This window comes from Mesorhizobium sp. LNJC394B00, from assembly GCF_000502555.1.
Taxonomy (GTDB): domain Bacteria; phylum Pseudomonadota; class Alphaproteobacteria; order Rhizobiales; family Rhizobiaceae; genus Mesorhizobium.
On record NZ_AYWH01000006.1, the window covers coordinates 228793 to 274391 of the forward strand.

49 protein-coding genes and 1 pseudogene are annotated in these 45599 nt (G+C 63.4%); 31 read left to right on the plus strand and 19 right to left on the minus strand.

Annotated features, from left to right (window positions below):
- Position 1 precedes the first annotated feature (1 nt).
- The gene (locus X751_RS143645; RefSeq protein WP_023745423.1) at positions 2 to 541 is read right to left on the minus strand and encodes a protease inhibitor Inh/omp19 family protein; all 540 of its coding nucleotides are present in this window, start codon (positions 539 to 541) and stop codon (positions 2 to 4) included.
- 320 nt (positions 542 to 861) lie between these two features.
- Between X751_RS143645 and X751_RS143640 the strand changes: the two genes are divergently transcribed.
- From X751_RS143640 to X751_RS143610, 8 genes are all read left to right on the plus strand, one after another.
- On the plus strand, positions 862 to 1542 hold the full coding sequence (locus X751_RS143640) for a hypothetical protein (protein ID WP_348524584.1): 681 nt from the start codon (positions 862 to 864) through the stop codon (positions 1540 to 1542).
- Positions 1543 to 1636: 94 nt separating this feature from the next.
- The gene (locus X751_RS1000000165855; RefSeq protein WP_023745425.1) at positions 1637 to 1798 is read left to right on the plus strand and encodes a DUF1328 family protein; all 162 of its coding nucleotides are present in this window, start codon (positions 1637 to 1639) and stop codon (positions 1796 to 1798) included.
- 73 nt (positions 1799 to 1871) lie between these two features.
- Positions 1872 to 2756: a diaminopimelate epimerase gene (dapF, locus tag X751_RS143630; protein WP_023706744.1), complete on the plus strand. Its 885-nt coding sequence runs from the start codon at positions 1872 to 1874 to the stop codon at positions 2754 to 2756.
- A complete protein-coding gene (gene mtaB / locus X751_RS143625; protein WP_031247152.1) occupies positions 2756 to 4075 on the plus strand; it encodes a tRNA (N(6)-L-threonylcarbamoyladenosine(37)-C(2))-methylthiotransferase MtaB in 1320 nt (439 codons plus the stop codon). The genes dapF and mtaB overlap by 1 nt, the downstream gene beginning before the upstream one ends.
- 12 nt (positions 4076 to 4087) lie before the next feature.
- Positions 4088 to 6079, plus strand: a complete 1992-nt coding sequence (gene ftsY / locus X751_RS0133795) for a signal recognition particle-docking protein FtsY (protein ID WP_031247153.1) — start codon at positions 4088 to 4090, stop codon at positions 6077 to 6079.
- Positions 6080 to 6140: 61 nt separating this feature from the next.
- Positions 6141 to 6812 (plus strand): septation protein A, encoded by a 672-nt coding sequence (locus X751_RS143620; RefSeq protein WP_023745428.1) that lies wholly within the window; start codon positions 6141 to 6143, stop codon positions 6810 to 6812.
- 60 nt (positions 6813 to 6872) lie between these two features.
- A complete protein-coding gene (locus X751_RS143615; RefSeq protein WP_023683854.1) occupies positions 6873 to 7493 on the plus strand; it encodes a pyridoxamine 5'-phosphate oxidase family protein in 621 nt (206 codons plus the stop codon).
- Positions 7494 to 7552: 59 nt separating this feature from the next.
- Complete coding sequence (locus X751_RS143610; protein ID WP_023683853.1) at positions 7553 to 8101, plus strand: NADPH-dependent FMN reductase; 549 nt, start codon at positions 7553 to 7555, stop codon at positions 8099 to 8101.
- An 83-nt stretch (positions 8102 to 8184) separates the two neighbouring features.
- Here X751_RS143610 and X751_RS143605 read toward each other — a convergent pair whose 3' ends face one another.
- Positions 8185 to 8391: a 4-oxalocrotonate tautomerase family protein gene (locus X751_RS143605; protein ID WP_023683852.1), complete on the minus strand. Its 207-nt coding sequence runs from the start codon at positions 8389 to 8391 to the stop codon at positions 8185 to 8187.
- A gap of 164 nt (positions 8392 to 8555) precedes the next feature.
- Positions 8556 to 9476 (minus strand): SMP-30/gluconolactonase/LRE family protein, encoded by a 921-nt coding sequence (locus X751_RS143600; protein WP_023671738.1) that lies wholly within the window; start codon positions 9474 to 9476, stop codon positions 8556 to 8558.
- 286 nt (positions 9477 to 9762) lie between these two features.
- On the opposite strand from X751_RS143600, the gene X751_RS1000000167545 reads away from it, so the two are divergent.
- The gene (locus tag X751_RS1000000167545; protein ID WP_023671737.1) at positions 9763 to 9930 is read left to right on the plus strand and encodes a hypothetical protein; all 168 of its coding nucleotides are present in this window, start codon (positions 9763 to 9765) and stop codon (positions 9928 to 9930) included.
- Between the two features lie 185 nt (positions 9931 to 10115).
- On the opposite strand, the gene X751_RS143595 is transcribed toward X751_RS1000000167545, so the two are convergent.
- From X751_RS143595 to ccmA, 4 genes are all read right to left on the minus strand, one after another.
- Positions 10116 to 10697 carry a DsbE family thiol:disulfide interchange protein gene (locus tag X751_RS143595; protein ID WP_023671736.1) on the minus strand — a complete coding sequence of 194 codons (582 nt, stop codon included), beginning with the start codon at positions 10695 to 10697 and terminating at the stop codon, positions 10116 to 10118.
- Positions 10694 to 10885, minus strand: coding sequence for a heme exporter protein CcmD (ccmD, locus tag X751_RS143590; protein WP_023671735.1), 192 nt, complete (start codon positions 10883 to 10885; stop codon positions 10694 to 10696). Before ccmD ends, X751_RS143595 begins: the two co-directional genes overlap by 4 nt.
- Before the next feature lie 122 nt (positions 10886 to 11007).
- Positions 11008 to 11748 carry a heme exporter protein CcmB gene (locus X751_RS143585; RefSeq protein WP_023745429.1) on the minus strand — a complete coding sequence of 247 codons (741 nt, stop codon included), beginning with the start codon at positions 11746 to 11748 and terminating at the stop codon, positions 11008 to 11010.
- Positions 11749 to 11977: 229 nt separating this feature from the next.
- A complete protein-coding gene (gene ccmA, locus X751_RS143580; protein WP_023671732.1) occupies positions 11978 to 12583 on the minus strand; it encodes a heme ABC exporter ATP-binding protein CcmA in 606 nt (201 codons plus the stop codon).
- A gap of 285 nt (positions 12584 to 12868) precedes the next feature.
- Here ccmA and acnA point away from each other — a divergent pair, with 285 nt between their 5' ends.
- The 3 genes from acnA (at position 12869) to X751_RS143565 (ending at position 17748) form a co-directional block, all read left to right on the plus strand.
- Positions 12869 to 15559, plus strand: a complete 2691-nt coding sequence (gene acnA, locus X751_RS143575; RefSeq protein WP_023745430.1) for an aconitate hydratase AcnA — start codon at positions 12869 to 12871, stop codon at positions 15557 to 15559.
- Between the two features lie 412 nt (positions 15560 to 15971).
- Positions 15972 to 16751 carry a thioredoxin family protein gene (locus X751_RS143570; protein ID WP_023745431.1) on the plus strand — a complete coding sequence of 260 codons (780 nt, stop codon included), beginning with the start codon at positions 15972 to 15974 and terminating at the stop codon, positions 16749 to 16751.
- A gap of 610 nt (positions 16752 to 17361) precedes the next feature.
- The gene (locus tag X751_RS143565) at positions 17362 to 17748 is read left to right on the plus strand and encodes a DUF2794 domain-containing protein (protein ID WP_023683844.1); all 387 of its coding nucleotides are present in this window, start codon (positions 17362 to 17364) and stop codon (positions 17746 to 17748) included.
- A gap of 104 nt (positions 17749 to 17852) precedes the next feature.
- Here the strand turns inward: X751_RS143565 and X751_RS143560 are convergent, their stop codons facing one another.
- From X751_RS143560 to X751_RS143545, 4 genes are all read right to left on the minus strand, one after another.
- Complete coding sequence (locus X751_RS143560) at positions 17853 to 18434, minus strand: GNAT family N-acetyltransferase (RefSeq protein ID WP_023698867.1); 582 nt, start codon at positions 18432 to 18434, stop codon at positions 17853 to 17855.
- A gap of 117 nt (positions 18435 to 18551) precedes the next feature.
- Positions 18552 to 19292: a Bax inhibitor-1/YccA family protein gene (locus tag X751_RS143555; protein ID WP_023671726.1), complete on the minus strand. Its 741-nt coding sequence runs from the start codon at positions 19290 to 19292 to the stop codon at positions 18552 to 18554.
- A 239-nt stretch (positions 19293 to 19531) separates the two neighbouring features.
- Complete coding sequence (locus X751_RS143550) at positions 19532 to 22081, minus strand: ABC transporter permease (RefSeq protein WP_023745432.1); 2550 nt, start codon at positions 22079 to 22081, stop codon at positions 19532 to 19534.
- The gene (locus X751_RS143545; RefSeq protein WP_023745433.1) at positions 22081 to 22782 is read right to left on the minus strand and encodes an ABC transporter ATP-binding protein; all 702 of its coding nucleotides are present in this window, start codon (positions 22780 to 22782) and stop codon (positions 22081 to 22083) included. The genes X751_RS143550 and X751_RS143545 overlap by 1 nt, the downstream gene beginning before the upstream one ends.
- A gap of 104 nt (positions 22783 to 22886) precedes the next feature.
- On the opposite strand from X751_RS143545, the gene X751_RS143540 reads away from it, so the two are divergent.
- Together X751_RS143540 and thpR are read left to right on the plus strand one after the other, a co-directional pair.
- Complete coding sequence (locus X751_RS143540) at positions 22887 to 23531, plus strand: arylesterase (RefSeq protein ID WP_023745434.1); 645 nt, start codon at positions 22887 to 22889, stop codon at positions 23529 to 23531.
- Positions 23532 to 23801: 270 nt separating this feature from the next.
- On the plus strand, positions 23802 to 24398 hold the full coding sequence (gene thpR, locus X751_RS143535) for an RNA 2',3'-cyclic phosphodiesterase (protein WP_023683839.1): 597 nt from the start codon (positions 23802 to 23804) through the stop codon (positions 24396 to 24398).
- Here thpR and X751_RS1000000165870 read toward each other — a convergent pair.
- Positions 24302 to 24829: a low molecular weight protein-tyrosine-phosphatase gene (locus tag X751_RS1000000165870; RefSeq protein ID WP_081726171.1), complete on the minus strand. Its 528-nt coding sequence runs from the start codon at positions 24827 to 24829 to the stop codon at positions 24302 to 24304. The two genes, thpR and X751_RS1000000165870, sit on opposite strands and share 97 nt — an antisense overlap.
- Positions 24830 to 24933: 104 nt before the next feature.
- Here X751_RS1000000165870 and X751_RS143530 point away from each other — a divergent pair, with 104 nt between their 5' ends.
- From X751_RS143530 to X751_RS143510, 5 genes are all read left to right on the plus strand, one after another.
- The gene (locus X751_RS143530) at positions 24934 to 25230 is read left to right on the plus strand and encodes a 4a-hydroxytetrahydrobiopterin dehydratase (RefSeq protein ID WP_023745436.1); all 297 of its coding nucleotides are present in this window, start codon (positions 24934 to 24936) and stop codon (positions 25228 to 25230) included.
- A gap of 119 nt (positions 25231 to 25349) precedes the next feature.
- Positions 25350 to 25712, plus strand: a complete 363-nt coding sequence (locus X751_RS143525) for a YkvA family protein (RefSeq protein WP_023671719.1) — start codon at positions 25350 to 25352, stop codon at positions 25710 to 25712.
- 313 nt (positions 25713 to 26025) lie between these two features.
- A complete protein-coding gene (locus tag X751_RS143520) occupies positions 26026 to 26529 on the plus strand; it encodes an invasion associated locus B family protein (protein ID WP_023671718.1) in 504 nt (167 codons plus the stop codon).
- 110 nt (positions 26530 to 26639) lie between these two features.
- The gene (gene rlmN, locus X751_RS143515; protein ID WP_023710246.1) at positions 26640 to 27872 is read left to right on the plus strand and encodes a 23S rRNA (adenine(2503)-C(2))-methyltransferase RlmN; all 1233 of its coding nucleotides are present in this window, start codon (positions 26640 to 26642) and stop codon (positions 27870 to 27872) included.
- On the plus strand, positions 27869 to 28336 hold the full coding sequence (locus X751_RS143510) for a hypothetical protein (RefSeq protein WP_023694539.1): 468 nt from the start codon (positions 27869 to 27871) through the stop codon (positions 28334 to 28336). The genes rlmN and X751_RS143510 overlap by 4 nt, the downstream gene beginning before the upstream one ends.
- On the opposite strand, the gene X751_RS143505 is transcribed toward X751_RS143510, so the two are convergent.
- The gene (locus tag X751_RS143505; protein WP_023671715.1) at positions 28308 to 28949 is read right to left on the minus strand and encodes a LysE family translocator; all 642 of its coding nucleotides are present in this window, start codon (positions 28947 to 28949) and stop codon (positions 28308 to 28310) included. The two genes, X751_RS143510 and X751_RS143505, sit on opposite strands and share 29 nt — an antisense overlap.
- 188 nt (positions 28950 to 29137) lie before the next feature.
- On the opposite strand from X751_RS143505, the gene X751_RS143500 reads away from it, so the two are divergent.
- The 3 genes from X751_RS143500 to X751_RS143490 all read left to right on the plus strand — a co-directional run bounded on the left by X751_RS143500 (position 29138) and on the right by X751_RS143490 (position 31426).
- The gene (locus X751_RS143500) at positions 29138 to 30370 is read left to right on the plus strand and encodes an argininosuccinate synthase (RefSeq protein WP_023745437.1); all 1233 of its coding nucleotides are present in this window, start codon (positions 29138 to 29140) and stop codon (positions 30368 to 30370) included.
- Positions 30371 to 30509: 139 nt separating this feature from the next.
- Positions 30510 to 30932 (plus strand): hypothetical protein, encoded by a 423-nt coding sequence (locus X751_RS143495; RefSeq protein WP_023834707.1) that lies wholly within the window; start codon positions 30510 to 30512, stop codon positions 30930 to 30932.
- 215 nt (positions 30933 to 31147) lie between these two features.
- A complete protein-coding gene (locus X751_RS143490; RefSeq protein ID WP_023671712.1) occupies positions 31148 to 31426 on the plus strand; it encodes a hypothetical protein in 279 nt (92 codons plus the stop codon).
- 100 nt (positions 31427 to 31526) lie between these two features.
- On the opposite strand, the gene X751_RS143485 is transcribed toward X751_RS143490, so the two are convergent.
- On the minus strand, positions 31527 to 32324 hold the full coding sequence (locus X751_RS143485) for a lytic transglycosylase domain-containing protein (protein WP_023671711.1): 798 nt from the start codon (positions 32322 to 32324) through the stop codon (positions 31527 to 31529).
- A gap of 293 nt (positions 32325 to 32617) precedes the next feature.
- On the opposite strand from X751_RS143485, the gene X751_RS143480 reads away from it, so the two are divergent.
- From X751_RS143480 to X751_RS143455, 7 genes and pseudogenes are all read left to right on the plus strand, one after another.
- Positions 32618 to 33715, plus strand: a complete 1098-nt coding sequence (locus tag X751_RS143480) for a putative zinc-binding metallopeptidase (RefSeq protein ID WP_023730269.1) — start codon at positions 32618 to 32620, stop codon at positions 33713 to 33715.
- Between the two features lie 62 nt (positions 33716 to 33777).
- Positions 33778 to 34376, plus strand: a pseudogene (locus tag X751_RS01000000164015) (DUF1236 domain-containing protein).
- A 147-nt stretch (positions 34377 to 34523) separates the two neighbouring features.
- Positions 34524 to 35474, plus strand: a complete 951-nt coding sequence (locus X751_RS143475) for a type II CAAX endopeptidase family protein (RefSeq protein WP_023745438.1) — start codon at positions 34524 to 34526, stop codon at positions 35472 to 35474.
- A gap of 383 nt (positions 35475 to 35857) precedes the next feature.
- Positions 35858 to 37444, plus strand: a complete 1587-nt coding sequence (gene ffh, locus X751_RS143470; RefSeq protein ID WP_023745439.1) for a signal recognition particle protein — start codon at positions 35858 to 35860, stop codon at positions 37442 to 37444.
- A gap of 7 nt (positions 37445 to 37451) precedes the next feature.
- Complete coding sequence (locus X751_RS143465) at positions 37452 to 37778, plus strand: chorismate mutase (RefSeq protein ID WP_023671706.1); 327 nt, start codon at positions 37452 to 37454, stop codon at positions 37776 to 37778.
- A gap of 105 nt (positions 37779 to 37883) precedes the next feature.
- Positions 37884 to 38285, plus strand: a complete 402-nt coding sequence (gene rpsP / locus X751_RS143460; protein WP_023671705.1) for a 30S ribosomal protein S16 — start codon at positions 37884 to 37886, stop codon at positions 38283 to 38285.
- An 88-nt stretch (positions 38286 to 38373) separates the two neighbouring features.
- A complete protein-coding gene (locus X751_RS143455; protein ID WP_023745440.1) occupies positions 38374 to 39219 on the plus strand; it encodes an acyl-CoA thioester hydrolase/BAAT C-terminal domain-containing protein in 846 nt (281 codons plus the stop codon).
- A gap of 78 nt (positions 39220 to 39297) precedes the next feature.
- On the opposite strand, the gene X751_RS143450 is transcribed toward X751_RS143455, so the two are convergent.
- From X751_RS143450 to X751_RS143440, 3 genes are all read right to left on the minus strand, one after another.
- Positions 39298 to 39561, minus strand: a complete 264-nt coding sequence (locus X751_RS143450; protein ID WP_023683830.1) for a YMGG-like glycine zipper-containing protein — start codon at positions 39559 to 39561, stop codon at positions 39298 to 39300.
- A 152-nt stretch (positions 39562 to 39713) separates the two neighbouring features.
- On the minus strand, positions 39714 to 40241 hold the full coding sequence (locus X751_RS143445; protein ID WP_023732866.1) for an SRPBCC family protein: 528 nt from the start codon (positions 40239 to 40241) through the stop codon (positions 39714 to 39716).
- Positions 40242 to 40255: 14 nt separating this feature from the next.
- Positions 40256 to 40666 carry a DoxX family protein gene (locus X751_RS143440; RefSeq protein WP_023687655.1) on the minus strand — a complete coding sequence of 137 codons (411 nt, stop codon included), beginning with the start codon at positions 40664 to 40666 and terminating at the stop codon, positions 40256 to 40258.
- 357 nt (positions 40667 to 41023) lie between these two features.
- Here X751_RS143440 and X751_RS143435 point away from each other — a divergent pair, with 357 nt between their 5' ends.
- Positions 41024 to 41431 (plus strand): ACT domain-containing protein, encoded by a 408-nt coding sequence (locus X751_RS143435; protein WP_023671700.1) that lies wholly within the window; start codon positions 41024 to 41026, stop codon positions 41429 to 41431.
- Between the two features lie 3 nt (positions 41432 to 41434).
- Here the strand turns inward: X751_RS143435 and X751_RS01000000164020 are convergent, their stop codons facing one another.
- Both X751_RS01000000164020 and X751_RS143430 read right to left on the minus strand, forming a co-directional pair.
- Positions 41435 to 41737, minus strand: coding sequence for a GNAT family N-acetyltransferase (locus X751_RS01000000164020; RefSeq protein ID WP_245265804.1), 303 nt, complete (start codon positions 41735 to 41737; stop codon positions 41435 to 41437).
- A gap of 346 nt (positions 41738 to 42083) precedes the next feature.
- Positions 42084 to 43118: an aspartate-semialdehyde dehydrogenase gene (locus X751_RS143430; protein ID WP_023671698.1), complete on the minus strand. Its 1035-nt coding sequence runs from the start codon at positions 43116 to 43118 to the stop codon at positions 42084 to 42086.
- 423 nt (positions 43119 to 43541) lie between these two features.
- On the opposite strand from X751_RS143430, the gene X751_RS143425 reads away from it, so the two are divergent.
- Positions 43542 to 45383: a DEAD/DEAH box helicase gene (locus tag X751_RS143425; RefSeq protein ID WP_023745441.1), complete on the plus strand. Its 1842-nt coding sequence runs from the start codon at positions 43542 to 43544 to the stop codon at positions 45381 to 45383.
- The last annotated feature ends 216 nt before the right edge of the window (positions 45384 to 45599 follow it).

Consider the following 45599-nt stretch of genomic DNA (forward strand, 5'->3'; position numbering starts at 1 on the left):
CCTATCTTGTAAGCGATATCGGCAAGCCGTTGGTAGTCTGGCCGTCGAATTTCGAACCGCCCGAGGAATAGAGCCGCGCCAGCGTGCCGCCATTCTCGTCATAGAGCGTCAGCTGCTTGCCGGCGACGTTCCACGATTTGATGCCGTCGATGGGCGGCGGGCAATGCAGCGGCCCGGCGCGGAAGCCGGCGCCGAATTTGGTCTGCGGCGTCGCCACCTTGCAGCTCTGTCCGGACACGCTGGCGTTCCAAACGCCGGCAACGCTCGCAGCGGTAAGGTCGGAGGCTCCGGCCGGCGCCGATCCGTCCGGCGGCAGCGAGGCGACCTGCGCGCCTGCCGGCGCGGTCGGGAATTGCGATGGGTCGGTGGTGCCCGGCGCTGCCGGGGGCGGCAGTTGGCTTCCGCTCACCGTGCCGGCGGGCGCGGGCTGCAGCGGGGCGGGCTGCTGGTCATCCATCGATGAAAAACGCGAGGTCGAACAGCCGCTCGCAACGAGCGCTGCCAGCGATATGGCCATCAGCCCGCTTCTCGAAAAAATCATTCAAACCTCCGTCGGATCCGGCTGGGGGGAAAGCCGTCCGCACAATCTCACCCCTCACCAAGATGGAGAAGGTGGCGAAATTTCAACCCGATATGGTTAAAATAGGGTTTGCACCACGAATTGTTGTAAATTTGTCGCAAAATGGCTGGCGGACAAAAGGCATGTCTTCGCTCTAGCGCGGTTCCAACCGGTACATTGGTTGCGAAAGCGGCACCGGAGCCCGCAGCAGGTCGGCGCATCGGCGGTCGAGCGCAACTGCCGGCGCAAAACTGACTGAAGCGCTTGAGGCGCAAGGCCTGGCGCGTGAGCGGTTTCGCGCCTTGCGTCCGGGCGAGGTTTGGGACGTTCCCGAGATCGAGCGCGGCTGGGGTCTGCATTTGGCCGTTTACGGCACTGCCATTTTAGCCGATGGTCTATCGCAACAGGGGGAACAGATGAAATCAATCTTGGCAGTTTTGATCGCGCTGGTAATTTCGACGCCGGCCGCTTTCGCGGGTCAAATCACCGATCGCGCCGCTGAAGCCGAAAAGGCACTGCAGGCGGGTGATGGCGCCGGCGCGCTGGACAAATTCCGCAGCGCCGAGGACGCTCTGTGGCAAGCGATGCCGCTTGGCGTGCAAAATGTGAAGCATATCATGTCGGCCAGCGGGTTCGGCGCCTACGCCGAGCGCCCGAACCATGTCTACAAGCCGGGCGAAGAGATTGTGCTTTATATGGAGCCGGTCGGTTACGGCTACGGCTCGGATGGGCTCGGCAACAACCAGATCGCGCTTTACGTTGACCTTACCGTGCTTTCCCAGTCGGGCGAGAAGCTGGGAACCGTCGAAAAGCTTGGCCGGGTCCAGCTCGCCTCGCGCTCGCATAACCGAGAGATGTTCTTCAAATTAAACGTCTCCCTGGATGGCGTTCCCCCCGGCAAATACCGAGCGGATTTCCTCATGCATGACGAGAACTCGCAAAAGACGGCGCCTTTCACGACCGACTTCGAGATTGCCGAATAGCGCGCCCAGTCGGAGAGAGCCTCGCGGCAAGAGGGAACCAGAGCGCGGCAGATGCGTTCTTAGGCCGCTGCAGTCAATTTGCGAGGCATTGTCCATGATCAAATGGATCATCATTCTTCTCATCGTTGCTGCCGCCGCCAGCCTGCTCGGCATGCCGGCGCTGGCCGGTGCCGCCGCCACCGGCGCGCGCGTGCTGATCGGCATCGTTCTCGTCATCTTCCTGCTGATCGTGCTCTGCGTTTTCGCGGTAACCTAAACGCAGCCCACACTGGTAATTCCCGCCCGTTTCCGCCATATAGCGGCGAAACGTACAGGAATTACCTCAGATCATGGCAGGCACTGCCCCCTTCGCCAAGATGAACGGCATCGGCAACGAAATCATCGTCGCCGACATGCGTGGCCGTGCCGATAGGGTCACGGCGGCGTCGGCTGTCGCGCTGAACGCCGATGCGGCGACTAGGTTCGACCAGATCATGGCGATCCACGATTCGCGCACGCCGGGCACCGCCTTTTACATCGACATCTTGAATTCCGACGGCTCGGGCGCGCAGGCCTGCGGCAACGGCATGCGCTGTGTCGTCCAGGCGCTGGCCGCCGAAACCGGCCAGAAGACTTTCACCTTTGAGACCCGCGCCGGCATCCTCAACGCCGTCGAACATGCCGACGGCACCATCTCGGTCGACATGGGCACGCCGCGCTTCGGCTGGCAGGATATCCCGCTGGCTGAGGAATTCCGCGACACCCGCATGATCGAGTTGCAGATCGGCCCCATCGACGCGCCGGTGCTGCATTCGCCTTCGGCTCTCTCGATGGGCAACCCGCACGCCATCTTCTGGGTCGAAAACGATGTCTGGTCCTACGAACTCGAGCGTTTCGGCCCGCTGCTCGAAAACCATCCGATCTTCCCCGAGCGCGCCAACATCACTATCGCCCAGGTAACGTCGCCGGAGACGATGATCATCCGCACCTGGGAACGCGGCGCCGGCCTGACCAAGGCCTGCGGCTCGGCCGCTTGCGCTTCCGTCGTCGCCGCTGCCCGCACCCGGCGCACCGGCCGCAGCGTTACGCTGATGACGCCCGGCGGCGGCTCGCTGCATGTGGAATGGCGCGACGACGACCACGTCATCCTGACCGGTGCCGCTGAATGGGAATTTTCCGGCAGTTTCGATCCGTCGACCGGCACCTGGGCCCGCGACACCGAAAGCGCGGCCTGATGTCTGCACTTGCCGATACCAAGGGCCTCAACTCCCAAGGCATAGACGTCGTCACCTTCGGCTGCCGTCTCAACACCTATGAATCCGAGGTGATGCGGCGCGAGGCCGAAAGTGCCGGCCTCGGCGCGCTCAAAGGCGGGGCTATCATCTTCAACACCTGCGCCGTCACTTCGGAAGCGGTGCGCCAGGCCAGGCAGTCGATCCGCAAAGCCCGCCGCGAAAACCCGGCGGCGCGGATCATCGTCACCGGCTGCGCCGCGCAGACCGAACCGCAGAATTTTGCCGCCATGGACGAGGTCGACCTCGTGCTCGGCAATGAGGAGAAGCTGAAGGCGAACTCCTATCGCGCGCTGCCGGATTTCGGCGTCAACGACACCGAAAAGGCGCGCGTCAACGACATCTTCTCGGTGCGCGAGACCGCCGGCCACATGGTCGACGCCATTGAGGGCCGGGCGCGTGCTTTCGTCCAGGTGCAGAATGGCTGCGACCATCGCTGCACCTTCTGCATCATCCCCTATGGCCGCGGCAACTCACGCTCGGTGCCGATGGGCGCCGTGGTCGAGCAGGTCAAGCGTCTGGCCGGCAACGGCTATGCCGAGATCGTGCTGACCGGCGTCGACATGACCAGCTTCGGCGCCGACCTGCCGGGCGCGCCGAAGCTGGGAAAGCTGGTGAAGACCATCCTGAAGCAGGTGCCTGATGTGAAGCGGCTGCGGCTGTCCTCAATCGATTCGATCGAGGCGGATGATGATCTGCTCGACGCCATCGCCACCGAACCCAGGCTGATGCCGCATCTGCATCTGTCGCTGCAATCAGGTGACGACATGATCCTGAAGCGCATGAAGCGCAGGCATTTGCGCGACCAGTCGATCCGCTTCTGCGAGGATGTGCGCAAGCTGCGCCCCGAAATCGTCTTCGGCGCCGACATCATCGCCGGCTTCCCGACCGAGACCGAGGAAATGTTTCAGAATTCGATAAAGATCGTCGAGGAATGTGGGCTGACGCACCTGCATGTCTTCCCGTTTTCGCCGCGCGAAGGCACGCCCGCCGCGCGCATGCCGCAGGTCCGCCGCGAATTGGTCAAGCAGCGCGCGGCCCAGCTGCGCGCCGCTGGTGAGGCTGCGTATCGCCGCCATCTGTCGTCGCTCCCGGGAACGCGCCAAACGATCCTTATCGAGCGCGACGGCCTCGGCCGCACCGAAGGGTTCACGCTTGCCGCGCTCGGCACAGGCGCGCCGGGCGAGATCGTCGAGGCAGACATCACCGGCCATGATGGGGCGCGCCTGATAGCCTCGCCCCTCACTGCCTGCGCCGCCTGAGACGATTGAAGCATGGCCGGTTTTTTCAAGAACATATTTTCGTTCGGCAAGAAGGAAGTCGTCGAGGAGCGCATCGACGAAACCGCTCCCCTGCCGCCGATCAAATGGGATGCGCTTGAGGCGCTGAAGCCGGCGGCCGAGCAGGTCGTTCCGGAGTTCTTGAAGCGCGAGGAGCCCGAGCCGCCGACGCCCCACCCTCCCCTCGATGGGGAGGGTCGCCACGAAGTGGCGGGGAGGGGGGAGAGCGCCGACACCGCCGCCACTCACCCCCACCCCCAAGCTTCGCTTGGGACCTCCCCCATCGAGGGGGAGGTAAAGCCTGCGCCGCAGTCGGCGCCAGAAGAACCGAAGCCCGAACCCGCGCCGATCATCCCGCCCGCGCCGGAACCGGTCGTCCCATCCGAGCCGGAACCGTTGCCGGAGCCCGCGCCGGTAGAAGAACCGCAGCCTGAGCCGGAGACACCCGAGCCGCCTGCACCGGAAGAAGTTCCTGCGCCGCCAGCCGTTCCGGAGCCGGCTCCCGAGCCGCAGCCCCAAGAAGTGCCGCCGGTGCCGGCCGAGCCGGAGATCGAACCATCGCGTCCGGAACCGCAGCTGGAGCCCGCTCCCGTCGAAGTGCCGACGCCTGCCGAGACTCCAGCAGAACCGGCCGCCCCGATCGAAGTGCCGCAACCGTCCGCGCCTCCCGCACAGCCTACCTCAGAGGTCAGCGCCGCCCCTCATCCGCCTGCCGGCACCTTCTCCCCGTATAGCCACGGGGAGAAGGACGAGGCGCCCCACCCTCCCCTCGATGGGGAGGGTCGACGCGAAGCGGCGGGGTGGGGTGATGGCGCCGACGCCAGCGCAAATCACCCCCACCCCCAAGCTTCGCTTGGGACCTCCCCCATCGAGGGGGAGGTAAAGCGCACTCCGGTCGAAGCCACACCCGCGCCGGTCGAGGTCCGGGCTGTCACGGCGGGGGTTGCGCCCATGCCTGAACCGGGTTTTCCGCCGACACCACAGCCCACACCGTCAGTCGACAAAGTCACCGTAACCAAAAAGGTCGAGCAGAAAGCCGAGCCGCAAAAGGCGCCCGAACCGGCGCCGCGACGCTCCTGGTTCCAGCGCATGCGCGACGGGCTTGCCCGCTCCTCGAAAGAACTCACCGGCAACATCGCCGGCGTCTTCACCAAGCGAAAGCTCGACGAAGAGACGCTACAGGACCTCGAAGACGTGCTGATCCGCGCCGATCTGGGCATGGAAACAGCCTTGCGCGTCACCGATGCCCTCGCTGCCAGCCGCTACGGCAAGGATGTCTCCGACGCGGATGTCCGCACCATCATGGCGGCCGAGGTGGAGAAGGTGCTGGCCCATGTCGCCATGCCGCTGGAGCTCGACCTCTCGCACAAGCCGCATGTCATTCTGGTGGTCGGCGTCAACGGCACCGGCAAGACCACGACCATCGGCAAGCTCGCCGCCAAACTGACGGATGGTGGCCTGTCGGTGATGCTGGCCGCCGGCGATACCTTTCGCGCTGCAGCCATCGAGCAGCTGAAGATCTGGGGCGAGAGGACGAAGTCGCCGGTCATCGCCTCGAAGATAGGCGCGGATGCCGCCGGCCTCGCCTACGACGCTTTCGAACGCGCCAAGGAGGCCGGCTCCGACGTGCTGATCATCGACACCGCCGGCCGGCTGCAAAACAAGACCGAACTGATGGCGGAGCTGGAAAAAATCGTGCGCGTGCTGGGCAAGCTCGATCCGGAAGCGCCGCATACCGTGCTGCAGACGGTCGACGCCACCACCGGCCAGAATGCGCTCAATCAGGTCGAGATCTTCCGCAATGTCGCCGGCGTCAACGGCCTGGTGATGACCAAGCTGGACGGCACGGCGCGCGGCGGTATTCTGGTCGCGATCGCGGCAAAGCACAAACTGCCGGTCTACTTCATCGGCGTCGGCGAACAGGTCGACGACCTCGAACCATTCTCGGCCGGCGAATTCGCCAGGGCGATCTCCGGCGTAGCGTAACAGGCAATGATCCCGAAGAGCTGACGGCTTTTTGGACAAGATCATGCGTCAGAAGGAAGTCATGAACTCACCCATCCTCGAACGCGACCCGTCCGATCCGCGAAAGAAGAAAGAAAGCGTCAATCCGCTGCTCAAGCTGGTGCTGGAACTCGGGCCGCTGATGGTGTTCTTCTTCGCCAATGCACGCGGCGCCTGGCTGGTGCAGAAATTTCCTGTCCTGGCCGAATTCGGCGGGCCGATCTTCGTCGCCACCGGCCTTTTCATGGCGGCGACGGCGATCGCGCTGATCGCCTCCTGGCTGCTGCTGCGCACCTTGCCGATCATGCCGATGGTCTCGGGCGTCGTCGTCTTCATCTTCGGCGCGCTGACGCTCTATCTGCAGGACGACGTGTTCATCAAGATGAAGCCGACCATCGTCAACACCCTGTTCGGCGGCGTGCTGCTCGGCGGTCTGTATTTCGGCCGATCGCTGCTCGGCTATGTCTTCGATTCGGCCTTTCGCCTCGATGCCGAAGGCTGGCGCAAGCTGACTTTCCGCTGGGGCCTGTTCTTCCTGTTCCTGGCTCTTGCCAATGAAGTGGTGTGGCGGAATTTTTCCACCGACTTCTGGGTTACCTTCAAGGTCTGGGGCATCATGCCGATCACCCTGTTGTTCACCTTCAGCCAGATGCCGCTGATCCTGCACCATTCGATCGAGGATAAGGCCGAGAAGGTGGAAGAAGCCGGCAAGTAGAGCAATTCCAGGAAAAGTGTGAAGCCGTCCGGAATTGCGTCAGAATAAACGGAGACGGCCATGGAATTCGTCACCACGCGCGATGAACTGAGGACGATCTACAAGACCCCGCGGCCGACCGACACCTCGATGCGCAAGGAACTCAGGGCGCTCGACGGCCACTGCCGCTCTTTCATCGGCAAGAGCCCTTTCGTGCTGATCGGTTCTTCCGACGGCGCCGGCAATGCCGACGTGACGCCGAAAGGCGACAGACCGGGCTTTGCCCTTGTCCTCGACGACAGGACCATCGCCATTCCCGACCGGCCCGGCAACAACCGGCTGGACACGCTGGAAAACATCCTGCTCAACCCTTCGGTCGGGCTGCTTTTTCTCATCCCCGGCATGAACGAGACGCTGCGCATCAATGGCGACGCCCGCATAACCGTCGATGCCGGTTTGCGCGAGCGCCTCACCGTCGACGGCAAGCAACCGCAAAGCGTCGTCGTGGTGAGCGTCAAGGCCGCTTACATGCACTGCGCCAAGGCCTTCATGCGCTCCGAATTGTGGAAGCCGGACAGCTGGCACGACCGCGCGACGTTGCCGACGCTCGGTCAGATCCTGTCCGATCAGATGGCGCATGCCGAAACTGCCGACGATTTCGACCGCTCGCTGGACGAAGCCTACAGCAAGACCCTGTGGTAGATTTCGGGTACGATTCGCCATTGCGGTCCTTTGCCGGTTTTCCCTAGCCCTGTTTCCCCGTGATCGAACTCCTCGCCATCTCCGGCAGCCTGCGCGCCGCCTCGACCAATTCGGCGCTGCTGGCGGCGCTGTCCGCGAACGCGCCTTCGGATTGCCGCGTAACTGTCTATGACGGGCTCGGCCTGCTGCCGATCTTCAACCCGGATGACGAAGGCGAGCGCACACCGGCCGAGGCCATGCGGCTGATCGAGGCCGTCACCAGCGCCGATGGCATCATCGTCTCCTGCCCCGAATATGCCCATGGCGTGCCCGGCGGCATGAAAAACGCTCTCGACTGGCTGGTCTCGCGCGACGCCGCAGTCGGCAAGCCCGCCATGCTGGCCCACGCCTCCGCGCGCTCGCTCTATGCCCGCGCCGCGCTGGCCGAGATCATGCGCACCATGTCGTTCGCGCTTTGTGAGAATGCGGTTCTGGAGATTGCCTTGCTCGGCAAGAAACCGCCGGAGATAGAAGCGATCCTGGGAGAGGACGAGAACCTGCGGGCCATGCGCGAAGCGGTGCAGGTTTTCGCGAGTTTTATACGCGCAAACGTTGCCTCGTCATCCTAGGGCGGAGCAAGGAGCGAAGCGACGCGGCGCAGACCCTAGGATGACGAACGAAAGGGTGCGGCGCACCCCAACGTGCCGCTGTGCTACCCCTTCCGCAACGTCTCGACATCGGTCACACCGACATACCAGTCGCGCGCGTTGACCTCTTCGAACACCACCCAGACGTCGTCATTGCTAAGCCCGGTGGCGTCCATGATCGCCGCCGTGACCTTTTTGGCAATGTCGGCCTTCTTGCCAGCGGGATCAGCGGCGATCACTTCCTTGACGATGCGGATGTTGACGAATGGCATGACGTCCTCCCCTTGAATTGTGTCTGATACCGCCGCCGCTGGGCGGCTTCGAAATCCGCTCCGGCGAACCGCTTGGCGGTGGTTCCGCGGCCGCAGCGCTACAGGCGCCGCCGGCAGGCGCAGAAACGCCATCAAGGGCCGCCAGAGAAGCGTTTCCAGCAGCCTCAATACGTCTTCGCCCCGTTCACCATCAGCCGCACCATGTAGAGCGACGTGGTGCCGGCGATGTAGAGGCAGTTCAGCTTGTTGCCGCCGAACACGCAATTGGCGGTCACTTCCGGCACCTTGACCTTGCCGATCAGCGTGCCGTCGGGATCGTAGCAATGGATGCCGTCGGCGGCACTGGTCCAGATGCGGCCGGCCTCGTCGAGCCGGAAGCCGTCGAATAGACCGGCCGTGCAGTCAGCGAACACCTTCCCGCCCGAGACCTTCTTGCCGTGCTTGCCGACGTTGAAGACCCGCATATGCGCGGGGTTCTGCGCGCCATGGGTGCGGCCGGTGTCGACGACATAGAGCTGGCTTTCATCCAGTGAAAAGGCAAGCCCGTTCGGCCGGACCATGTCGGTGATGACGGCCTCGACCTCGCCCGTATCCGGATCGACCCGGTAGACATTGCAAGCGCCGATCTCGCTTTCGGCCTTGTCGCCCTCATAGTCGGTGTCGATGCCGTAGCTCGGATCGGTGAACCAGATCGAGCCGTCGGATTTCACGACCGCGTCATTGGGCGAATTCAGCCGCTTGCCTTTCCATTCGGCCGCGATGGTGGTGACGGAACCGTCATGCTCGGTGCGGCTGACGCGGCGGCCGGAATGCTCGCACGTCACCAGTCGGCCCTGGCGGTCGACGGTGTTGCCGTTGGAATTGCCGGAGGGCTGACGGAAGACGCTGACATTGCCGTCGGTCTCGTCATAGCGCAGCATGCGGTTGTTGGGGATGTCGGACCAGACGACATAGCGGCCGGCGGCGAACCAGGCCGGCCCTTCCGCCCACTGACATCCGGTAAACAGCTTTTCCACCTGGGCGTTGCCGTTGAACAGCCGCGCGAAACGCGGATCCAGAATTTCGTAATAGTCTGCGGTCGCCATGCATTTCCTCCGGGCATCACGTGACGCGCGGATCAAGCCAGCCTGCGGGCGCGATGGCAAGGTGGCGCAGGCGCAATTTGTAAGACAAAAGGTGCCCGGCCGGCATGGCCCGCCAGCCTGTCCGGCCGTTTATGGTGCTGGAGCGCTGTATTAACCCGCTATGCGCCCTGTGCAATGGTGCATTGCAACATCTTCTTTTTGCATCGCACCATTCCTATGTCATGGTGCGAACGACCAAGGGAGGAACAAATTCACCGCTGATATGCGGCACGAAAGGACCCTTGCTATGGCTTTTGACAACCTCTTCTCCCGCGCGCGCACCTCGATGGCCAAGCGCCGCCACTATAACCGCCTCGTCGCGGAAATCGAAAACCTGACGAGCCGCGATCTGGCCGACCTGCGCGCCGACCGCTCGGAAATGCTCTACCAGGTCCACAGGCAGATCTACGGCTGAGCATTTCAGACCTCAGCGGGGCACCGCCCCCTCACCCGGATTGCCAAACCGAATTGCATGAGCAATTCGGGCAATCCGACCTCTCCCCCCGGGGAGAGGAGCTAGCCTGTGCCGATGCTTCCCTCTTCTCCCCCACGGGGAGGAGGGGGCGCGTAGCGGCCCGATGAGGGGGCATGGCGCCAACGTCAGCTCGGTGCCGCGAGCGCCTTTTCAATCTGCGGCAACAGAACATCCCTCGCCGACTCCCCTGTCAGCGGCCCGACATGCTTGTAGGCAATCTTGCCGTCCTTGCCGATGACGAAGGTTTCCGGCACGCCGTAGACGCCCCAGTCGATGGCCGTGCGGCCGGCCTCGTCGACACCTATCGCCTGGAACGGATTGCCGAGATCACCAAGGAACCGGCGCGCGTTTTGCGCTTGGTCCTTGTAGTTTAGCGCGGCCATGACGAAGCGCTTGTCCTGCGACAGCTGCAAGAGCACCGGATGCTCTTCCCGGCACGGCGCGCACCACGATGCAAAGACGTTGACCAGCGTTACCTTGCCGGCGAAGGCTTTCGAATCCAGCCCGGGCAGGTTTGACCCTTCCAGCGCCGGCAGGTTGGTCTGCGGCGCCGGCAGGCCGATCAGCGCCGACGGCACTGCCGCCTCATCGCGTCCCGACAAAAGCTGCGACAGGAACAATCCGGCGAGGCCGAGAAAAACCAGCAGCGGCAACAGCACGATCAGGCGGCGGCGCGGCGACGCCGTCGTTTCGCTTTCCGTGCTCATGGCTTGCTGGCCCCAGTGCTGGCCCCAGTACCGGCTTTGTCCGAGCGACGCCGCACGCCGGCCGCTTCGAGGTCTGCCAGTTCGCGCTTGCGGGTCCGCTGGTCGAGCAGGATCCAGCCGATCAGCCCGGCCAGCACGATCACCGTGATGCCATAGGCGGCCGCGACATAGAGTGCGTGTGCACTCATGCGCTTCGCTCCCCTTCCACCGTCACTTCGTCGTGCTCGATCATGGCCTTCCCATGGCTTTGCGGCTTTCTTAGCTTTGCGGCTGGGGCTTCGCAATTGATCGTCGCGCCGCAGCGGTCATATCAATCCGTTCCATGCCGCAGCGCCAGTGCTGCCGCCACCGGACCCAGCACGGCAAGAAACAGCGTCAGCGCGGCAAGAATGAGGAAGGGCTGCAGGAACGGATCAGGGTCGGCCACCGCGCCGTAGCTCGCCGACACCCCGAAGATCAGCACCGGGATGGTCAGCGGCAGCACCAGCACCGAGATCAGCAGACCGCCACGCGGCAGCGCCACCGCCACCGCCGCCCCGACCGCGCCGATGAAAGTGATCGCCGGCGTGCCGACCAGCAGCGTGAGCGCGGTGGCGCCGATGCTGAGCGGCTCCATGTTCATGAACAGGCTCAGCAGAGGTGCCGCAACCACCAGCGGCNGCGCGGTGGCGCCGATGCTGAGCGGCTCCATGTTCATGAACAGGCTCAGCAGAGGTGCCGCAACCACCAGCGGCAGAACGCTGCCCGCCCAATGCGCCAGGCACTTCACCAGCACCGTCAACGCCAGCATGTGGCGGTCATTGCCCAGCACCAGAAGATCGAGCGACCCGTCTTCGCGATCGGCCTGAAACAGCCGGTCGAGGCCGAGCAGGCAGGCGAGCAGAGCGCCGATCCAAAGGATCGCCGGACCGATGCGGGCGAGCAGCTTCAGGTCCGGTCCGACACCGAAGGGGATGGTGGCGATGACGGCGAGGAAGAAGATGACGCTGGTGAGCGCTCCGCCGCCGGCCCGGATGGAGAGGCGGATGTCGCGCAGGAAGAGGGCTAGCATTGCCAAGCCGCGCCTGCCGTTTGATCGCCATCTTGCCGAAGGTGGCGTTCCTTCACACCCCCCTCTGTCCTCCCGGACATCTCCCCCGCAAGGGGGGAGATTGGCAGCTCCGTTGCTGACGCCTCTTTTTCAATGCCGGTGATTGGCGAAAGCCGGCATGACATCTGATCTCCCCCCCTGCGGGGGAGATGCCCGGCAGGGCAGAGGGGGGTGGGCGGGAATGCCGACATCACCCTGTTGCTCCCATCCTCAATTCCTTCGCCCCATCCAATCCCAGCGGCAAGTGCGTCGCCGCGACAATAATCCCGCCCTCCGCGCAATGCCTCGTCATCAGCCCCGCAAACCGCGCCTCCGAAGCCTTGTCCAGCCCAGCCGTCGGCTCATCCAGCAGCCACAGCGGCTTATGACTGACCAGCAATTTCGCAATCGCCGCGCGCCGCCTTTGCCCGGTCGACAGATAGCCGAAAGGCAGATGGCCGATGCCGCCGAGACCAACCGTCTCCAGCGCCTCTCCGACACCCAACTGCCCATCGCCGTTGAAATCGCGCCAGAAGCGCAGATCCTCCGCCACGCTGAGCGCCGTCTTCATTGCATTGAGGTGGCCGAGATAGTGGACCGCCGAAGCGATCGTCGGAAACCTCTCGCCGCCCTCGATGCGCACATCGCCTTGCGCCTTCGGCAGCAGCCCGGCGATGACCCTGAGCAGCGTCGATTTGCCCGAGCCGTTCGGCCCGGTGACGACCAGCACCTGGCCCTTGTCGAGCGCAAAACCGATGCCGGAAAAGACCGTCTCGCCGCCGCGTTCGCCGCCCAGATTTTCGGCAATCAGCCGCATGCCTGCCCGTCCCGAAAACTTTACCGCGCGATAGCTGCCGCATCGCACAAATTTGCTCCGCAACTGTCTAGAACTATTCCAGAAAATTCTCTATATGCGGGACATCCGTGCCAGCGGTCGGCACGGGAACAGAATTTGCGCCGAACCAGCGCACGCGCCGCCTTGAACGGCTCGGGTTGGCTGGGAACGGACAGCGGAAATGGCCGTACCCGCACCTTTGCGCGTGATTGCATGCCCATCGGCGTCCGTTCCCTTTCAGGCTGAACAGACAAGGACGGACCGCACGTGTCAAAATCCCTCGACAGTTTCAATTGCCGCCGCACCCTCACCGTGGGTGGCGCGGACTATGTCTATTACAATCTGGTCGAGGCCGAGAGGAACGGCCTCACCGGCATTGCCCAGCTGCCTTATTCGATGAAGGTGCTGCTGGAAAACCTTTTGCGCAATGAAGACGGCCGCTCCGTCACCAAGGACTCTATCCAGGCTGTTGCCGGCTGGCTGACCGACAAGGGCACCGCCGGCGTCGAGATCGCCTATCGCCCCGCGCGTGTCCTGATGCAGGATTTCACCGGCGTCCCGGCGGTGGTCGACTTGGCCGCCATGCGCGACGGCCTCAAGGCGCTCGGCGGCGATCCGCAGAAGATCAATCCGCTGGTGCCGGTCGACCTCGTCATCGACCACTCCGTCATCGTCGACGAATTCGGCACGCCACTGGCCTTTGCCAGGAATGTCGAGCTCGAATATGAGCGCAACGAAGAGCGCTATAAATTCCTGAAATGGGGCCAGCAGGCGTTCCGCAATTTTCGCGTCGTGCCGCCCGGCACCGGCATCTGCCATCAGGTCAACCTCGAATATCTCGGTCAGGTCGTCTGGACCAACACGGAAGACGGCGGAACGACCGCCTATCCCGACACCTGCGTCGGCACCGATTCGCACACCACTATGATCAACGGCCTTGGCGTGCTCGGCTGGGGCGTCGGCGGTATCGAGGCCGAGGCGGCGATGCTCGGCCAGCCGGTTTCCATGCTGTTGCCCGAAGTCATCGGCTTCCGCCTTACCGGCAAGCTCAGGGAGGGCATCACCGCCACCGACCTCGTACTGACCGTCACCCAGATGCTGCGCAAGAAGGGCGTCGTCGGCAAGTTCGTCGAGTTCTTCGGCCCGGGCCTGTCCAACATGACGCTGGCCGACCGCGCCACCATCGGCAACATGGCGCCCGAATATGGCGCCACCTGCGGCTTCTTCCCGGTCGACGGCGAGACCATCCGCTACCTCACAATGTCGGGCCGCGAGGAAAGCCGCATCGCCCTGGTCGAGGCCTATTCCAAGGCGCAAGGCATGTGGCGTGACGCCGGCTCGGCCGACCCTGTCTTCACTGACCTGCTCGAACTCGAGCTCGACAGCGTCGTGCCGTCGATGGCAGGTCCCAAGCGCCCCGAAGGCCGCGTTCCGCTCGAAGGCATTCCGGCCGGCTTCGCAAAGGCGATGGAAACCGAGTACAAGAAGGCTGCCGAAATCCACAAGCGCTATGCCGTCGAAGGCACCGACCATGATCTCGGTCATGGCGATGTCGTCATTGCCGCCATCACGTCCTGCACCAACACCTCCAACCCGAGCGTGCTGATCGGCGCCGGCCTTTTGGCGCGCAACGCCAACCGGCTCGGCCTCAAGCAGAAGCCGTGGGTGAAGACCTCGCTGGCGCCGGGCAGCCAGGTGGTCGCCGAATATCTGGAAAAGTCCGGCCTGCAGAAGGAGCTCGACCAGATCGGCTTCAACCTGGTTGGTTTCGGCTGCACCACCTGCATCGGCAATTCCGGCCCGCTGCCGGCGCCGATCTCCAAGACCATCAACGATAAGGGCCTGATCGCCGCCGCAGTGCTCTCCGGCAACCGCAACTTCGAAGGCCGTGTTTCACCTGACGTGCAGGCGAACTATCTGGCGTCGCCGCCGCTGGTGGTAGCCCATGCTTTGGCCGGCACCGTCACCAAGGACCTGACCACCGAGCCACTCGGCGAAGGCCGCGACGGCAAGCCGGTCTATCTCAGGGATATCTGGCCGAGTTCGGCCGAGATCCAGGAGTTCATCGAGAAGAACGTCACACGTGAGCTATTCGCCCGCAAATATGCCGACGTCTTCAAGGGCGACGAATACTGGCAGAACGTCAAGGCGCCGGAAGGCCAGACCTATGCCTGGGACGACAACTCGACCTATGTGCAGAACCCGCCCTATTTCGCCGGCATGACCTCCGGTTTCGGCAAGATCGGCGACATCAAGGGCGCGCGCGTGCTCGGCCTGTTCGGCGACAAGATCACCACCGATCACATCTCACCGGCGGGTTCGATCAAGGCCGCTTCCCCGGCCGGCAAATACCTCACCGACCATGGCGTCGGCGTTGCCGACTTCAACCAGTACGGCACAAGGCGCGGCAACCATGAGGTGATGATGCGCGGCACCTTCGCCAACATCCGCATCCGCAACCACATGCTGGGCGAGAACGGCCGCGAGGGCGGCTACACCATCCACTACCCGTCGAAGGAAGAGGAATCGATCTACGACGCGGCGATGAGATACAAAAAGGAAGGCGTGCCGCTGGTCATCTTCGCCGGCGTCGAATACGGCAACGGCTCCTCGCGCGACTGGGCAGCTAAAGGAACGAATCTCCTCGGTGTCCGTGCCGTCATCGCCCAGTCCTTCGAGCGCATCCATCGCTCCAACCTAGTCGGCATGGGCGTCATCCCCTTCGTCTTCGAGGAAGGCACCTCATGGGCCTCGCTCAACCTCAAGGGTGACGAGCTGGTCGAGATCGACGGCATAAGCACCATCAAGCCACGCCAGACGATGATCGCCAAGGTGACCTATGGCGACGGCACCGTGAAGAACGTGCCGATCATCTGCCGCATCGATACGCTGGACGAACTCGACTACTTCAAGAATGGCGGCATTTTGCAATACGTGCTGCGCGATCTGGCCGCGTAGCGGCCAGGGCTTAGGCAGTAGGGATTGGGCGGTAGCGGGGAACGACATCCCCTACTCCCTACTCCCTACTCCCTACTCCCTACTCCCTACTCCCTACTCCCTACTCCCTACTCCCTACTCCCTACTCCCTACTCCCTACTCCCAGTCTTTCCAAAGCATTGCCCGACCCGATCGAAGCCCCGCCCTGTACGACAGGAGTAAAAACCGGCTGGGCTCAGCAAGATCTGCCCCACGCTCCTGATGCCATGCTCCCGATCGAACCGGGCGGTGAAGTGCTCCCCCTGTGATGCCATACCCATGGTTGCGGCAGCAAAAATTTCACCGCAACGTGACTTCCCGTTGACTGTCGCTTCTGCCACAAATCTGGGCAACCAGAACAAGGCCGGCGTCACCGGCGGGAATCGGAACGATCATGGCACCTCGACAACCTCTGCGGCTTGCGGCTTTTGCGCTGGCCTTCTCGGCGCTTGCCGGGACCGGGTTCGCCGAGGAATCGGGAACGACCCAGACCGACAACCCGCAGATTGACAGGCCCTTGGGCGTGGTCGAGCTGTTCACCAGCCAGGGCTGCAATTCCTGCCCGCCGGCGGACGCTTTCTTTGCCGAGCTGGCGGCCAAGGACAACGTCGTCGCGCTCGCCTACCACGTCAATTACTGGGACTATCTCGGCTGGCAGGACACGCTGAGCAGCAAGGACAATACCGACCGGCAATATGACTATATGCGCGCCTTCGGCACCCGCTCCGTCTACACGCCGCAAGCCGTCATCAATGGTCGCAGCCATGTCAACGGCGCCAGCCGCAAGGAGGTCGACGGCGCGCTTGCCCGCATGGAGAAATCCGGTGAAGGCATGCGGGTCAGCGTCAAGGTCAGCCGCACCAGCGATCGCGTCATGATCGATGCCGGCGACGCCGGTAGCGGCCCGAGCGACGCCCATGTCGTCATCGTCTATTTCGAACCACCGCAGACGGTGACCATCGCCAAGGGCGAGAACACCGGCCGCAGCATGACCTACTGGAACGCCGTCACCGGCATCCAGACCGCCGGCATGTGGCACGGCAAGGCGCAGCGCTACGAATTGCCGATGACCGAGATCGCCAAGAAAGGCGGCTGCGCCGTGCTGCTGCAATCGGTTGGCAAGGACGGCCTGCCGGGGCCTATTCTGGGCGCGGCGTTTATTCACAAGCCTTAAGAGGCTGGTCCATACCTTTTGATATCGGCGGGACAGCACCCCCCTCTGGCCTGCCGGCCATCTCCCCCGCAAGGAGGGAGATTGGCAGCTTCGCCACATCCGCCATCCTGTCCCACGTTTGAGATTGGCGAAAGCAAACGCGAAATCTGATCTCCACCCTTGCGGGGAGATGTCCGGCAGGACAGAGGGGGGTGTGAAGGATCACGACGACAAGTGTCTGGCGCCGCCCAACAAAAAAACCGACGTCAGCTTGCTTCTGACGTCGGTCATTTAGGCTTTGGGATCGTCGCACCCGGTCTCTCCCTGAGGAAAGTCCGAGGTTGGTTCGATCCGACGCAGACCCGTGGGCGGGGGGCTTGGGGTTTACGAGCCGGTGCCGGACCGAACCGTCTCAGGCAACGCCGGTAAATTCGTCGGACATTGGGGCATGAGCGCGGATAAAAAAGGGCGGAAATGTGGCGAGGCATCACCAATTCAAACACCGCGTTTTATAAAAGTGACTGGACGTTGCGAAAACAGCGCGGTCCCGGGATGGTTAGCCGGGCCTTGCAATTCCACGGCGAACACGCCAACTTCTGCAAGCGAGATTCATTTTCAAAGGGATCGCGGGATGACCGATCGCAGCGGTGGGACGGAGGATGGGGACGCATCCGCAATATTGATCCCGCTGCACGAGGCGCGACGCGAACGCCTCGACCAGCCGGTCCGTTTCGACCGGCGTGAACTCGATGAGATCCTGAGGCTGTACGGACGCATGGTCGCCGCCAACGAATGGCGCGACTATGCCATCGATCATCTGTCTGATCGGGCTGTGTTTTCAGTCTTCCGCCGGGCCAGCGAAGTGCCGCTGTTCCAGATCGTCAAGGATCCGAAACTGGCGCGCCGGCAAGGCGCCTTCGCCGTCATCGCCGCCGGCGGCCGAATCCTCAAGCGCGGCCAGGAACTCGGTCGCGTGCTCAACGTCTTCGATGCTAAGCTGAAGATTGTCCAGGCCTAATTGAGAATTGGGGAATTGAAGAATTGAAAAAAGAGGATGTAACGGTCGAAATACCGCCGGGTTTGTTGCTATTCAAATCCTCAATTCTTCAGTTCTTCAACTCCTCAATTCCCGCTCCTCAGGCTCTCACGAAACTTCCGCTCCGGCAGCGAATGCGGATCGGGCGGAACCGTTGCGCCGCCATTCAGCGACAGCTGCATGAACACCGTGTCAAGCCAGCGCCCATGCTTGTAGCCGGAGCCTTCCAGGCGACCGGAATGGCGAAAGCCGAGCTTTTCATGCAGCCGCACCGAGGCGCTGTCTGCATGGCCGTCACCGATCACCGCGACGATCTGGCGAAAGCCCGCCATACGGCAGGCTTCAATCAGCGCCTGCATCAGCAGCAGCCCGACGCCCTGGCCCTTCGCATCAGGCGCGACATAGACGGAATCCTCTACGATGAAGCGGTAGGCCGGGCGCGGCCGGAACGCGCCGGCATAGGCGTAGCCGAGCAGCGCGCCATCTCGTTCCGCCACCAGATAGGGAAAGCCCCCCGCCGTCAGGCTGTCGAAGCGCCCACCCATCTCAGTGCGGCTGGGCGGCTCCAGCTCATAGCTCGCGGTGCCATGCGTCACGGCATCGCCGTAGATCTCGGTGATTCGGCCGAGGTCGCCTTCCAAGGCCGCGCGGATGGAAATAGTGCTCATGATTTATGCAGACGATTCATCTGCCTCCATGACAGCAAAGGCCGGCACAAAAGAAAAGGGCGGCCGTTGGCCGCCCTCTTGATATCAGCTGGTCCAGTTGCCTGATGGGAAGACCGCCTAGCGGCGATCGCCCATGAACTGCAGCAGGAACATGAACAGGTTGATGAAGTCGAGATATAGCCTCAACGCGCCCATGATCGCCTTGCGGCCGGCAACGTCGGCCTGATCGCCTTCGTAGTACATTTCCTTGATGGTCTGCGTGTCATAGGCGGTGAGCCCGGCGAAGATCAGCACGCCGATCGCCGAGATGGCGAAGCCGAGCGCCGACGATTGCAGGAAGATGTTGATCAGCATGGCGATCACCAGGCCGACCACGCCCATGACCAGGAACGAGCCGAACGCCGAAAGGTCGCGCTTGGTCGTGTAGCCGTAGAGCGACAGCGCGCCGAAGGCGGCCGCCGTGGCAAAGAAGGTCTGAGTGATCGAGGCGCCGGTGTAGACCAGGAAGATGGTCGACAGCGACAGGCCGACCAGGCCCGAATAGACCCAGAAGGTGGTTTGCGCCGCGGCCACGCTCATCGACTGGATCCTGAACGACAGGAAGAAGACGGCGGCGAGCGGAGCCAGGATGACCACCCAGCGGAAGGCGCTGGCATAGATCAGCGTGCCGAAAGCGGTCAGCTGTCCGTCGCCGGTGACGGCGAGCTGGAAAGCGCCCCAGGCGGCGACGCCGGTGATGAGGAGGCCAAGCCCCATCAAATTGTAGACCTTGAGCATGTAAGTGCGCAGGCCTTGGTCGATGTCGGCGCGCGCGCCCGGCACGGCCGAAGTCTGGTAGTTGCGAATGGGCTCAGCCATTGGAATCCTCTGTTGCTTCTGCCCCGTACGGTGTCAGGCCCTTTCGGACCTGGGCGCCGCTGGCGGGGCTCCAGCATGCCTGTGGCGAAATATGATGGTTCTTGACGTCAAGAACAAGACCGTAACGGGCTGCAACGCTTGGTGAATCTCCGGAAGCCGGTTTTCTTGGGCTTCCATGACTGCACATTACCAAGATTTAATCGGAAACGGCAGATTCGGCCAACCTTGCCGTTTTGGGCCTAGAGGTCGCGCAGCACCGGCGCCGCCTTGTGCCCGAGCACCCGCCAGGTGCCGGCAAGGCCGATGCCGACCGTGATCACCAGCGCAAACACCAAGGTCGCCACTGCCACCTCCGGCATGAAATGCGACGGCAACGTCATGATGCGGGCAACGATGTACCAGGCGGCGATGCCGCCGGCAGCCAACGCAAACACCGCGGTGGCCAGGCCGATCAGCATGTATTCCAGCGAAAACGCCGCGATCAGCGTGCGCCTCGTGGCGCCCAACGTCTTCAGCACCACGGCATCGTGGATGCGGGCGCGATTTCCCGCGGCGAGCGCGCCGGCCAGCACCAGAACCGAAGCGATCATCGCCACGCCGGCCGCGGCCCGGATCGCCGTGCCGAGCTGGCCGACCAGCCGGTTGACGACGTCGAGCGCGTCCTTGACCCGAACTGTCGTCACCGCCGGGAAGGCGCGGGTGACGGCGTTGAGCAGGCGGGCATCCTCTGCTGCCGTGGCATCCTTTTCGGTCAGCGTCGCCAGCCAGCCATGCGGGGCGCCGGCAAAGGTGCTGGGCGAGAACACCATGACGAAATTGATGCCCATCGTCTCCCATTGCACCTCTCGGAAATTGGCGATCCTGGCCGCTACATTGCGTCCGAGCACATTGACGGTGACGGTATCGCCGAGCTTCAGGCCGAGCGCCTTGCCTTCATCGTTGGAGAACGAGACCAGCGGTTCGCCGCTGTAGTTCTCCGGCCACCAGCTGCCCTCGGTCAATGTCGCATTGGCCGGCTGTTTGGCGTCGTAGGTCAGGCCGCGATCGCCGCGCAGCACCCATGCGCCTTCCGATGGCACATTGGCCTTGTCGACACTAACGCCGTTCAGCGCCATCACCCGGCCGCGCAGCATCGGCACCTTGACCAGCGTTCCCTTCGGCGCCTCTTTGCCGATCAGTGTCGAGAAGGCATCGACCTCGCTATTCTGGATGTCGACGAAGAAGAAATTCGGCGCCCGTTCCGGCAGACTGCCGGAGATCTGCTGCCTGAGATTGCCGTCGATCAGCGCCAGCGTCACCAAAAGCGTCAGCCCGAGGCCCAGCGACAGCACGACGGACGGCGTCAGCGCGCCGGGCCGGTGGATGTTGCCGATGGCGAGCCTGAGCGCGACCGAGCGCACACGCGGGCTTTTGCGCGCCACCCACTGCACCAGCGCACCGACCAGGCGCAACACCAGAAAGGCAAAGACCGTCGCGCCGACGAAGATCAAGGCGATGCGCCGGTCGCCGGAAAACAGGATGGCGAGCGCCGCCAAAGCGAGCGCGATGCCGACCGCCGTGGCAAGATAGGGCAGGCGTGGAAAGCCGCGGCCCTCGAACCCCATTTCGCGAAACAAAGCGGTCGCCGGCACATCGCGGGCGCGGCCGAGCGGCAACAGCGCGAAGGCAAGCGTCACCAGCAGCCCGAACAGCGCGGCAAGAGCCAGCGCACCGGGATAGAAGCCGCCTTTAGCCGGCACCGGAATGACCGACTGGAGCGCAGCGCTGGCAGCAAACGGCATGGCGGCGCCGAGGATGAGGCCAAGCGCGATGCCGAGGCCGGCGATCATCAGGATCTGCACGAGATAGACGGTGAAGACGAAGCCGCCCGAGGCGCCAAGGCTCTTGAAGGTGGCGATGACGCCGCGCTTGCCGTCGAGATAGGCGCGCACCGCATTGGCAACGCCGACGCCACCGACGACCAGCGCCGTCAGCCCGACCAGCGTCAGGAATTGCGAGAAGCGCTCGATGTTGGCCGACAGCGCCGGCGCCGCATTGGAACGCGTGCGGATCGACCAGCCGGCTTCAGGGAAATCGCTCGCCGCCCGATCCTGGATGGTCTTGAGATCGGCCTCGCCGGCGCCGGCCGGCAGCCGAACCTTGTAGGCATTCTCGACCAGGCTGCCTGGCTGGATCAGCCCAGAGGCGGCAAGCCCCGCGGTCGAGACCATCAGCCGCGGCGCGAAGCCGAAACCGTCCGACACCGCATCCGGTTCGCTCACCAGCCTGGCCCGCAATTCGAATGTCGCGCTGCCGACCTTCAGCCGGTCACCGATCTTCACATTCAGCCGGTCGAACAACAGGTCGGGCGCGGCGGCGCCAAAGACGCCTGATTTCTCGCCGAACAAATCCTTTCTGCCAAGCCGCGGCGCGGTCTCGATCGCGCCATAGAGCGGATAGGCGTCGTCGACGGCCTTGGCCTCGACCAGCGCCTGGTCGGAGCCGTCATCCAGCCGCGCCATCGAGCGCATATTGGCGCTGTGCGACACAGTGCCGAGGCGGTCGAGGAAGGTGCTTTCGGCTGGCGTCGCATCGCGCTGGTTAAGCTGGAAGCGCAAGTCGCCGCCAAGCAGCGTCTGGCCCTGGTCGGCAACGCCTGCGGTGATCGCCTGCGCCACCGAATTGACCCCGCCGATTGCAGCGACGCCGAGCGCAATGCAGGCAAGGAAGATCAGGAAACCCGACAACCCGCCGCGCATCTCGCGCAGCGAGAAGCGGAACGCGAGCTTCAGCGTCTGCGACAGTGGCATCAGGCCGGCACCTTGACCTGCGCTACCGGCGCATCCTCGATGCGGCCCGAGCGCATCGACACCTGGCGCGAGCAGCGCGCCGCAAGGGCCGGATCGTGCGTGACCAGCACCAGGGTCATGCCGCGCTCGGCCGCCTTGGCGAACAAAAGGTCGGCAACCTGCCGCCCCGTCGCCTGGTCGAGATTGCCGGTCGGCTCGTCGGCGATGAGAATGCGCGGCGACGGCGCCAGCGCGCGGGCGATCGCCACGCGCTGCTGTTCGCCGCCGGACAGCTCGCCCGGATAGTGGGTGACGCGGTCGCTCAAGCCCACCGCTGCCAGCTCGCGCGCCGCGACACCGAACGGATCGGCATGGCCGGCCAGTTCCAGCGGCACCGCGACATTTTCGAGCGCCGTCATGTTGGGAATGAGATGGAACGACTGGAAGACGATGCCGATGTTTCGGCCCCGAAACGATGCGACCTCGTCCTCACTTTTGCCGTTCAGCAATTCGCCGGCGATCCGCACCGTCCCCGAATCGACCTGCTCCAGCCCGGCAAGCACCATCAGCAAGGTCGACTTGCCGGAACCCGAAGGGCCGACAATGCCGGTCGCCTCGCCGCGCGTCACGTCAAGGCTGACGCCTTTCAGCACATGCACGGACGAAGCCCCTTGGCCCAGGGTCAGGGATATGTCTTTCAGCGCGATGACGGCTTCTGTCACAATTAAAGCGTCCTATATCAGGATGAAGGCTCTGCTTGCCGGAAGCCGCCGCCGGAAGAATTCCTCGGGTATATGGGGCCTGCCACATGTCTTTCAAACGCAAGATGTCTTTCAAACGCTTGAATGCCGCAGGGCTCGTCCTTTTCGTCACCCTTTGCGGCGCCATTTCGTCCGTGCGCGCCGAGACGTTCACCATCGTCGGCTTCGGCGACAGCCTGATGGCCGGTTTCGGCCTCGGGCCTGGCGATGGCTTTACCGACAAATTGCAAGCTGCGCTGCGCGCCAAAGGCCATGACGTCACCGTAGCCAACGCCGGCGTTTCAGGCGACACCTCGAGCGGCGGCTTGGCACGGCTTGACTGGTCGGTACCGGATGGGACAAGGCTGGTTATCCTCGAACTCGGCGCCAACGACATGCTGCGCGGCGTCTCGCCCAGCATCACGGAAAAGAACCTGGACGACATGCTGGCGAAGCTGAAAGCGCGCAAGATCGCGGTGCTTTTGGCCGGCATGCGCGCCGCTCCCAATCTCGGCGCCGACTACCAGAACGCCTTCGATGCGATCTATCCAAAGCTTGCCGCGAAATACGATGTGCCGCTCTATCCGTTTTTTCTCGATGGCGTCGCCGGGCAGTCCGGCCTGCAGTTGGAGGATGGCCTGCATCCCAATCCGAAGGGCGTCGCAGCGATGGTCGAGCGCATCCTGCCCGCCGTGGAGAAGGCGATTGCGGCAGTTCAGGGTGGCGGTTGAACGCCGGCGTGACGAGAATAACACGCGGCGATCATTTTGACCGGTGTGGCCAAAAAGGACATATAGCCTCCAAAAGGAGGGTCATATGGCCATTATCATCAAGAGAGAGGACGCTGTTCGCCTCGCGCGAACTTTGAAACAAAAGACCGGGCTGCAGAAGGCCCGGGTCGCCTGTTCGTAAAAATGCCTGCAACCAACAAACCACTTGCCCCGTTTGACTATCGATGATTCGCTAGGGGCACAGTTCGATTCGAGGAAGGGAGGCTCACCATGCCGCGTCTTTTCACCGCCCTCGAAATACCGCGTGACGCCGCTCTTTCGCTGTCCCTGCTCAGGGGCGGCCTGCCCGGAGCCCGCTGGATCGATGTCGAAAACTACCATCTGACGCTGCGCTTCATCGGCGACGTCGAAGGCCATGTCGCCGACGAAATCGCCAACGCACTCGACCGGGTGCACCGCCCATCCTTCTCGCTCACCCTGTCCGGAGTTGGCGCTTTCGGCCAGAAGAAGCCGCACGCCGTCTGGGCCGGCGTCTTCGCCTCGCCCGACCTTTCGGCGCTGCAAGGCGAAATCGACCGCATCTGCCAGCGGCTCGGCCTGCCCGCCGACCCGCGCAAGTTCACCCCGCATGTTACGCTGGCACGCTTGCGCAATTCGAGCCCGCTCGACGTCGCCCAGTACCTGTCGGCGCGCGGCAATTTTTCGACGCTGCCGTTTCGCGTCGGCCGCTTCGTGCTGATGTCGTCGCGCGATTCGGTCGGCGGCGGTCCCTACATTGTCGAGGAGGCGTGGCCGCTCTCCGGCGTCGACGCCCGCGCCACCAACCTCGTCGCCAGCGCCTCCGACGCTTCGCGGATCATGCGGTAGACCGAAGCGAACGCTTCGGCCCCGTCATAATAGGGATCCGGCACGTCGCGGGTTTTGCCCTGCGCAAACTCTGCCAAGAGATGAATACGTTCGCGCGCACCGGCCGGCGCCAACGCCTTGAGGTCGCGGACATTCTGCCGGTCCATGCCGAGGATCAGGTCGAAGCGCGAAAAATCCTCCGGCCTAACCTTGCGTGCCCGCTGCCCTGATATGTCGATGCCGTGGCGGGCCGCAATCGCGATCGAGCGCGGGTCGGGCGCTTCGCCGAGGTTCCAGCCGCCGGTCGCCGCAGAGTCCAGCACGATATCGTCCAGCACCATGTCGCGGCCGCGTTCCGCCAGCACGGCGCGAAACACGCCTTCGGCCAGGGGTGAGCGGCAGATGTTGCCGAGGCAGACGAAGAGTATGGAATTTATCGGCTTTACGCTCATTCGATATGCGCCGTTCGTGCATTTGGAAGCCCAAAACGCAAAGGACTTTTGGGCGACTTGCATTATGGTGAGGGTCAATAACTGGGATAGCACGGGAAATCATCATGACGAGAGAGAAACTCAGCAAGGACGCCATCGCCGCCGCACTGGCCGAACTGCCCGGCTGGTCGCAGGCAGCCGATGGCGCCTCCATCAAGCGCAGCTTCGACTTCAAGAATTTTTCCGAAGCCTTCGCCTTCATGACCCGCGTCGCGCTGGCCGCCGAGAAGATGGACCATCATCCCGACTGGTCGAACGTCTACAAGACTGTCGACGTGACGCTCAACACCCATGATGCCGGTGGTGTCACTGCGCTCGACATCGCGCTGGCCAAGAAGATGAATGGGTATGCTGGCGGCTGAACGCTGGGGCGGCAACGCCAAATCGGCGCCATCCTCTTGCAGTGGACCGGGACTTTCACCACATTTTCCGTGGCGGCCGCGCGCAACGCGTAGCGCGACGGCCGGCAAGGAGAGGATTGATGGCGCAGCAGCCCGGTTTTGATTTCTTCGGCTTCGGCAGCAAGCTCGGCGACGAGAGTGAAGTGCGCGCCAAATTCTGGCGCACGGCCAAGAAGGCCGCCCGGCAGATTCCGTTCATGGAAGAGGTCGTCGCCGGCTATTATTGCGCGCTCGACAGGAAGACGCCTTTGCGTGCCAAGGGCATATTGCTGGCAGCGCTTGGCTATTTCGTGCTGCCGGTCGACGTCATACCCGATTTCGTCTTCGGCCTCGGCTTCACCGACGACATCGCCGTGCTGACCGCCGCGATCTCCACGGTAAGCGCCCATATCACCCCTGCGCACCGCAAGGCCGCCAAGGAGGCGATCGCCGACAAGAGCTGAATCGGCGTCGCGTTGGCAACTTGGTTCAGAAGAAATCCTCCGCTCAAACAGGACGATAGCGGCTGGGCTTCGGGTTCCGCTGCGGCCGTTGGAAAAGTCAAACTCTTGCCGCTTTCGTGGCCTCCAAGTCGCCGCAGGGACATTGCGAAGCCGTTTTTTCAAGAAGCGGCGCGGAAATGGCGGTGGTTTCCATGGGTGAATGTCCTTTTCCGAGGGAAATTCACCGTTTGGTAACCCAGATTAAATCAAAATGAAGCGACGGGCAGGACGCCAAGCCGGCCTGCCCCGCACCATTTGGAATACGGGAAAAGCGATGCGCGGATTGATTGCACTAGTCTCGAGCCTGGTCCTGGTGGCTTTTGCCGCGCCGGCGCTGGCGCAGCAGGCGACCAAGATCGGCCAGCACAATGCCTGGGGCACCTACAGCTACCAGGCGCAGGGCGGCAAGGTCTGCTATGTGCTCACCGTGCCGACCGACAAGCAGCCGCCGACGCTCGATCACGGCGACATGTTCTTCTTCGTCAGCCAGCGGCCGGGCCAGCAAGTGTCCTACGAGCCGCAATTCATCGCCGGCTACACATTCCAGGAAGGCTCCAAGGCCACCGTCACCATCGACAAGAAGACGTTCTCGATGTTCACCCGCGGCAAGTCGGCCTGGGTCGAGAACGCCGCCGAAGAGCCGGTGCTGATCGCCGCCATGAAGACCGGCACCGACATGAAGGTCTCGGCGAAGTCTGGCCGCGGCAATCCGACGACCTATGTGTTTTCGCTGAAAGGCATCTCGGCCGCGCTGACGTCGATCGCCAAGTGCAAGTAGGCTAGCGCGGTTCCCGCCGCATGACTCTCGCCGCAACCTGTGCTATGCGCCGCGCTTCTTTTCGGCACGATGGATGAAATCGGCCGCAATTCGCTTATATTGGCGCTGATATGACCCTTTCCTTCGATCTCACCACTGAGGGCGCACGCGACGCGTTGCGCGCTCGCGCCACGCCCGAGAAGCCGTCGCTGATCGGCCTGACCCGGGCCGAGCTCGGTGAAGCCCTTGTCAGTGCCGGCATCGTGCCCGAGCGCCAGGCGAAAATGCGCGCCCAGCAGCTCTGGCACTGGATGTATGTGCGCGGCGTCTCCGATTTTGCCGGCATGTTCAACATCTCCAAGGATCTGCGCGCCGAACTCGACAAGCATTTTACCGTCGCCCGGCCCGAAATCGTCGAGGAGCAGATTTCCTCCGACGGCACGCGCAAGTGGCTGTTCCGCTTTCCGCCGCGCGGTGCCGGCCGTCCCGTCGAGATCGAGACCGTCTACATCCCCGAAGAAGGCCGCGGCACGCTCTGCATCTCCTCGCAGGTCGGCTGCACGCTGACCTGTTCGTTCTGCCACACCGGCACGCAGAAGCTGGTGCGCAATTTGACGGCGGAAGAGATCCTGGCGCAATTGCTCACCGCCCGCGACCGGCTCGGCGATTTCCCCGACCGCGACACACCCGACGGCGCCATCGTCCCTGCCGAGGGCAGAAAAGTCTCCAACGTCGTCATGATGGGCATGGGCGAGCCGCTCTACAATTTCGAGGCGGTGAAGAAGGCGCTGCTGATTGCCTCCGACGGCGACGGACTGTCGCTGTCGAAGCGCCGCATTACGCTCTCGACCTCCGGCGTGGTGCCCGAGATCTTCCGCACCGGCGAGGAGATAGGGGTCATGCTGGCGATCTCGCTGCACGCCACCAATGACGATCTGCGCGACCTGCTTGTGCCGATCAACAAGAAGTATCCGCTGAAGGAACTGATCGAGGCCTGCCGCGCCTATCCCGGCCTGTCCAACGCCAAGCGCATCACCTTCGAATATGTGATGCTGAAGGACGTCAACGATTCCATCGAGGACGCCAAGGGGCTGATCAAGCTGCTCAAAGGCATTCCGGCCAAGATCAATCTGATCCCGTTCAACCCGTGGCCGGGCACCAACTATCAGTGCTCGGACTGGGAGACGATCGAGAAGTTTGCCGACTACATCAACAATGCCGGCTATGCCTCGCCGATCCGCACGCCGCGCGGCCGCGACATCCTGGCCGCCTGCGGGCAGCTCAAATCCGACTCCGAACGCATGCGCAAGGTCGACCGCCTGGCGCTGGAAGCCATGATGATTGCGGGGCATGGCGAGGCGTGAGCCGCCTCTTCGCCTATATCCTCCGTTTCGCTGTCATCCTGTTCGGCTATGTCGTCGCCTCATTGGCGGCGAGCGCCTTTCTCAACGTGCTGTTCCTGGCTTCCGTCGGTTATATGCCGGACGATGCGCACCCAGCGGCGGCCGCGGCGCTGTATTTTTCGATCCCGTTCGTGGCGCTGTTTGTCGCCTATTTCGCTTTCATACCGGCGGTGGTCGCAATCCTGATCTCCGAGGTCCTCAGCCGCCGCGACTGGCTGTTCTATGCACTCGCGGGCGGCTTGGTGGCCGCGGCCTTCCTCGGCTTCGTCCACCAGAACGTGGATTTCGACGTCACCGAACCGCGCGCCATCGCCGCGGTGATCGGCTGCGGCATGGTCGGCGGCATCTTCTACTGGCTAAGCGCCGGCCGCTGGGCCGGAAGCTGGTGGCAGGCCGCTACTTCGCCTGAGCGGTCAGGATCTTGAGCGCGAAGGCCGAAAACACACCGGCAAAGAGATAGTCGACGACCCGCGTTACGCGCGGGCTGGCCTTCATCGCCGCCGAAAACCTTTCCGCGGCAAACACCATCGGCGCCGTCACAGGGATCGACAGCACGATGAACATGAGGCCGAGGGAGAACAGTTTTCCCGGCGCGTTCGGATCGTGAGCCGAGACGAACTGCGGCAGAAACGTCATGAAGAACAGGATGATCTTCGGGTTGAGCAAATTGACGCCGAGTCCGGCGGCCCAGCTGCGGAACAGCGAAATCTGCGGGCCATTCTTCTTCTGCGGTGAAAACGCCGAGCCCTTGGTCATCGCCTGCCAGGCCAGGAACACCAGATAGACGGCGCCGAAGATTTTCAGCACCAGGAAGGCCATCGGCGAGGCGACGATCAGCGCCGAGATGCCGACCGCCACCAAAGTTGTATGGATCAGCGTTCCGAACAGAGCACCCGCCAGCGAGGCAAAGCCGGCGGCGCGGCCCTGGCTCAGTGTTCGCGAGACGAACAGCGTCATATCCGGCCCCGGCGTGATCGCCAGGATCATGGTGGCGATGGCGAACTGGATCAGTGTTGTGGTGTCGGGAATGAAGGACATCGGTGGCCCCTGGCGAATGATCGTCGGTCTATAACGCAGCCTCCCCGCTCACGCCAGCAACTGACTGGCGTCGCATCTGGTCCAGCGGCTGCGGCGGCCGGCGCCCGTTCATCCCTTGCGCTGGCCGGAAATGCCGTGATACCTCGCCCGCGAAACTCACGCGCGGAACCGCCAAAATGTCCCCAGCAATGCCCAAGACAAAAGACGTCAAGAAGGTCGTGCTCGCCTATTCCGGCGGTCTCGACACCTCCATCATCCTGAAATGGCTGCAGACCGAGCTCGGCGCCGAAGTCGTCACCTTCACCGCCGATCTCGGCCAGGGTGGCGAGCTGGAGCCGGCGCGCCAGAAGGCTGAGATGATGGGCATCAAGGATATCCGCGTCGTCGATGTGCGCGAGGAATTCGTCTCGGATTTCGTCTTCCCGATGTTTCGCGCCAACGCCGTCTATGAAGGCACCTACCTGCTCGGCACCTCGATCGCCCGCCCGTTGATTTCCAAGCACCTGGTCGAGATCGCCCAGGAGGTCGGCGCCGATGCCATTGCGCACGGCGCCACCGGCAAGGGCAACGACCAGGTGCGTTTCGAGCTGTCGGCCTATGCGCTGAATCCCGACATCAAGGTCATCGCGCCGTGGCGCGACTGGTCGTTCAAGTCGCGCACCGACCTGATCAACTTCGCCGAGCAGCACCAGATCCCGGTGGCCAAGGACAAGCGGGGGGAGGCGCCGTTCTCGGTCGACGCCAACCTTCTGCACTCCTCTTCCGAGGGCAAGGTGCTGGAAGACCCGTGGAGCGAGCCGCCGGAATTCGTCCATCAGCGCACCGTCTCGCCGATGGAGGCGCCGGACAAGGTCACCGAGATCGAGATCGAATTCTTGAAGGGCGATCCGATCGCGCTGAACGGCAAGAAGCTGTCGCCGGCCGCCATTCTGACGGCGCTTAACGATCTTGGCCGCGACAATGGCATCGGCCGGCTCGATCTGGTCGAGAACCGCTTCGTCGGCATGAAATCGCGCGGCGTCTACGAGACCCCCGGCGGCACCATCCTGATCGTCGCCCACCGCGCCATCGAATCGATCACGCTCGACCGCGGCGCCGGCCACCTCAAGGACGAGTTCATGCCGCGCTACGCCGAGCTGATCTACAACGGCTTCTGGTTCTCGCCCGAGCGGCTGATGCTCCAGGCGATGATCGACAAGAGCCAGGAAGACGTCGAAGGCACGGTGCGCCTGAAACTCTACAAGGGCAATGTCATGGTCACCGGCCGCAAATCCAAGAAGACGCTCTATTCCGACGCGCTGGTCACCTTCGAGGATGACCGCGGCGCCTACGACCAGAAGGACGCCGCCGGCTTCATCCGCCTCAATGCGCTGCGGCTGAGGACGCTGGCGGCAAGGAGCCGCAAGGGTGAACCAAACTAGTGTTCCAGGAAAACCCGGCGGTCACGCAGGGTTTTTATTTGATACCTCTAATATAAGAGGCCAAGCTGGCTGACATGGTTTCCGTTTGACCTTTTAAAAGCCTCATCTAAATTCCTTCGCGGGACGAGGGATTCCGATCGTGAAAAACGCCATTTTTCTCATGCTTGCGGCGGCCATCGTCTTTACCGGATGCCAGTCCTCGCAGGCGGCCGCGAAACGCGAGCAGGACGGGTGCATCTCCGCAGTCCATTTGTGGAGCATCACGTTCAAGCACGAAATCGCCTCTTTCATGGGCGTCTCGCAGGAGCGCATGCCGGCCCTGTTCTGCCAGCGTATCACCGAAGGCGTACGCAGCGGGGGGATCAGCTACTCCGATTTGAACAGAGTGCAGCTAGACCTGCCGACCGAGATATGGCTGGTCATCAAGGGCAAGTCAAAGGCGGCTGCCAGGGCCGCGCCGGTGCTGCGCAACTCCAAATTCCGGAGCTGCAAAGGTACTGAAGGCGCCTTCGAGGTTCCTATTTCCCAGAAGTGCCCGTTGAGCGGCTACGCACATTATTGAGAGCCCAGTCGCTCAGCCGGCATTTGCGCCAACGATCGAGCAATTCGAGAAAGAGCATGCCCGACTTCGTCCGTAACTGCGTAAAAACAAAGAAATAGAGCGGCGGCAAAGAACTCAGTGCTTTTCCTGCTTGATCTTTTCGGGCCCTTATCTAGCCTCCTCACAATCGATGGGGGCAGCTGACAATGAAGCCGTGGTTTGTGGCCCTGCCTGCAATGGTCGTCATGCTGGCCGGTTGCCAGACTGGGCAGGAGCAAGTGAGACAGGATCCCGAGGCGGCATTCGATCGCTGCGTCAGCAAGGTGGCCATATCGAATATATCGGCCAAACACGAGATCGCCGCTTTTATGGGCGTTTCCCTGGAGCGCATGCCGCCACTGCTGTGCCGCCGCCTTGTCGATGCCATGAAGACCGGCCGGCTGACCTTCTCCGACATAAACCGCCTCCAGTTCGACCAGTCCACGGACATCTGGAAGGTCATAAAAGGCGGGTAGCCGCTCGGCTGCTGAACGGTTTGAACGCCAAAAGCTCCAGTCCTTGCAGAAAAGCCCGGCGCATGGCCGGGCTTTCCGTTCTTCGATCTGGATATTTCTATCAGCCGCCGTCGATCGCGTCGGCGATCTGGGCGATGGCCTGCTGGTAGACGCTGGCGGAATTCCAGCCGGCGATGGCCCCCATATTCGCACTCGCGCTCGCACCCGCCCGCCAGCCATGAGCCTTGAGGAAGTTGGCCGTCGAAGCCAAGGCCGTTGCCTTGTCGCGCAGATTTCCGTTGCCGACGCCATACTTCAGGACATTGCCGGGCAGGAACTGCGTATGGCCGATCTCGCCATGCGCAGCCCCAACCGACGAGGCGCTCAGCGCGCCGCGATCGACCAGCTTCAGCGCCGCAATGGCATGCGGGTAAAAGAAGCCCGGGCGACGGCAATCATAGGCAAGCGTCAGAATGGCGGAGACCGTGTTCTGGTTGCCAAGGGAGGCTCCGAAGCCGGTTTCCATGCCCCAGATGGCCAGCAACACGCCCGGCGACACGCCGTAATTGCTCTCGATCCTGTCGAACATCGCCGCATTCGACTTCTTCAGCGCACGGCCCCTGGAAATGATCGCAGCTCCGCCACGGCGCTTCATGAAGGCGTCCACCGAACCGCTGAACGCCTTGTGGATGGCGCGGTCGACGGAGATTGTCTTTGTCGCGTAGCTGGCACCGGCCAGAGCAGCGAGACCCTTCCCACCAACACCTTCGGACCTGGCCTGCGCGGCAAAGTCCTGCTTCCACGCTTCGAAGCCCGCGCCGGTCTTGCCGCAGCTGGCCGCCGCCTGCGCGCCCGTCGCCAGCGCGAGTACCGCGACCACCGCGGCAGCAATAATCTTTCCCTTGGCAAGCAATGCCATGCTTTCTCTCCTGATTGCCTGAATCACGTCCCGGTTGCGAACTTGCCAGCGAAACGCGCCATTGTCACCGTACCCCCGGCGCTACCCTGGCCAATGCAGCGGAATTTGCTTACGATCAAGTGCTTATTGTGGCCGAAACGCCCGGCGCCGGGCAGGCGAATTCGCTGCTCGGGTAAAAAGAGGTGACGGGGGCATGGAACGGCGGCCCGTGGCGGGCGTTTGGGCGAGGCGCCGCTCCGCACCATATTCCTCCTCTGACGCCATACGCCAACGCCTGACGCATCGAGATCGACATGAAACTGTTCGACTGCCCGCATTGCGGCCACCGCCTCTACTTCGAGAATGCGCAGTGCCTGAATTGCGGGAGTCTCGTGCTTTACGATCCTGAGCATGCGCGCTTTGCCTTGTCTGACGTCGACGGCATCTTCCACTGCACCAATGCGGATGAATGCGCCTGCAACTGGATGGCCGAACCGGGTCATACCTACTGCCGCGCCTGCGTGCTGAACCAGCTGATCCCCGACCTCTCCGTCGACGGCAACCGCCGCCGCTGGATTCGCGTCGAGGCGGCCAAGAAGCGCGCCGTCTATTCGCTGCTCGCCTTCGGCCTTCCGGTCGCGCCCAAGCACAAGCACGGCGACGAAATCGGCCTCGCCTTCGACTTCATTGCCGATCCGATCGGCGGCGGTCCCGGCGGCGAACGCATCCTTACCGGCCACGACAACGGCCTGATCACGCTCAACGTCGCCGAGGCGGACTCGGCCGAGCGCGAGCGGCGTCGCGTCGAGATGGGCGAAAATTACCGCACGCTGCTCGGTCATTTCCGTCATGAGCTTGGCCATTACTACTGGGACCGGCTGATCCGCGACGAGCCGCAACGGCTCGATGCCTTCCGGGCGCTGTTCGGCGACGAACGCCCCGACTACGAGCAGGCGCTGAAGGCCTATTACGCCAATGGCGCTGCGCCCGACTGGCAGCAGAACCACATCTCCGCCTATGCGACGTCGCATCCATGGGAAGACTGGGCCGAGACCTGGGCGCACCATCTCCACATCACCGACACGCTGGAGATGGTGCACGCGCTGAATTTTCCACTCGGCCAGCTTGAGACGATGGAGACCAATGTGCTGCCGCAAGGCGACACCGGCGGCCGGTTGCAGGCGGCGCCCGCGGAACCTGACGCCGTGCCCGAGCCGTTCGAAAAGATTCTCGCCCGCTGGCTGGTACTCTCGGAAGCCTCCAACTCGATCAACCGCTGCATGGGCCTGCCCGACCTTTATCCCTTCGTCATTTCGGACGTGACGGCGCAGAAACTCAGCTTCGTGCATGAGCTTTTGACCGGTTTGCCGAAAGAAACCGGAACAAATCGTGAGCTGGCGTCGGTATTTTAGCCGGAACGCATGCGTTCTGGTTTCGTTTGGTGTCGCGAGGGACCATGAAAGGGAGAGAAACCATGAGACGCATATTGTTTCCGGCCGTCGCCGGGGCGCTTGTCGCGATGTCGGGTGTGGCACTCGCCGATACCGCCGTCTCGGCCGTCACCGATCTTAATGTGCGCGCCGGCCCCGGCCCGCAATATCCTGTGATCGGCGTGCTCGCCGCCGGCCAGTCGGCGACGCTCAATGGCTGCATCGAAAACAGCAAATGGTGCACCATTGCCGAAGCCGGAGGCCAGGGCTGGTCTATTCCGACTATGTCACGGCCGATTTCGGCGGCAACCGGGTCGTTCTGACACGCCGCCCCGCCGACGCCGCCATCACCGTGGTTACACCGCCGCAGGATGATTATCCCGATACCTATACCGGTGCGATTCTGTCCGACGACGGCCCCGTCGACGCCATCGACAGGCCACCGGCGGAAGTCGGCACCTATGTCAGCACGCACCGGCTCGATCCTGTCTATCTCGAGGGCGAGGTGGTGACCGGTGCCACCTTGCCCGACACGGTCGAACTGCGCGAAATCCCCGACTACCGCTACCGCTACGTCTATGTGAATGGCCAGCAGGCGCTGGTCGACCCACAGACACGGCGCATCATGTACGTCGTGCGCTGATTTTGCCTGGAAAGAATGACAAGTGAACTCGTGCCGCCCTCCTGCCGAGGCTGAGGGCGGCAAAAGGGTCGCTGAACAGCAGCAATTGCGCGAGAGCCGACGATCCCCTAGATCATGCGACCCGATGCGTTCGGCAGAGGAACTCGCGTGATATCAGATCCAGCCGCCTTCGAGCGCTATAGCAACACGGCCACCGAAAAGACGAACCTGCCGCGGCTGATAATTGGAACGGCAGTCGTCGTCCTGTTCTGGGTGGCGATCACCCTGGTTGTGGTGCTTGGCGGCACCTATGTCGCGATCGTCTGGCATGTATTGCCGGACGATCCGCGCGGGCCGCTTCAGGGCTTTCTGGCCTCGCCCATCGGCATACTCACCGCACTCACCTCGTTTACCGGCATCTGGCTCGGCCTCTGGCTTGCCATGCGTTTCGTCCATGGCGAGCCGCTCTCGGCGCTTTTCGGCGCCAGTCGCCGCGTGTCCTTGTCGGGCTTCCTCAAGGGCCTGGTCGCGGTGCTGATCACATCGGCGCTTTCCGAAATCCTGCTCTACTGGCTACAGCCCGAAATCGCCCGCGGCACGATCAACCTGTCGACCTGGCTGCTGTTCCTGCTCCCGATCGTGGCGCTGACCCTGCTGCAGACCTCGTCCGAGGAGATGCTGTTTCGCGGCTATCTGCTGCGCGGCCTGGCCAGGCGCTTCGAGAGCCCTTACGTGTGGGCGCTATTGCCCGCTTTGCTGTTCACCTCCTTGCATTGGAGCCCGGGCTCGACCGCCGCCATCAACGCCTGCGTGCTGGCCTCGATCGCCGCCTTCGCCTTGCTGTTGACGCTGGTGGTTTATGTCACCGGCAATCTCGGCGCCGCCTTCGGCGCCCATCTCGGCAACAATCTCACCGGCTTCCTGCTGATCTCGCATCAGGAGAACTACAATTCCTTCGCCCTGTTCAACGCCAAGCCGCTGGAAGGTCCGGACTGGACGACGACGGATGCCGTCATCATCGCCGCCATCGGTATCGTCTGCACCTTGCTGACGATCCTGCTGCTTCTGCACCCGCGCTCGCCGCTGAAGGTTACGGCCGACCCTCGGGATGCAGGGTGAACTAAACAGGGACCGATCCAGAGACCGGGAAGCCGCCCTTGTCTTGACTCTTCGGCCGATTTCCTGTCTACAGCCCCGAAATCCGCGACGAGTATCCCTCCGAGCAAGCCGACCAGGACGCCAAAACCTTTTGAGGTGGGTGCTGTAAACAGATCCTGGAGGCCAACACCCGGCAGCGCTGAGCGCCCCCGGGTGCTTTTTGGTTTTGAGCTTTGCTTGGATGAGCGGCGCGAACGCACTACCTCTCGGGCACCATCGGGGTGCCTGAGAAAAAGGAAACGGAATGTTTGAATCGCTGCAGGAGCGCACAAGAGGCGTGGAGGGCCATCGGCCCGACAGGGATCACCATGAATCCAAGGCGCTCTCGCGCGGCGGGTTGACCAATGTTTGAATCACTTCAGGAGCGCCTTGGCTCCATCCTGAACGGCCTGACCGGCCGCGGCGCGCTGTCGGAGGCTGATGTCTCGGCGGCGTTGCGCGAGGTGCGCCGTGCGCTGCTCGAAGCCGACGTTGCGCTGGAAGTGGTGCGTTCCTTCACCGACAAGGTGCGCGAGAAGGCCGTCGGCGCGGCTGTCGTCAAGTCGATCAAGCCCGGACAGATGGTCGTCAAGATCGTCCATGACGAGTTGGTCGACATGCTCGGCGCCGAGGGCGTCGCCATCGACCTCAATGCGCCGGCGCCGGTCGTCATCATGATGGTCGGCCTGCAGGGCTCCGGCAAGACGACGACCTCCGCCAAGATCGCCAAGCGCCTGACCGAGCGCCAGAACAAGAAGGTTCTGATGGCCTCGCTCGACACGCGGCGGCCCGCGGCACAAGAGCAGCTGCGCCAGCTCGGCGAGCAGGTCAAAGTCGCGACGCTGCCTGTCATTGCCGGCCAGAACCCGGTCGACATCGCCAGGCGCGCCGTCCAGGCAGCCAAGCTCGGCGGTCATGACGTCGTCATCCTCGACACCGCCGGCCGCACCCATATCGATGAGCCGCTGATGGTGGAGATGGCCGACATCAAGAAGATGTCGAGCCCGCACGAAATCCTGCTGGTCGCGGATTCGCTGACCGGCCAGGACGCCGTCAACCTTGCCAAAAGCTTCGATGAGCGCGTCGGCATCACCGGCCTGGTGCTGACTCGCATGGACGGCGACGGCCGTGGCGGTGCCGCGCTTTCGATGCGCGCCGTCACCGGCAAGCCGATCAAGCTGATCGGCACCGGCGAAAAGATGGACGGGCTGGAGGAATTCCACCCCAAGCGTATTGCAGACCGCATCCTCGGCATGGGCGACATCGTCTCGCTGGTCGAAAAGGCCGCCGAACACATCGACGCCGAGCAGGCGGCGGCGATGGCCAAGAAGATGCAGTCGGGCAAGTTCGACCTGAACGACCTTGCCGGCCAGCTTCAGCAAATGTCGAAAATGGGCGGCATGGGCGGCATCATGGGCATGATGCCCGGCATGGGCAAAATGAAGGACCAGATGGCCGCCGCCGGCCTCGACGACAAGATGTTCGGCCGCCAGCTCGCCATCATCTCGTCGATGACCAAGGCCGAGCGCGCCAATCCGGACATGCTGAAACATTCGCGCAAGAAGCGCATCGCCGCCGGCTCAGGCACGGATGCGGCCGAGATCAACAAGCTCTTGAAAATGCATCGCGGCATGGCCGACATGATGAAGGCGATGGGCGGCAAGGGCAAAGGCGGCGGCCTGATGCGCGGCATGATGGGCGGCCTTGCCTCCAAGATGGGCCTCGGCGGCATGATGCCGGGTGGCCCCGGCGGCATGATGGGTGGCGGCATGCCCGACCTATCCAAGATGGATCCCAAGCAGCTCGAAGCCTTGCAGAAGCAGATGCCCGGCCTTGGCGGCATGAGGGGCCTGCCCGCCCCGAGCGGCGGTGGCCTGCCCGGTCTGCCCGGCGGCATGAAGCTTCCCGGCCTTGGCGGCGGTGGTCTGCCCGGCCTCAGCAAGAAGAAGTGAGGACGCTATGAACGAAGAAAAAGACATGGCCGACGCACGCACCATCCTGGCCGGCTATCGCGCCTCGATCGACAACATCGACGCCGCCCTCATTCATATGCTGGCCGAGCGCTTCCGCTGCACCAAGGCGGTCGGCGTGCTCAAGGCCGAGCATGGCCTGCCGCCCGCCGACCCGGCGCGCGAGCAGGAGCAGATCACCCGCCTTCGCCAGCTGGCGAAGGACGCTCATCTCGACCCCGATTTCGCGGAAAAATTCCTCAACTTCGTCGTCCGCGAAGTGATCCGCCATCACGAGCAGATCGCCGCGTCCAACGGCGCAAGCAAAACCGGCTAACAAAGTGCATGTCGCCCAAAAGTGCGCAGCGGTTTTGGGACAACGACCTGCACCAGACAAAGCCATTAACCCAACACTGACATCAGAAATTTTAGGAGAAATGAAATGCCCTTGAAGATCAGACTGGCCCGTGCGGGCTCGAAGAAGCGCCCTTACTACCACGTCGTCATCGCCGACGCCCGTTCGCCGCGTGACGGCCGGTTCATCGAGTCGATCGGCTCGTGGAACCCGCTGCTGCCCAAGGACGGCGAGCGCGTCAAGGTCGACGCCGACCGCGTCAAGCATTGGCTGTCGCACGGCGCTCAGCCGACCGACCGCGTGCTGCGCTTCCTCGATGAGGCCGGCCTCCTCAAGCGCGAAGCCCGCTCCAACCCGAAGAAGGCCGAGCCCGGCAAGAAGGCGCAGGAACGCGCCTCTCTGCTGAAGAAGGCCCAGGAAGACGCCGCCGCCGCTGTTGCCGCCGCTGCTGCAGCCCCGGCCGAAGCGGAAGCCGCCACCGCCGAATAAGCATCGCGTCATCGCATCGACAAAACGGCGGGCCTGTGCCCGCCGTTTTGCTATTGTGCGGCGATGTCATATGGCGTTCGAACGAAAGATGACTGAGCGGACCGTCACGGAAGAGACCCTTTTCGGCGGCGTAGCCGGAACGCTGTTGCGATGCGCCGGCGCCACGACAGGCGTCGTCGTGCTGAGCGGATCGAGCGGCCGCATCGACGTCACCCGCGCCCGGCTCTTTGCCAAGGAAGGAGCATCCGCTCTCGCGCTGCAATGGTTTGGCGGCGAAGGTCAGGTGCCCGGCATTTGCGAGATCCCGCTCGAAACGTTTTTCGCGGCGACCGGCTATCTTGTCCAGATGGGATGCCGGCGCATCGTCTATGTCGGGACCTCGAAAGGCGCCGAGGCCTCCCTGCTTGCGGCGGCTCATGATCCACGCATTAACGTCGTGGTTGCGATCAGCCCGACATCGGTGGTCTGGGGGAATATCGGGCCGGGCCGCGACGGCGTCAGCTGGCCGGAACGATCGTCGTGGACGCTCGAGGGGATTCCTTTGCCGTTCGTCCCAAGCAATCCCGCTTGGAACGCGGAGTATGTCGACGGTCTGGTGTCCTACCGAGGCCTCTTCCAGCGTGCCTTGCAAACCTTCAAGGACGCTGCGGCCGAGGCTGCCATTCCCGCCGAAGCTATTTCAGCCGACATTGTTCTGGTTGCGGGCGGCGACGACGCGCTATGGCCATCGCTGGATTTTGCCCAGTCGATCATTCAGCGTCGCCAGGACATCGCAATGACCACCTGCCTCGTCTCAGTGCCCGACGCCGGCCACCGCATTCTGCTGCCGGGCGAAAACACGCCGCGCTCGGGGCTGCACGCCCATGGCGGCAATGACGACGCCGACACACGCCTGGGCCGCCTGGCTTGGGAGCATATCCGGGGATTGCTGTAGCCATGGTCCAGCTGTCTTGGGCAACAGCGAAACCGGCGATCTATAGCCGCCGGTTTCCGATGTTGGACCTGGCTGTGTTCAATAACCGTCAGGGCAGCTGGCGATATAGGTGCGCCCGTTCCGGCCGCGGTAGCGACATTGACCGCTTTCGCTGGCACGGCCGATCAGCGCGCCGGCCACGGCGCCGACGGCGCCGCCGACGACGGCGCCCTGAACCGGATCATTTGCCACAGCTGCGCCAACCGCCGCGCCGCCGAGGCCGCCGACCGCGGCACCCTTTTCGGTTTGCGAGCACGCGCCCAGCGCGGTCGCCAGTACCAGAATGATCATCGCTTTTTTCATTGTCGTTCCTCTCTCACGCGGATCGCCGTCCTCGCCGCCACGGCTCTAACTCCCAGACGGCTGATTTGATCCCGAAGACGTGAGAGATCCCGGTGCGCGCGCCTGTCACATTCGTAACGACCGCCGCCGAGCTTGTTGAAATGCAGGACGTTTTACCTTTCAGTGGCCTTCTTCAGATTGGCGAGGCCAGCCTCGAAATCCTTGCCGATCAGCGTATCGAAATTCATGAAGAGGCCCATAAGCTTGGCAATGAAGGGCCGGCTGCCACGCATCGCCCAGGTGACTGCGGTGATGTCGCCCGAGGGTTTCAGGGTGAAGTCGACGCTGTTGTTGGCCCGGAACGGCTTCTCGAAGTCGAGCTTCAGCGACACCAGCGAAAATGGCACGGAATTGACGATCTCCATGCGTCCCTTGCCGGCCTTTGCGTTGCCTTCCCAGGCGTAGGCGGCGCCCTTGCCGGCATCAGCGCCCGACAGCGTGCGCTTCATCAGCGGGTCGAGCTTTTCGTAGGGCGACCATTCCGGCCAGTGCTTGAAATTGTTGATCAGCGGAAAGATCGCTTCCGGCGCGGCCTTGATGCTGGCGGTGCGGACGGTGACGAAATCATTCGACCTCGTCGCCGCATAGATGAGCACGGCGGCGATGATGACGACCAGGATGATGAGAATGGTGCTGAGCATGTTTTTCTCCTCGCTTAACGGCTGAACGGGATCAGGGCGCGCACGCTTGGGTCGCGCAGATAGAGACCGCCCCACAGGATGATGCCGAGATAGACGCTAAACAGCGTGTGCGAAAACAACGGGCTGCCGACGCGCATGTTTGTGGCGATGGCACCGCCGAGATAGCCGGTGAGCAGGATGGCGCCGAGCACCGAGGTGCGGGGCAGCGCATAGAGCGCGGTCGAGATCAGCCCGATAATGCCGAGCGTGCGCGCGACATTGACATCGGCCGGCCAGCCGAGCGGCACCATCGTCTGGGTGACGACATCGAGCGGCGGCAGCTTGATGACGCCGTCGAAGATCATGAACAGGATGATGAGGCCGCTGAGCACGCGGCCGGTCCACAGGGCGCCCGACGAGACGGGCATGGTTTGAGAAATACTCACGGGTGTTCCCTCCTAAGCGGTTCGAGCCGTTTGCTGGCTTCGGACCAAGGACGAGCGATGGGGCGGCGATCCTACAGGGTGCGGATTCTTTTTGGGTAGCAGCAAGCAAAAGCCGCTGCGTGGCGATCCTTCACACCCCCCTCTGGCCTGCCGGCCATCTCCCCCGCAAGGGGGGAGATTACACGCTCGACCGCTTCGGCAATGTTCCATGAATGAGCGGAGCATCGAAACCGCCGATCTCCCTCCTTGCGGGGGAGATGCCCGGCAGGGCAGAGGGGGGCGCTGTCCCTCCACCTTGACGGACTATCGACATCCACCAGTCACGGCTATTGATAGGGCTGGGCGAGAGACGAGCGAATGGCCGGCGAGACTGATCTGAAAAAGCTGCTGGCGGCGATGACGCCGGAACTGCTGCCGGACGTCTACGTGTTCGCTACGCTCACACCTGGAATCAGCCGGCAGGCAGGCCTCGATCCCGTGATGGTCTTTCGCGAGCGCGAGGGTGTGACACTGATCGTGACCGAGGACGCGGCACGGGCGGCCGGGCTGACCGCTTCGTTCCGCTGCCGCATGATCACCCTGAACGTCCACTCCTCGCTGGAAGCCGTCGGCTTCCTCGCCGCCATCACCGCCCGGCTGGCCGCCGCCGGCATGGGCGTCAATCCGGTCTCTGCTTTCTATCATGACCATCTGTTCGTGCCCGCTGAGCGGGCCGAGGAAGCGATGGAGTTATTGCGCCAACTGGCCAAGGATAACGCCGGCTGAATATCAAGCTCGACGCACGTAGAGAATATCCGGCAGGCCTTCTTCGTTGGTGGTGCCCACGCCGAACGCCTCGGGGCGAAAGCCATGGCGCTCGTAGAAGCGACGCGCGCCGGTGTTGGCCTGGAAGCAATGCAGTTTAACGATCCGTAGCGCGGCGGTCGCTTGCACCAGCAGCCGGCTGCCGATGCCTTGCCCCATCCAGGCGGGGTCGAGATAGAGCTGTTCCACCCAATCGCCGCTCAGGGCAATGAAGCCGACAATGCCGGTGCCGGCCTCGGCGACCGTCACCTGCTGCCGGGACAGCACGATCTCGCGGGATGACCGGCATCCAGGAGAACGAGCCAAGTGCGGCCCGCATGACAATGGCGATGGTCGCGGCATCCAAAGCCGTGGCGGGGCGCAGCACGATTTTGGTGGGATCGTTCAAAGGCTTTTCTCAACAGAGGTCAGCGCTGCCCTCATCCCCCTGCCGGGACCTTCTCCCCGTGAACGGGGAGAAGGAAGGCTTCGGCCGAAGGCCGAGCCCGCGACTGCGGGCCGCCGGCTTTCCGGCGCCCCGCGGAGGGCCAGCCGCGGCAGCGGCGATACGGCCCGTGAGCGATAAACGGAATCGGCCGAAGGCCGAACCCCGTGAGCGAAAACAAACCAGCCGTCAGGCCGCCTTCTTCTTCGGCTGGATCAGGCCGCGCTCGACCAGAAGCTCGGCGATCTGCACCGCGTTGAGCGCCGCGCCCTTGCGCAGATTGTCGGAGACAATCCACATCGACAGGCCGTTGTCGATGGTCGAATCCTCGCGGATGCGCGAGATGAAGGTGGCGTCCTCGCCGGCCGATTCCAGCGGCGTGATATAGCCGCCATCCTCGCGCTTGTCCAAGACCTGGCAGCCCGGCGCCTCGCGCAGGATGTCGCGTGCCTCGTCGGCGGTGATCGGCTTTTCGAACTCGATGTTGACCGCTTCCGAATGGCCGATGAACACCGGCACGCGCACGCAGGTCGCCGTCAGCTTGATCTTGGGGTCGAGCATCTTCTTGGTCTCGGCGACCATCTTCCACTCTTCCTTGGTCGAGCCGTCGTCGAGGAAGACGTCGATATGCGGAATGACGTTGAAGGCGATGCGCTTGGTGAACTTCTTGACCTCGACGCCATCGGCGACGAACACCGCGCGGGTCTGTGTAAAGAGTTCGTCCATGCCTTCCTTGCCGGCGCCGGATACCGATTGATAGGTGGCGACGACGACGCGCTTGATGGTGGCGACATCGTGCAGCGGCTTCAGCGCCACGACCAGCTGCGCCGTCGAGCAGTTCGGATTGGCGATGATGTTCTTGCGGGTGAACAGCGAGATCGCATCCGGGTTCACTTCCGGCACGATCAGCGGCACGTCCTGGTCGTAGCGGAAGGCCGACGAGTTATCGATGACGACGCAGCCCTGCTTGCCGATCTTCGGCGACCACTCCTTCGAGACGTTGCCGCCGGCCGACATGATGCAGATGTCGGTGTCGGAAAAATCATACTGGTCGAGCGTCTTGACCTTCAGCGAACGGTCGCCGAACGACACTTCGGTGCCCTGGCTGCGCCGCGAGGCCAGCGCCACGACTTCGCTTACCGGAAAGCCGCGCTCTTCCAGTATGTTGAGCATTTCGCGACCCACATTGCCCGTGGCGCCGACTACCGCAACCTTGAAACTCATCAGAAATCTCCTGTCCCTCTCCGCTTGGTTTTTGGAGAAAACCCGCCGGCCAAGCGGGTTTCGTCCCCCGGGCCGGACCCGGGAGAGGGTGGTTAGGCCAAGGGAATCACACCGTTTTGGTGGTGGTTTTGGCCATAGTTTTGCTGGAACGGTAAGACGCGCCAACGCGCCCGGCCCCATGATTGTGGCCGGGGAAGTCGAATGCAAGAAGAGCCATCAGAAGGCCGCGCATCGAAAATGATCCCGTTCGATGCCGGCTTTTACGCGGTTTGCGTCAGGAGTCAATTGCGGCAAGGCACTCGCTTGCCCTGTACAATAGCGGCCGCAAGAAGTACGAACGCCCAAATAGTGTTTGGCTGGCGTGGCGCCAGCCCCGGCATGTGCTGCATGATGAGCCCATGCCCCGAATTCCGAAAGAGTGAGATGTCCAATTTCGAACGTATCGTTCCTGCGCTGGCAGAGGCGCTGGAAAAACGCGGCTATACCGAGCTGACGCCGGTGCAGAAGGCGGTGCTGGAACTCGGCGAGGCCGACGCTCTGGTATCGGCGCAGACCGGCTCCGGCAAGACTGTCGCCTTCGGCCTCGCTTTGGCGCCGACCCTTCTTGGAAGCGCCGAGCGTTTTGACCAGGCTGGCGCACCGCTGGCGCTGGCCGTGGCGCCGACGCGCGAGCTCGCTCTGCAGGTGATGCGCGAATTGCAATGGCTCTACGCGCCGACCGGCGCCACCGTCGCGTCCTGCGTCGGCGGCATGGACATGCGCTCCGAACGGCGCGTGCTGGAGCGCGGCGCCCACATCGTCGTCGGCACGCCCGGCCGCCTGCGCGACCACATCACCCGCAACTCCCTCGACATGTCGGCGCTGAAAGCCGTGGTGCTGGACGAGGCCGACGAGATGCTCGACCTCGGCTTTCGCGAGGACCTCGAATTCATCCTCGATGCCGCACCGGCTCAGCGCCGCACGCTGATGTTTTCGGCCACCGTGCCGCGCTCGATCGCCACGCTGGCGCAAGGCTATCAGCGCGACGCCGTACGCATCTCGGCCGGCGGCGAGGAAAAGCAGCATCTCGATATCGAATACCGGGCGCTGAATGTCGCCTATCCCGACCGCGAGAACGCCATCATCAACGTGCTGCGCTTTTACGAGGCGAAGAACGCGCTGGTGTTCTGCAACACCCGCGCCGCCGTCAATCATCTGACGGCACGCTTCAACAACCGCAATTTTTCCGTCGTCGCACTGTCGGGCGAGCTCAGCCAGAACGAACGCACCCACGCGCTGCAGGCGATGCGCGACGGACGCGCCAAAGTCTGCATCGCCACGGATGTCGCCGCGCGCGGCATCGACCTGCCCAATCTCGAACTGGTCATCCATGCCGATCTGCCGACCAATCCCGAAACGCTGCTGCATCGCAGCGGCCGTACCGGCCGCGCCGGCCGCAAGGGTGTCAGCGCGCTGATCGTGCCCAACGGCGCTCGCAAGCGCACCGAGCGCCTGCTGCAGAATGCAGGGCTGAAGGCGACATGGGCGAGCCCGCCCTCGGCCGACGACGTCATCAAGCGCGACGACGAGCGCATCCTTGCCGATCCAGCCTTCGACGAGCCGGTGGCCGAGGACGAGCGCGGCTTCATCGACGCGCTTCTGGCCAGGCATGGCGCCGAACAGATTGCGGCCGCCTTCGTGCGCCAATGCCGCGCCAGCCGCTCGGCGCCCGAGGAGCTTACGGATGTCGCACCGTTCACGCCTTCGCGTGACAAGCCGGCGGGCGAAAAATTCGAGCGCCGCGATGAAGCGCCAGGCCGGCGCGACGATTTCGGCGACAGTGTCTGGTTCTCGCTGTCGATCGGGCGCAAGCAGAATGCCGAGCCGCGCTGGCTGATCCCGATGCTGTGCCGCACCGGCAACATCTCCAAGCGCGAGATCGGCTCCATCAAGATGCAACAGGATGAGACCTACGTGCAGATCGCGGCCGACTGGGCCGATCGCTTCCTCGCCGCCATCGGCCCCGACAAGAAGCTGCAGGGCAACATCGTGGTGAAGCGCCTGGACGGCACGCCCGACCTGTCGCGGGCCGGCTACCAGGCGCCGAAGCCGGACAAGAAGCCGCATCGCGGCAAGCGCCCGTTCGAGGCGCCGCAAAGCGCACACAAGCCGAAATTCGAGAAGCGGGAACGGCCCGCCGGCGATGCAAAGCCTTGGGCCGGGAAACCGAAATTCGACAAGGCGGGACCGCCTAAGAACAAGAAGCCGAAGAAGCGGCCGGTTTGAGGCTCTTATCGGCCAATTACAAATGCAGGCGCTGCCCCTCATTGCCCTGCCGGCACCTTCTCCCCGTATAGTGACGGGGAGAAGGGAGATGGCCGCAACATCGGCGCTCTTGGCAACGCTGGCAATTGGCGAAATCAGTAGGCGACAGCTGTCCAGCCGATAGATGGGTAACACTTTGAACCGGATACATAGGTGACACTTCTCTCCCCCTATGCG

What these genes read in the sequence shown, in the direction of transcription:
- dapF (WP_023706744.1), top strand. Translation starts at nt 1,872, where the DNA reads ATGGCAGGCACTGCCCCCTTCGCCAAGATGAACGGCATCGGCAACGAA.
- X751_RS143600 (WP_023671738.1), bottom strand. Translation starts at nt 9,476, where the DNA reads ATGGCGACCGCAGACTATTACGAAATTCTGGATCCGCGTTTCGCGCGG.
- X751_RS143500 (WP_023745437.1), top strand. Translation starts at nt 29,138, where the DNA reads ATGCCCAAGACAAAAGACGTCAAGAAGGTCGTGCTCGCCTATTCCGGC.
- X751_RS143490 (WP_023671712.1), top strand. Translation starts at nt 31,148, where the DNA reads ATGGTCGTCATGCTGGCCGGTTGCCAGACTGGGCAGGAGCAAGTGAGA.
- X751_RS143615 (WP_023683854.1), top strand. Translation starts at nt 6,873, where the DNA reads ATGGAATTCGTCACCACGCGCGATGAACTGAGGACGATCTACAAGACC.
- X751_RS143645 (WP_023745423.1), bottom strand. Translation starts at nt 541, where the DNA reads ATGATTTTTTCGAGAAGCGGGCTGATGGCCATATCGCTGGCAGCGCTC.
- X751_RS143525 (WP_023671719.1), top strand. Translation starts at nt 25,350, where the DNA reads ATGGCGCAGCAGCCCGGTTTTGATTTCTTCGGCTTCGGCAGCAAGCTC.
- X751_RS143560 (WP_023698867.1), bottom strand. Translation starts at nt 18,434, where the DNA reads ATGAGCACTATTTCCATCCGCGCGGCCTTGGAAGGCGACCTCGGCCGA.
- X751_RS1000000165855 (WP_023745425.1), top strand. Translation starts at nt 1,637, where the DNA reads ATGATCAAATGGATCATCATTCTTCTCATCGTTGCTGCCGCCGCCAGC.
- thpR (WP_023683839.1), top strand. Translation starts at nt 23,802, where the DNA reads ATGCCGCGTCTTTTCACCGCCCTCGAAATACCGCGTGACGCCGCTCTT.
- X751_RS1000000165870 (WP_081726171.1), bottom strand. Translation starts at nt 24,829, where the DNA reads ATGAGCGTAAAGCCGATAAATTCCATACTCTTCGTCTGCCTCGGCAAC.
- X751_RS143425 (WP_023745441.1), top strand. Translation starts at nt 43,542, where the DNA reads ATGTCCAATTTCGAACGTATCGTTCCTGCGCTGGCAGAGGCGCTGGAA.
- X751_RS143540 (WP_023745434.1), top strand. Translation starts at nt 22,887, where the DNA reads ATGTCTTTCAAACGCTTGAATGCCGCAGGGCTCGTCCTTTTCGTCACC.
- X751_RS143595 (WP_023671736.1), bottom strand. Translation starts at nt 10,697, where the DNA reads ATGAGCACGGAAAGCGAAACGACGGCGTCGCCGCGCCGCCGCCTGATC.
- X751_RS143530 (WP_023745436.1), top strand. Translation starts at nt 24,934, where the DNA reads ATGACGAGAGAGAAACTCAGCAAGGACGCCATCGCCGCCGCACTGGCC.
- mtaB (WP_031247152.1), top strand. Translation starts at nt 2,756, where the DNA reads ATGTCTGCACTTGCCGATACCAAGGGCCTCAACTCCCAAGGCATAGAC.
- X751_RS143570 (WP_023745431.1), top strand. Translation starts at nt 15,972, where the DNA reads ATGGCACCTCGACAACCTCTGCGGCTTGCGGCTTTTGCGCTGGCCTTC.
- X751_RS143620 (WP_023745428.1), top strand. Translation starts at nt 6,141, where the DNA reads ATGAACTCACCCATCCTCGAACGCGACCCGTCCGATCCGCGAAAGAAG.
- ccmD (WP_023671735.1), bottom strand. Translation starts at nt 10,885, where the DNA reads ATGAGTGCACACGCACTCTATGTCGCGGCCGCCTATGGCATCACGGTG.
- X751_RS143555 (WP_023671726.1), bottom strand. Translation starts at nt 19,292, where the DNA reads ATGGCTGAGCCCATTCGCAACTACCAGACTTCGGCCGTGCCGGGCGCG.
- X751_RS143435 (WP_023671700.1), top strand. Translation starts at nt 41,024, where the DNA reads ATGGCCGGCGAGACTGATCTGAAAAAGCTGCTGGCGGCGATGACGCCG.
- X751_RS143520 (WP_023671718.1), top strand. Translation starts at nt 26,026, where the DNA reads ATGCGCGGATTGATTGCACTAGTCTCGAGCCTGGTCCTGGTGGCTTTT.
- X751_RS143550 (WP_023745432.1), bottom strand. Translation starts at nt 22,081, where the DNA reads ATGCCACTGTCGCAGACGCTGAAGCTCGCGTTCCGCTTCTCGCTGCGC.
- X751_RS143480 (WP_023730269.1), top strand. Translation starts at nt 32,618, where the DNA reads ATGAAACTGTTCGACTGCCCGCATTGCGGCCACCGCCTCTACTTCGAG.
- X751_RS143485 (WP_023671711.1), bottom strand. Translation starts at nt 32,324, where the DNA reads ATGGCATTGCTTGCCAAGGGAAAGATTATTGCTGCCGCGGTGGTCGCG.
- X751_RS143445 (WP_023732866.1), bottom strand. Translation starts at nt 40,241, where the DNA reads ATGCTCAGCACCATTCTCATCATCCTGGTCGTCATCATCGCCGCCGTG.
- X751_RS1000000167545 (WP_023671737.1), top strand. Translation starts at nt 9,763, where the DNA reads ATGGCTTTTGACAACCTCTTCTCCCGCGCGCGCACCTCGATGGCCAAG.
- X751_RS143430 (WP_023671698.1), bottom strand. Translation starts at nt 43,118, where the DNA reads ATGAGTTTCAAGGTTGCGGTAGTCGGCGCCACGGGCAATGTGGGTCGC.
- X751_RS143565 (WP_023683844.1), top strand. Translation starts at nt 17,362, where the DNA reads ATGACCGATCGCAGCGGTGGGACGGAGGATGGGGACGCATCCGCAATA.
- ftsY (WP_031247153.1), top strand. Translation starts at nt 4,088, where the DNA reads ATGGCCGGTTTTTTCAAGAACATATTTTCGTTCGGCAAGAAGGAAGTC.
- X751_RS143465 (WP_023671706.1), top strand. Translation starts at nt 37,452, where the DNA reads ATGAACGAAGAAAAAGACATGGCCGACGCACGCACCATCCTGGCCGGC.
- rlmN (WP_023710246.1), top strand. Translation starts at nt 26,640, where the DNA reads ATGACCCTTTCCTTCGATCTCACCACTGAGGGCGCACGCGACGCGTTG.
- ffh (WP_023745439.1), top strand. Translation starts at nt 35,858, where the DNA reads ATGTTTGAATCACTTCAGGAGCGCCTTGGCTCCATCCTGAACGGCCTG.
- ccmA (WP_023671732.1), bottom strand. Translation starts at nt 12,583, where the DNA reads ATGCGGCTGATTGCCGAAAATCTGGGCGGCGAACGCGGCGGCGAGACG.
- rpsP (WP_023671705.1), top strand. Translation starts at nt 37,884, where the DNA reads ATGCCCTTGAAGATCAGACTGGCCCGTGCGGGCTCGAAGAAGCGCCCT.
- X751_RS143450 (WP_023683830.1), bottom strand. Translation starts at nt 39,561, where the DNA reads ATGAAAAAAGCGATGATCATTCTGGTACTGGCGACCGCGCTGGGCGCG.
- X751_RS143505 (WP_023671715.1), bottom strand. Translation starts at nt 28,949, where the DNA reads ATGTCCTTCATTCCCGACACCACAACACTGATCCAGTTCGCCATCGCC.
- X751_RS143455 (WP_023745440.1), top strand. Translation starts at nt 38,374, where the DNA reads ATGACTGAGCGGACCGTCACGGAAGAGACCCTTTTCGGCGGCGTAGCC.
- X751_RS143605 (WP_023683852.1), bottom strand. Translation starts at nt 8,391, where the DNA reads ATGCCATTCGTCAACATCCGCATCGTCAAGGAAGTGATCGCCGCTGAT.